Source organism: Noviherbaspirillum suwonense, from assembly GCF_900182955.1.
In the GTDB taxonomy this organism is placed as follows: domain Bacteria; phylum Pseudomonadota; class Gammaproteobacteria; order Burkholderiales; family Burkholderiaceae_D; genus Noviherbaspirillum_A; species Noviherbaspirillum_A suwonense.
The window spans coordinates 169704-227374 of the sequence record NZ_FXUL01000005.1; the positions used below are offsets into that span (position 1 = coordinate 169704).

General features: G+C 60.7%; 48 protein-coding genes and 1 pseudogene (2 of these 49 cut by a window edge). 16 read left to right on the plus strand and 33 right to left on the minus strand.

Annotated elements, in window-relative coordinates; translation table 11 throughout:
- Positions 1-412 carry the end of a porin gene (locus QOL82_RS09520; protein ID WP_283442014.1) on the plus strand. The gene continues 680 nt to the left of window position 1, outside the view, so the window shows 412 of its 1092 coding nt (coding positions 681-1092); its start codon lies off the left edge, out of view; it ends in the stop codon at positions 410-412.
- Positions 413-829: 417 nt separating this feature from the next.
- Here the strand turns inward: QOL82_RS09520 and QOL82_RS09525 are convergent, their stop codons facing one another.
- Complete coding sequence (locus tag QOL82_RS09525) at positions 830-1102, minus strand: hypothetical protein (RefSeq protein WP_283442015.1); 273 nt, start codon at positions 1100-1102, stop codon at positions 830-832.
- Here QOL82_RS09525 and QOL82_RS09530 point away from each other — a divergent pair.
- The 5 genes from QOL82_RS09530 to QOL82_RS09550 all read left to right on the plus strand — a co-directional run bounded on the left by QOL82_RS09530 (position 1092) and on the right by QOL82_RS09550 (position 7294).
- On the plus strand, positions 1092-3788 hold the full coding sequence (locus QOL82_RS09530) for an ankyrin repeat domain-containing protein (RefSeq protein WP_283442016.1): 2697 nt from the start codon (positions 1092-1094) through the stop codon (positions 3786-3788). The two genes, QOL82_RS09525 and QOL82_RS09530, sit on opposite strands and share 11 nt — an antisense overlap.
- A 111-nt stretch (positions 3789-3899) precedes the next feature.
- Positions 3900-4838: a LysR family transcriptional regulator gene (locus tag QOL82_RS09535; RefSeq protein ID WP_283442017.1), complete on the plus strand. Its 939-nt coding sequence runs from the start codon at positions 3900-3902 to the stop codon at positions 4836-4838.
- Between the two features lie 45 nt (positions 4839-4883).
- The gene (locus QOL82_RS09540) at positions 4884-6275 is read left to right on the plus strand and encodes an 8-oxoguanine deaminase (RefSeq protein ID WP_283442018.1); all 1392 of its coding nucleotides are present in this window, start codon (positions 4884-4886) and stop codon (positions 6273-6275) included.
- Between the two features lie 296 nt (positions 6276-6571).
- Positions 6572-6853 carry a hypothetical protein gene (locus QOL82_RS09545; protein WP_283442019.1) on the plus strand — a complete coding sequence of 94 codons (282 nt, stop codon included), beginning with the start codon at positions 6572-6574 and terminating at the stop codon, positions 6851-6853.
- Between the two features lie 18 nt (positions 6854-6871).
- Positions 6872-7294 (plus strand): hypothetical protein, encoded by a 423-nt coding sequence (locus QOL82_RS09550; protein WP_283442020.1) that lies wholly within the window; start codon positions 6872-6874, stop codon positions 7292-7294.
- Between the two features lie 6 nt (positions 7295-7300).
- Here QOL82_RS09550 and QOL82_RS09555 read toward each other — a convergent pair whose 3' ends face one another.
- The 15 genes from QOL82_RS09555 to QOL82_RS09625 all read right to left on the minus strand — a co-directional run bounded on the left by QOL82_RS09555 (position 7301) and on the right by QOL82_RS09625 (position 24661).
- Positions 7301-10420 (minus strand): hypothetical protein, encoded by a 3120-nt coding sequence (locus QOL82_RS09555; protein WP_283442021.1) that lies wholly within the window; start codon positions 10418-10420, stop codon positions 7301-7303.
- Positions 10421-10528: 108 nt separating this feature from the next.
- Positions 10529-10906 (minus strand): oxalurate catabolism protein HpxZ, encoded by a 378-nt coding sequence (hpxZ, locus tag QOL82_RS09560; protein WP_283442111.1) that lies wholly within the window; start codon positions 10904-10906, stop codon positions 10529-10531.
- 21 nt (positions 10907-10927) lie between these two features.
- On the minus strand, positions 10928-11695 hold the full coding sequence (locus QOL82_RS09565; protein ID WP_283442022.1) for an ABC transporter permease: 768 nt from the start codon (positions 11693-11695) through the stop codon (positions 10928-10930).
- The gene (locus QOL82_RS09570) at positions 11692-12474 is read right to left on the minus strand and encodes an ABC transporter ATP-binding protein (protein ID WP_283442112.1); all 783 of its coding nucleotides are present in this window, start codon (positions 12472-12474) and stop codon (positions 11692-11694) included. Before QOL82_RS09570 ends, QOL82_RS09565 begins: the two co-directional genes overlap by 4 nt.
- An 83-nt stretch (positions 12475-12557) precedes the next feature.
- Positions 12558-13529: an ABC transporter substrate-binding protein gene (locus QOL82_RS09575; RefSeq protein WP_283442023.1), complete on the minus strand. Its 972-nt coding sequence runs from the start codon at positions 13527-13529 to the stop codon at positions 12558-12560.
- A 10-nt stretch (positions 13530-13539) separates the two neighbouring features.
- Positions 13540-14046: a VOC family protein gene (locus QOL82_RS09580; protein ID WP_283442024.1), complete on the minus strand. Its 507-nt coding sequence runs from the start codon at positions 14044-14046 to the stop codon at positions 13540-13542.
- Entirely contained in the window at positions 14043-15278 is a 1236-nt protein-coding gene (locus QOL82_RS09585) for an NAD(P)/FAD-dependent oxidoreductase (RefSeq protein WP_283442025.1), read from the minus strand. Before QOL82_RS09585 ends, QOL82_RS09580 begins: the two co-directional genes overlap by 4 nt.
- 2 nt (positions 15279-15280) lie before the next feature.
- Positions 15281-16771 (minus strand): amidase, encoded by a 1491-nt coding sequence (locus tag QOL82_RS09590; protein ID WP_283442026.1) that lies wholly within the window; start codon positions 16769-16771, stop codon positions 15281-15283.
- Positions 16768-17880 carry a cyanuric acid amidohydrolase gene (gene atzD / locus QOL82_RS09595; protein WP_283442027.1) on the minus strand — a complete coding sequence of 371 codons (1113 nt, stop codon included), beginning with the start codon at positions 17878-17880 and terminating at the stop codon, positions 16768-16770. The genes QOL82_RS09590 and atzD overlap by 4 nt, the downstream gene beginning before the upstream one ends.
- Positions 17881-18056: 176 nt before the next feature.
- The gene (locus tag QOL82_RS09600; RefSeq protein ID WP_283442028.1) at positions 18057-18956 is read right to left on the minus strand and encodes a LysR family transcriptional regulator; all 900 of its coding nucleotides are present in this window, start codon (positions 18954-18956) and stop codon (positions 18057-18059) included.
- 2 nt (positions 18957-18958) lie between these two features.
- Positions 18959-19765, minus strand: a complete 807-nt coding sequence (locus tag QOL82_RS09605) for an ABC transporter permease (RefSeq protein WP_283442029.1) — start codon at positions 19763-19765, stop codon at positions 18959-18961.
- Positions 19766-19778: 13 nt separating this feature from the next.
- Positions 19779-20600 (minus strand): ABC transporter ATP-binding protein, encoded by an 822-nt coding sequence (locus tag QOL82_RS09610; protein ID WP_283442030.1) that lies wholly within the window; start codon positions 20598-20600, stop codon positions 19779-19781.
- A 25-nt stretch (positions 20601-20625) separates the two neighbouring features.
- Entirely contained in the window at positions 20626-21675 is a 1050-nt protein-coding gene (locus QOL82_RS09615; protein WP_283442031.1) for an aromatic ring-hydroxylating dioxygenase subunit alpha, read from the minus strand.
- A gap of 96 nt (positions 21676-21771) precedes the next feature.
- Positions 21772-22710 carry an ABC transporter substrate-binding protein gene (locus tag QOL82_RS09620; RefSeq protein WP_283442113.1) on the minus strand — a complete coding sequence of 313 codons (939 nt, stop codon included), beginning with the start codon at positions 22708-22710 and terminating at the stop codon, positions 21772-21774.
- Positions 22711-23134: 424 nt separating this feature from the next.
- Complete coding sequence (locus tag QOL82_RS09625) at positions 23135-24661, minus strand: MDR family MFS transporter (protein ID WP_283442032.1); 1527 nt, start codon at positions 24659-24661, stop codon at positions 23135-23137.
- Positions 24662-24872: 211 nt separating this feature from the next.
- Between QOL82_RS09625 and QOL82_RS09630 the strand changes: the two genes are divergently transcribed.
- Entirely contained in the window at positions 24873-25127 is a 255-nt protein-coding gene (locus QOL82_RS09630) for a hypothetical protein (protein WP_283442033.1), read from the plus strand.
- Positions 25128-25303: 176 nt separating this feature from the next.
- Positions 25304-28468 carry an EAL domain-containing protein gene (locus QOL82_RS09635; protein WP_283442034.1) on the plus strand — a complete coding sequence of 1055 codons (3165 nt, stop codon included), beginning with the start codon at positions 25304-25306 and terminating at the stop codon, positions 28466-28468.
- Positions 28469-28618: 150 nt separating this feature from the next.
- On the opposite strand, the gene QOL82_RS09640 is transcribed toward QOL82_RS09635, so the two are convergent.
- The 9 genes from QOL82_RS09640 to QOL82_RS09680 form a co-directional block, all read right to left on the minus strand.
- The gene (locus QOL82_RS09640) at positions 28619-30205 is read right to left on the minus strand and encodes an ankyrin repeat domain-containing protein (protein ID WP_283442035.1); all 1587 of its coding nucleotides are present in this window, start codon (positions 30203-30205) and stop codon (positions 28619-28621) included.
- A gap of 104 nt (positions 30206-30309) precedes the next feature.
- On the minus strand, positions 30310-31155 hold the full coding sequence (locus QOL82_RS09645; RefSeq protein WP_283442036.1) for an ankyrin repeat domain-containing protein: 846 nt from the start codon (positions 31153-31155) through the stop codon (positions 30310-30312).
- A gap of 317 nt (positions 31156-31472) precedes the next feature.
- Positions 31473-33608 (minus strand): ankyrin repeat domain-containing protein, encoded by a 2136-nt coding sequence (locus QOL82_RS09650; protein ID WP_283442037.1) that lies wholly within the window; start codon positions 33606-33608, stop codon positions 31473-31475.
- Positions 33609-33833: 225 nt separating this feature from the next.
- Positions 33834-34841: a TRAP transporter substrate-binding protein gene (locus QOL82_RS09655; protein WP_283442038.1), complete on the minus strand. Its 1008-nt coding sequence runs from the start codon at positions 34839-34841 to the stop codon at positions 33834-33836.
- 115 nt (positions 34842-34956) lie between these two features.
- A complete protein-coding gene (locus QOL82_RS09660; RefSeq protein ID WP_283442039.1) occupies positions 34957-35760 on the minus strand; it encodes an HpcH/HpaI aldolase/citrate lyase family protein in 804 nt (267 codons plus the stop codon).
- The gene (locus tag QOL82_RS09665) at positions 35757-37148 is read right to left on the minus strand and encodes an MmgE/PrpD family protein (protein ID WP_430438460.1); all 1392 of its coding nucleotides are present in this window, start codon (positions 37146-37148) and stop codon (positions 35757-35759) included. The genes QOL82_RS09660 and QOL82_RS09665 overlap by 4 nt, the downstream gene beginning before the upstream one ends.
- A 10-nt stretch (positions 37149-37158) precedes the next feature.
- Entirely contained in the window at positions 37159-38346 is a 1188-nt protein-coding gene (locus QOL82_RS09670) for a CaiB/BaiF CoA transferase family protein (protein WP_283442040.1), read from the minus strand.
- A 9-nt stretch (positions 38347-38355) separates the two neighbouring features.
- The gene (locus QOL82_RS09675; protein ID WP_283442041.1) at positions 38356-39516 is read right to left on the minus strand and encodes an acyl-CoA dehydrogenase family protein; all 1161 of its coding nucleotides are present in this window, start codon (positions 39514-39516) and stop codon (positions 38356-38358) included.
- 168 nt (positions 39517-39684) lie between these two features.
- Positions 39685-40536, minus strand: a complete 852-nt coding sequence (locus QOL82_RS09680) for an HTD2 family dehydratase (RefSeq protein WP_283442042.1) — start codon at positions 40534-40536, stop codon at positions 39685-39687.
- 148 nt (positions 40537-40684) lie between these two features.
- Between QOL82_RS09680 and QOL82_RS09685 the strand changes: the two genes are divergently transcribed.
- Together QOL82_RS09685 and arfB are read left to right on the plus strand one after the other, a co-directional pair.
- A complete protein-coding gene (locus QOL82_RS09685; RefSeq protein ID WP_283442115.1) occupies positions 40685-41587 on the plus strand; it encodes a LysR family transcriptional regulator in 903 nt (300 codons plus the stop codon).
- A gap of 2 nt (positions 41588-41589) precedes the next feature.
- Positions 41590-41994 carry an alternative ribosome rescue aminoacyl-tRNA hydrolase ArfB gene (gene arfB, locus QOL82_RS09690; RefSeq protein WP_283442043.1) on the plus strand — a complete coding sequence of 135 codons (405 nt, stop codon included), beginning with the start codon at positions 41590-41592 and terminating at the stop codon, positions 41992-41994.
- A gap of 42 nt (positions 41995-42036) precedes the next feature.
- Here the strand turns inward: arfB and QOL82_RS09695 are convergent.
- A pseudogene (locus tag QOL82_RS09695) lies at positions 42037-42330 on the minus strand (MBL fold metallo-hydrolase); the annotation flags it as partial.
- Positions 42331-42482: 152 nt separating this feature from the next.
- Between QOL82_RS09695 and QOL82_RS09700 the strand changes: the two are divergent.
- The 6 genes from QOL82_RS09700 to QOL82_RS09725 are packed head-to-tail and all read left to right on the plus strand — an operon-like array spanning position 42483 to position 51058.
- Positions 42483-43742, plus strand: coding sequence for a site-specific integrase (locus QOL82_RS09700; RefSeq protein WP_283442044.1), 1260 nt, complete (start codon positions 42483-42485; stop codon positions 43740-43742).
- Positions 43743-43744: 2 nt separating this feature from the next.
- The gene (locus QOL82_RS09705; RefSeq protein WP_283442045.1) at positions 43745-45682 is read left to right on the plus strand and encodes a site-specific integrase; all 1938 of its coding nucleotides are present in this window, start codon (positions 43745-43747) and stop codon (positions 45680-45682) included.
- Positions 45679-47775: a hypothetical protein gene (locus QOL82_RS09710; RefSeq protein ID WP_283442046.1), complete on the plus strand. Its 2097-nt coding sequence runs from the start codon at positions 45679-45681 to the stop codon at positions 47773-47775. Before QOL82_RS09705 ends, QOL82_RS09710 begins: the two co-directional genes overlap by 4 nt.
- 26 nt (positions 47776-47801) lie before the next feature.
- On the plus strand, positions 47802-48242 hold the full coding sequence (locus tag QOL82_RS09715) for a hypothetical protein (protein ID WP_283442047.1): 441 nt from the start codon (positions 47802-47804) through the stop codon (positions 48240-48242).
- 54 nt (positions 48243-48296) lie between these two features.
- The gene (locus tag QOL82_RS09720; RefSeq protein WP_283442048.1) at positions 48297-48803 is read left to right on the plus strand and encodes a hypothetical protein; all 507 of its coding nucleotides are present in this window, start codon (positions 48297-48299) and stop codon (positions 48801-48803) included.
- Positions 48800-51058: an AAA family ATPase gene (locus tag QOL82_RS09725; protein WP_283442049.1), complete on the plus strand. Its 2259-nt coding sequence runs from the start codon at positions 48800-48802 to the stop codon at positions 51056-51058. The genes QOL82_RS09720 and QOL82_RS09725 overlap by 4 nt, the downstream gene beginning before the upstream one ends.
- Before the next feature lie 277 nt (positions 51059-51335).
- Here the strand turns inward: QOL82_RS09725 and QOL82_RS09730 are convergent, their stop codons facing one another.
- The 7 genes from QOL82_RS09730 to chrA form a co-directional block, all read right to left on the minus strand.
- Positions 51336-52073: a hypothetical protein gene (locus QOL82_RS09730; RefSeq protein WP_283442050.1), complete on the minus strand. Its 738-nt coding sequence runs from the start codon at positions 52071-52073 to the stop codon at positions 51336-51338.
- Positions 52070-52648, minus strand: coding sequence for a recombinase family protein (locus QOL82_RS09735; protein WP_283442051.1), 579 nt, complete (start codon positions 52646-52648; stop codon positions 52070-52072). Before QOL82_RS09735 ends, QOL82_RS09730 begins: the two co-directional genes overlap by 4 nt.
- Positions 52649-53035: 387 nt before the next feature.
- Positions 53036-54235, minus strand: a complete 1200-nt coding sequence (locus QOL82_RS09740; RefSeq protein ID WP_283442052.1) for an MFS transporter — start codon at positions 54233-54235, stop codon at positions 53036-53038.
- On the minus strand, positions 54232-54921 hold the full coding sequence (locus QOL82_RS09745) for a 3-keto-alpha-glucoside-1,2-lyase-like domain-containing protein (RefSeq protein ID WP_346772290.1): 690 nt from the start codon (positions 54919-54921) through the stop codon (positions 54232-54234). Before QOL82_RS09745 ends, QOL82_RS09740 begins: the two co-directional genes overlap by 4 nt.
- Positions 54922-54935: 14 nt before the next feature.
- A complete protein-coding gene (locus tag QOL82_RS09750) occupies positions 54936-55856 on the minus strand; it encodes a DUF1259 domain-containing protein (protein WP_283442053.1) in 921 nt (306 codons plus the stop codon).
- Positions 55857-56154: 298 nt separating this feature from the next.
- The gene (locus QOL82_RS09755) at positions 56155-57069 is read right to left on the minus strand and encodes a Fe-Mn family superoxide dismutase (RefSeq protein ID WP_283442054.1); all 915 of its coding nucleotides are present in this window, start codon (positions 57067-57069) and stop codon (positions 56155-56157) included.
- 115 nt (positions 57070-57184) lie between these two features.
- A protein-coding gene (chrA, locus tag QOL82_RS09760; protein ID WP_283442055.1) for a chromate efflux transporter crosses the window boundary here: on the minus strand, positions 57185-57671 show its 3' portion. It continues 881 nt past the right edge of the window; only the last 487 of its 1368 coding nucleotides appear in the window; the start codon falls outside the window, past its right edge; the stop codon is at positions 57185-57187.

The window sequence follows — 57671 nt, forward strand, 5'->3', positions numbered from 1 at the left end:
CGACACCACCGCAGCCGGCCCAAGCATCGTCAAGTCGATCCCGGTGACGGCAACCACCAACCTGACCGCGACCGAGCAGAAACTGTGGCTGGTCGGCGCCGCCTACGACTTCAACGTCGTCAAGGTGTTCGCGACCTACGACCAGGCCCGCCATGACACCGACCTGCGCGACAAGACCGGCACCCTGGGCCTGTCCATCCCGACCGGCGGCGCCGGCAAGATCCTGGGCGCGGTTGCCCAGACCCGCCGCACCAGCGGCTCCTTCGACGAGCGTCGCCGCACCACCTACTCGGTGGGCTACGACTACAGCCTGTCCAAGCGCACCGAGCTGTATGCGTTCCTGCTCAACGACAAGGTCACCAGCTTCGAAAACGAGCAGAGCCTGGCACTGGGCGTCCGCCACCGTTTCTGATGATTCGTTGATTCAAGCGTGATGGCCGCTGAACGCACATGTGCGTTCACGGAACAGCGTGATCGTAAAAGCCCCGCAAGTCGAAGGACTCGCGGGGCTTTTTTTATGCACTGGTTTGTCATTCGTACGCCTACCGACCGAATTCTTTCTGCTTGGAACCTGCACGCCGGGAAAAGCCACGAAGCGCCGGCTTTTTTAGCCCGCGCCGTACCAACGGCGCGCCGCAGACCACGAATGAAGGAAAATCAGAATGCACAATTCTTCGGGCGCTTCCGGCCAGCGCGCGTCCAGCCCCATGGGCGCAAAAAAATTACGCGATGCACATGCTGATGTCTTCACGGACGTCGACCTCGAGGAATTGGACAGCCACACCGGTCCGGGTCAGGAAGTAGCGGATCCGGACGAAAGCGGTTCGGCTTATTCGCCGTCCTCCAGGAAACATCCGGGCCTCGCCAGCCCCGTCGTCTTCAGCCGGGACAACAGTTCAGCCGGACGGGCCAGCCCGTCAAGCACCACGAGCATGGTCAGATATGATCCGGGACAGCGACCGGCCGCTTCCACTTCGCGGCCGCCTGCATACCAGATGTCGGCAGACCAGCGTCGCGCCAGGATCCAGAATTTCCATTCAGTGATGAATGCGGCACGGGAAGGCAATGCCGACGCGCTGCAGGCACTGCCCTTGGCGGACATCGACCTCGACGCGCCCGACGCCGATGGCCTCACCGCGCTCCACCACGCCGCGGCAAACGGCCACATCCGCGTGGTAGCGCTGCTGGTCGGGCATGGCGCGTCGATACAGGCGGCCACGCATTCCGGTTTCACGCCATTGTTGCTGGCCGCAAGCCGGGGCCGCCGCGCCGTTGTCGAATGCCTCATCCACTTTCAGCACAGCGGCGTCCGGCCGGATCAGGAACGGCAGTCAAGCGACCGGCCTTCGGCAAGAAGGGCAATTGCGGCGCCGGGCGAATACGCATTCGCAGCGGGCCAGGGCCTCGACATTTTTGACGCCATGGCCGCTGTCTACAGGTTTCAGGAACTTGAAGTAGACATCCGGGATCTCGTCAGGGCGGCTGAAAATGGCAACCTGGAAGGCGTGGTGCGCCTGCTTGCCGCACTGGCGAATGCACGCGCAGTCGACAGCTTCATTTTTAGCGCCGGCGCCAGGGAACAAGCCGGCACGATGAATGGTTTGCTGGCGAATGCCTGCGGCAAGGGCCAGGTTCAGATCGCCCTTGCGCTGATATGTGCGGGCGCTTCGGTCGACAGCGTCGACTCGCTGGGTCGCACGCCCCTGATGCATGCCGCAAGGAGCAAGCAGCCGGCGATGGTGACCGCGTTATTGAAGACGGGCGCCGCAATGGACATGAAAGACAAGTTCGGGCATTCGGTCCTGAGCCTTGCAATCGACGCCAATGCGCCTGCCGTGCTGAAGGCCCTCATGAATGGCAAGGCGGACATCTGGAATGCCGCTGCCTGGAATGAACCGCTCATCCACTATGCGGCGTCGAACAGGAAAACGGAGATCGTGCGGATGCTCCTGGAAGCCGGCGCTGACCTTCCCGTGGCCAATGGCAGCAGGGAGCTTGCCAGATCCGCCCGCGAAAACTGCAAATCCGCCGTGTCGACATTGCTGGCTGCGGGCGCCGATCCGCATCACCGGGCGGCCGATGGCCATACGGCGTTCACCCTGGCGGCTGCCAATGGCCATGACGAGGTGCTGGCCATGTTTATGGGAATGCAACCATCGGTCGAATGGAAAAGCATCCTCCAGCGCCAGTGCGACACGCAGGGACGCACGGCACTGATGCTGGCGGCGTTGAACGGGAAGGAACTGACCGTCAAGTACCTGCTCAGGAACCATGCGGATCCGCACCAACGGGACATTGGCGGACGTACCGCGCTGCTCTGGGCGGCTGCCCATGCCTCACCCATCATGATGGACCTGCTGAGAAACGGCGGCGCGAAGGATACCTGCACCGATGACCGCGGCGATACGATCTTTATCATTGCAGCCGAGCACAATAACCAAAGCGTGATGGCCGCAATCTGCGACCATCCGTATCCGGACAAGAAGTTCGGCATCGACACCCCGAACAAGGATGGGGACACCCCGCTGATCAAGGCTGCGCGCGGCGGTTTTCTGGAGATCGTCAGAACGCTCAATTATGAAGGGGCCAACCTGCTGCACGTCAACAACGACGGCCGCACCGCGCTACACGAGGCGGCTGCGTCCGGTCATACCCCGGTAGTCGATTACCTGCGGAAGGAAGTCGCCGCATTGCCGGAAGTATTTCCATTTGCGAATGGCACGTTCAGCCTGTTGAGGAGCATTCCATTCGTGTCCAACCTGTTGCCCGCCCGGGTGAAGGTGCAAGCGCGGGAGTTCGACGTGGATGGCAATTCGCTGATGATGGTGGCAGCCGCGAATGGACAGGAGATTCTGCTTCGCAAGCTGTTCGAGGTCCAGCCCGATGCCGACGCGCGCAATGCGGACAGGCTGGGGCTGGCTGCCGCTGTTGGCGGCGATGCGCTTGCGCTCGCTTCCAGCAGCCGTGCCGACGTGCCCGCCAGTCCGTCCAAGATCAATATCGAGCAAAAAAACCTCAATGGCCTGACCGCGCTATGCCAGGCGGCGCTTAATGGCCAGTATGCGGCGCTCAGGTTCCTGATCGACCAGGGCGCGAGGGTCGACGGCACATTTCCGACCAGCGTCGGCAGCGAAGAGACCCACGTGACGCCGCTGTGGCTGGCTGCCAGGCTGGTGCGTTGCCCGGCAGGCAATGGCACGGGCGGCCCCATGCTGCAGGTGATCCATACGCCGGAAACGGTCGTTCGCCTCCTGCTGGACAGCGGCGCAGGATCCGACATTAACACGCCTTGCGGACAGCAGCGCCAGACGCCCCTGATCGCCGCGGCAAGCGCCGGGCGGCACGACGTGGTCACGCTGCTCATCGAGCGCGGCGCGCTGGCGGACATGCCCGACCTGCATGGCGCGACGCCGTTGATGCATGCGGCCTGGCACGGTCACCGGGCCGTCGTGGAGGAATTGCTCAACAACGGCGCGGCGCCGAACGTGCCGCCCGGCGCACTCAGCGCGCTGATCCTGGCGGCGGAAAGCGGCCACGCCGACGTTATCCAGCTTCTGGCGGATCGCGGCGCGCATCTCGACCATGCCGACTCGCAAGGCACGACCGCGCTGATCGGCGCCGCAAAACGCGGCAAGGTCGATGCGATCAAACGCCTGATCGCGCTGGGGGCAAACCTTTGCCAGGTCGACGCCCGGGGCCATGCCGCGTTCCACTATGCAGGCCGGAACAACCATGACGAAATCGTCGGCCTGCTCGCGAAGGGCGCGCCGCTGCCCCGCGACAATTAGGAAAGGCATGCCGGCGGCGGGCGGGAATGGCGGATGCACCGGCATCCCGCCCTTTGCGCCCCGCATGCCCTTTCCGGTATATTCCAGATCACCTCCTGAATATACCGTCCCATGTCCCGCCTGCCCGCCCACGTCGACATCCACCTGATCCGCATCCTCTACCTCCTGCTGTCGGAAAAGAACGTGTCGCGGGTGGCGCTGAAGCTTAACCAGCCGCAGCCGTCGATCTCGGCCTCGCTGCGCAAGCTGCGGGAGCTGACCGGCGACCCGCTGCTGGTGCGCGGCTCGCGCGGCATGGTGCCGACCCAGCACGGCGAAAGCCTGCTGAAGCCGGCCAAGCGCATCCTCGACGAGACCGAGCGGCTGTTCGTGCACAAGGTGCCGTTCGAGGCGCGCGAGGAAGCCCGCACCTTCCGCATCGCCGCGCCCGATTATCTCGACACCCAGTTCCTGCCCAACGTGGTGGCGCGGGTGCGGCGCGAGTCGCCGAAGAGCCGGGTCGTCATCATGAACATCAGCCGCGACATCGACCATATCCGGCTGCTGTCCGATGGCGACCTCGACCTGGTCATCGCCAACTGGGACGAGCCGCCGCCGCACCTGCACCTGGCCAAGCTGTTCCAGGACCCGATCGCCTGCAGCATGCGGGCCGACTGCGCCTATGCGCGGCGCACCGCGGAGGATGCGATGACGGTCGAGGATTACCTGTCGCTGCCGCACGTGGCGCCGTCGCAGATGATGCCGGGCTATCACGGCGTGATCGAGTCCTTCCTCGAGCGCCACCAGATGCGCCGCAATGTCGTGGTCGAATCGGCCTACTTCGGCCAGATGCCCTACATGCTGCTGCAAAGCGACCTGGTGCTGACCACCGGGCGCCAGTTCCTGCGCTTCTACGAACAGAACCTGCCGCTGAAAACCTTCACCGTGCCGATCAAGTTTCCGCCGATGCGCTTCTACCAGCTCTGGCACGAACGCGTCCACCAGGCCAGCGAGCACAAGTGGCTGCGCGACCTGACCGGCGCGGTCGCCCGCGAGCTGGGGCCGCGCTGAGAAGCCGTAGCCCCCTTGCACACCATTTTCCTTACGAGCCAGAACATGTCCGCATCCCTTCAGCCTCCCGCCGGCAAGACCCTGCTGGTGCGCAATGCCCGCCTGCTGGTCACCATGGACGCCGGTCGCCGCGAAATCGCCGACGGCGCGGTCTTCATCCGCGGCCATGCGATCGAACAGGTCGGCGCCAGCAGCGACCTGCCGCAGAAGGCCGATGAAATCATCGACGCCAGCGGCTGCCTGGTCATGCCGGGCCTCGTCAACACCCATCATCACATGTACCAGAGCCTGACGCGGGCGGTGCCGGCCGCGCAGGATGGCGAACTGTTCAACTGGCTGCAGACGCTGTACCCGATCTGGGCCGGCCTCACCGCCGAGATGATCCACGTGTCGACGCTGACCGCGATGGCCGAGCTGATGCTGTCGGGCTGCACGACCAGCAGCGACCACCTGTACATCTATCCGAACGACTGCCGGCTGGACGACAGCATCGAGGCGGCGCAGCGGATCGGCATGCGCTTCCATGCGGCGCGCGGCTCGATGAGCGTGGGCCAGAGCGCCGGCGGCCTGCCGCCGGACTCGGTGGTGGAAAAGGAAGACGCCATCCTGAAGGATACCGAGCGCCTGATCGGGACCTGGCATGACGCCAGCCGGCATTCGATGCTGCGCATCGTGGTCGCGCCCTGCTCGCCATTTTCGGTGTCGCGCGACCTGATGAAGGCGTCGGCGCAGCTTGCGCGCCGCCATGGCGTCTCGATGCATACGCACCTGGCCGAGAACGTCAAGGATGTCGCCTATAGCCTGGAAAAATTCGGCATGACGCCGGCCGAGTACGCGGAGGACTGCGGCTGGGTCGGGCATGACGTCTGGCATGCGCACTGCGTGCAGCTCGACGAGCCCGGCATCGCGCTGTTCGCCCGCACCGGCACCGGCGTGGCGCATTGCCCATGCTCCAACATGCGGCTGGCGTCCGGCATCGCGCCGGTGCGGCGCATGCTTGATGCCGGCGTGCCGGTGGGCCTGGGCGTGGACGGCAGCGCGTCCAACGACGGCGCGCACATGCTGGGCGAGGCGCGCCAGGCCATGCTGCTGCAGCGGGTCGGCTTCGGCCCGGACGCGATGAGCGCGCGGCAGGCGCTGGAACTGGCCACGCTGGGCGGCGCGAAAGTGCTGGGCCGCGACGACATCGGCGCGCTGGCGCCGGGCATGTCGGCCGACCTGGTCATGTTCCGGCTCGACCAGCTCGCCTACGCAGGCGCGCTGCACGACCCGCTGGCGGCGCTGGTGTTCTGCACGCCGTCGACCGTGGACTGCAGCATCATCCACGGCCGGGTGGTGGTGCGCGACGGCCAGTTGACGACGGTTGAGCTCGCGCCGCTGGTCGAACAGCACAACCGCCTGGCAGCGGAATTGATGGCAAAGGCAGGCAACCGTTGAAAGACGGTGTAATTCCCTTCGGTCATTACACCTACGAAATCGGGATGGCCGCACATGTGCACGGTGGCCCGTCGAAAGCAGGCAACCGTTGAAATCGTAGGGTGCAATAAGCGCAAGCGCATTGCACCACCCGTCGCCATCGCACACGCCCGCCGGTGCCCAAGCGCCCGATGGTGCACTGCCCTTCGGTTATTGCACCCTACGAAATCAGGGTGGCCGGACGCGTGGACTATGCGGAAACGCCTGGCGCGGCGCCCTCTCCAAAACCGCCGCCGCTGCTGGTATCATGCTGGCCCATGATTGATCCCGCAGACGACCTCACCCGCCCCCTGCCCGTCGCCAGCCCATGCCCGATACGCATGCAGTTCGCCGCGCCGGACCGGCTGCACACGGTGGTGCTGATGCAGGACCTGTTCGAACAATGGGTGCTGATACAGGGGTGGGCCGGGCGGGCGGCGTCCAGCGGCCGCAGCGGCGGCAAGTCACGCCCATTGGACAGCCTGGAAGACGGCCTCGCGGCGCTCAAGGCCATCGCGCAGCGGCACCAGAAGCAGGGCTGCACCGTGGTAGCCGCATAACCAGCGAAGGACTACCCCGTGCAATTCAAGGAACAGGGCAGCAAGGTGCAGGTGCTGCTGTATGCCGGCTTCGATGAGGCGAAGAATGCGCCCGTCGTGCGCATCGTCGGCTCGTTCGACAAGTACACCTACAAGTTTTCGCCTGGCCTGCTCGACAAGCTCAACGTCGAGCAGCGCGACGAACTCGACGCCGAATGCCAGCGCCGCCGGCAGGCGGCCCTGGCGCTGAACCGGCAGCATTACATCAATGCGCTGGCCGCCAACATGCGCGGCGCCTGCGACAGCCTGGACAACAATGCCGCGCTGACACCGCAGCAGAGCGACGAGATATGGGACGCGATGGCCGACCTGGTCCGCGCGATGCGGGAAGCCGGCTATCCGCGCCCGACCCGCGACCGGAAGCCGGGAGCGGACGCGGGCCAGGCCAGCCTGTTCGACTGAAGCGCGTCAGGAGTCGGCCTGATCTGCCCGGCGCCTGTCCAGGATGTCACCAAGGAGCTTGTCAAGCACCGCAGTGGTCAGAAACGCCTGGTCGTTTCTGGCGCACCATTCCATAGCGGCATCCTTGAGGTCCACGAGGTCGGATGAATCTGTTCCTATCTTCACGGCCACACGGACGTAATAGTCGACCACGACTTCATGGTAAATCCGCTGGACATGGTTTTCATCGGGCTGGCCATATGCGCCCTTCAGTAGCCATTCCCTGATCATGTGCAGGAATTCCTTTTTCAACGCGGCTTTGCCATTGAACTTGGTGATGACTTCGGGCGCCTGCAACAGTGTTTCCGTTTGCAGTTCGCCCAGCCGTACTGCCCAATTTCTTGTGCCCTTGACATGGTCGACGAGCACGGCGCCCGGCAAGATCGTCCCGACGTTTTCCAATGTCAGGCTGGCGCCGCGATTGTCGCTTTTCCACTTCGCCGCTGCCTCCTTGAAGCTTTCCAGGGTCGTGGCCGGAGCAGGTTCAAATCGCAAGTAACTTCGGTACAGGTTTTCAATCAGGGTTGCTTCAAAGATTTCCCGTGTCGCGAACACAAAGTTTTTGTCCGCATTATCTTTGAGCCCCGCTATCACTTTTGCCTCGACTTCCTTACGCAAATGCGGATAGCGTTCCAGCATCGCCCTGCGCTCCTCTCGGGCAAAAAACTTCTGCAGCAACCCTTCCTGATCCGTGCTCAACCCGGCTGGAGAATTTTTTACGGGTGAAACTGTCGTGCTGCCTGAAGAGCTTGCGCGGCTGGACGAAGCGGAATGGCCCTGCTCCTGCGAACGCGCTTGCTCGGCGCGACGTTCCTGTTTCAACGCGACTTCCCGGCTTGCCTTCTCCTCCAGACCATTTTTCACTTCCTGAAAAATTTTTTCCAATGCGTGAGGAACATCGCTCAATTGCACCAGCGGGTTATTTTTCAGCCATTGCCGGTATTTTTTATTGAATGCAATAGAAAAGTCTTCGTCGCCGAAGGCATTTGGATAAGCGGATTTGAATCGGTCGACGGCGGCCTGAATCCGCAATTTCCTGATTGGTGGCGATGCGGTATTTTGCTGAGTCGATGTTTCCGCTTCATGGGATGTTTTTTCCAGCAGCATCTGATTCTGGAAATCCTTGCCTTGCGCCATCTGCGGCGCGCTGCTCCGTTTCAGATCCCTGGTGCGGTAGAGGAATTTCTCGGATTTCCCGGCACTGCCCGGAGCGCGCCTCTTACTGTTTTTGGCTTGCTCCAGACGCTCTTCGCCGACCGAAATCTGTGCCAGCGTACCCGCCGATTCCTCCGGCAACGCATCGTGCGACACACGTATGAAGTCGTTGACAAACTCACAGTAATCCGCCTTGAACATATTGTTCGCGCATGTAGCCAGATGCTTGAAAACGTCGTGCGGCGCCACAGTACGCCTTGATGCTTCCAGCAGTACTTGTTCGCTGTCATAAAGAAGGAATGGACTGACGCAGCGGGTATACAACAAGACCGAGAACATATTGGAACGGGCGTTGCGGATGACTTTCGCGCTGAAGGGCGTCTCTTTCACCAACGTGTCGAAGTACGCGCCGGGCCACCCCAGTTTTTTCAGTTCCGTGTCGAGCAACTGCCTGGCTTCCGACGCCTGGGTGGCGTCCAGCACATGGTCCGCATTGTCCGCCCGCTTTTGCAGGGGCAGCAATTTTTCCGCAGCAAGCTGGTCCCGACGCCTTGCCAGAAGGACTGTCACCAGTTCCTGATCGATCGCCTTGAGCAGCTCCAGCAGCGGACCCGGCAGCCTGCTGTCGCCGAATTGCTGCATGGTCCCGCAGGTGAATTTGAAGACCGGGGCGAGAAAGCGTGCCAGAACCTTGGTGTTGACAGTCATCTGCTGGCCAGTCGCATCGGCCTCGCTACCGATAACGCTGATGAGTTTTTCAGGGCTATCGCCATATTTTTGCAAGACCCGCTGCCGGCACTTCGAGACGATGGCTGCCAGATCGCTTTTCGCCAGCTCGTCGTTGGCGAAGCTGCCGAATTCGTTATACACACTGACGCCGTCGAGTTTCGGATTAAGGCGGCCCAGCGTCTTCGACTTCAGTCCGTCCTTCAACTCGGCAGCGACAATCCGTTTCGCGATCGTCCTGATGGCGGCATGCGATATGCTGCTGCCCGGACCTGATGGCGTTTCGACCGGCAGCGGGCCGGTCGCCAGCATCTGCTCGAACGTCAGGCCATCGTCAGCGGTCGTGGAAGACGCCGATTTGCTCGAACCGGGCGACGACGTGCCCAACAGCACCGGCCGCGTGGATGAGCGCGGGGCGGCAGGCGGCGCAGGCATTTTTGCAGGCACATCCTGCGGCGGCGGCGGTCCATCCTTCGCAACATCCCCGATCGCGCGATCCGGCGAACGCGGCGTCGTCGGCGGTGCGTCCTGCGGCGGCGGCGGCCCCCGCTTCACAATGTCTCCGATCGCGCGGTCCGGCGAACGCGGCGTCGCCGGCGGCGCGTCCTGCGGTGGCGGCGGCCGCTGCCTCGCAATGTCCCCGAGCGCGCGGTCCGGCGAACGCGGCGTCGTCGGCGGCGCGTCCTGCGGCGGCGGCGGCCCCTGCCTCACGATGTCCCCGAGCGCGCGGTCCGGCGAACGCGGCGTCGTCGGCGGCGCGTCCTGCGGTGGCGGCGGCCCCTGCTTCACAATATCCCCGAGCGCGCGAACCGACGAACGCGTCGTCGTGACCGGCCCACGCCGCGGAGTGCCCGCATCATCCGTCTGCGGCTTTGCCGGCAAGTCCGGCAGTTTTCTGAAATGCGCCGGCACCACGTCGCTAAATTCGGGGAATGCAATATGTAAAGCCGGCAGCGCATATACCTGCGGATCCGGCGACGAGCGAAGCAGAGGTTTCGTCCGGCCGCTATCGCCTGTTGGCGTCTTTTGCTGCGCGGCCTTGTCCGTGCCTGTCGCGTTCAGGGGACTGGTCGAAGAGCCGCTCGTCGGTGTCGCTGCACGACTGGCGTCATTGCCCTCCAATGAGGTAACACCGCCCGACTCTTCCGAGGAATTCCCTTGATGCGATGGATTGCCACCGGATTTTTCTCTGACCTTGTTTGCCATGTAATACCCGCTAAAAAAACGACGGCTTACACGCGCGCGTAAGCCGTCTGGTTGTAAAAGTGTGCGGGGTTCTAGGTAACAGGGACTCGCTAGCTGTTCATCGTTTTTTTAGCCTGCCATCAGGCTCACATGCGCGGCCACCACGCGCCAGCCTTCATCGAAGCGCACCCATGTTTGCGATTGCCGTCCAATCCGCTCGCTTCCAGCACGCACGAACTCGATATTGGCGACGCCATGATCCGAGCCGAACGTGGTCAGCGCGGTGCGGGTAACCGTGCGCGCCAGCCCCTGCGACGGCCGGCCATTGCGGAATTCCTGGATTGCCTCGAAGCCGTACAGGTTCTCGCCGACGCCGTAGCGCAGCGTATGCGGCGAATTCCAGAACAGGCGGTCGAGCGTGGCAATGTCGTTGGTCACCAGCGCCTGCTCGTATTCGGCGAAGGCCTGGGTCAGTTCGGCCAGCGTTGCCGGGTCGTTGATCTGCATTGTCTCGTTCTCCATTAAGATTTACTTGCCGCCCCAGTGCACGAAACGCCGTTCCGCCACGATGAAGAGCAGGTTCAGCATATAGCCCAGCGCGCCGGCGGCAAAGATCGATGCATACATGTCCGGCATGTCGAACACCATCTGCGACTTCAGGATGCGCTGGCCGAGGCCGTCGGTGGAGCCGATGAACATCTCTGCGACGATGACGATCACCAGCGCCAGCGACACGCCGGAGCGCATGCCGACGAAGGTCTGCGGCAGGCTTTCCCACAAGGTGACGTCGGTCAGCACCTGCAGCCGCGACGCGCCCATCACGCGGGCCGCAAGCTGGCGCTGCTTGCGGGCGTTCATCACGCCGTAGGCGGTGGAAAACAGGATGGACAGCGCCGCGCCGAATGCGGCCACCGCGATCTTGGTGCCCTCGCCGCTGCCGAACAGGATCAGGAACAGCGGAAACATGGCGGACGCCGGCGTCGAGCGGAAGAAGTCGATCGGAAATTCCAGCGTGCGGTAGACCTTGTCGCTGGAGCCGAGCAGGATGCCCAGCGGCACCGCGATCACCAGCGCAATGGCGAAGGAGATCGCGGTGCGCACCACGGTGCGCTGCAGGTCGCCCCACAGCGAGCCTTCCTGCAGTCCCTGCCAGAACGCATGGAAGGACTGCGCCGGCGACGGCAGCAGCACCGGGTCGATCAGGCGCATCTCGAAGGCCAGTTCCCAGAACACGATCAGCAGGAAGACGCCAACCAGCGGCTGCAGGCGGCCTATCATCTGTTCGCTGTTTTTCATTTCCGCACCTCGCGCTGGAAGATTTCAAGGCTGTGGCCCTTGACCCGCAGGAAGTCCGGCGTCAGGGTCGTTTCCGCGGTGCGCGGCCGCGGCGCGTCGAAGGGAACGAAGTCCGCGACCCGGGTCGGATTGCGCGACAGCAGCAGCACATAGTCGGCCAAATAAACTGCCTCGTCCAGGTCGTGCGACACCAGGATGGTCGTCACCGGCTTTTCCATGAAGACCTTCTGCAGCCGGTCGCGCAGGAACTGGGTCATTTCATAGTCGAGCGCGGAGAACGGTTCGTCCAGGAACAGCACTTCCGGGTCCACCACCAGCGAACGCATGATGGACACCATCTGCTGCTGGCCGCCGGACATCTCGTACGGGTACTTGTTGAGGTCGATCTTCACGTCGAAGCTTTCCACCAGCTTGTCGATGCGCGCGTCCTTCTCGCCCTTCGACAGCTTCAGGTATTTCAGCGGATAGCGGATGTTGTCGATCGCCCGCATCCACGGGAACACCGCCTCGCGGTAGTTCTGGAACACGTAGCCGATGCGGGTGTCATGCACGTCCTTGCCGTCGAACAGGATCTGCCCGCGGTCATACGGCAGAATGCCCGCGATCATGTTGATCAGCGTGCTCTTGCCGCAGCCATTGGGGCCAAAGATGGAGATGAGCTTGCCCTTCGGGATGTCGAGGTCGAAGTTGTCGTACAGCGTGTGCGCGCCGAAGCGCTTGTCGAGCCCGCGTATCGTGATGTGCGTGCCCGGCGCATACCAGCGGTGGCCAAGGTCCATGCCGGCGACCTGGCCGCGCGGCGGCCTGACCGCGTCGGTCGCGGCCTGCGGCTGCCTTTGCAGCAGTGTATTGAGCGCCTGCATCACATCCCCTTGATGATGGTGCCGGTGTCGACCGCACCCTTGACCACGCCGAGCGCAACGCCGATATCGACGAATTTCTGGAAGTCGGTCTTCTGCACCGGCGTCAGGTCCTTCACCATGACGAAGTTCGTCAGCGGCACGGTGGCGGTCATGTCGGCCGGCACGTTCATGTCCTTGGCCAGCAGCGAGCGCGCGCTGGCGTCGGTGTTGGCCGCGGCCACGGACTTGGCCCACGCCTTCGCGAAGCGGGCCGCGACGTCGGGCCGCTCGGCGATGAGCTTGTTGGACAGCGCGCCGCCGGCGGCAAATGCCTGCGACGACGCATTGCCCAGCAGGTGCGTGGAGATCACGCCTGCTTCCAGCCTGCGCGCGACGCCCTGCTTGATCATGGTGCTGGCCACCGGTTCGAGCGTATAGCCGGCGTCGAAGGTGCCGGCCTGCAGCGCGCCGAGGTGGACCGACAGCTGCTGTTCCTGGATCGTGTAATCCTTGTTCTCTTCCAGCCCGATCGATTTCAGCACGGCCTTGGCGGTGCCCACGTTCGCCGGCCCCGGCGCGGAAAACAGCTTGGCGCCCTTCAGGTCCTTCAGCGACTTGGCCTGCGAGCCTGCCTTGACCACGAACTGTTCGGTGATGTACTGCGCGTTCTGGCCGTTGAGCGAGATATAGGTCAGCGTATTGGGCCGGCGCTGGCTGATGTTGGCGCCTTCCAGCGTCACCAGGTTGGACGCGGCGTCGATGTCGCCTGTGACCATGGACTGCACGATCAGCGGGGCCGACGCCAGCATCACGGTTTCGACGGTGATGCCGGCTTCCTTGAAGAAGCCGCGCTCGACGCCGACGAAATACGGCAGAGCGGAGCTGGAGCCGAACACGCCGACACGCACCTTGTCGTCCGCATGCGCAGGCGACACCGCGGCAAGCCCGGCGGCAACGGTGAAGGCAATCTGGGTCAGGGTAAACAATTTCATATGCATTCCTTCAGGGTTGGATCAGGGAAGTGGTCGCGGCGGCCGCGGGTTCGAAAAAGCTGGCGCCTGCAATGTAGCGGCGCGCATCCGACATGTCCGGCGGCGGTCCGGCCTCGTTGCTGCCCTCGAAGGTCAGTTCGAGCTGGATGCCGCTGGGGTCGTAGACGAACAGCTGCCACAGCGTGGTGCCGGGCACCAGGAACTCGCGCCAGGGCAGCCCGTGCGCGATGAAGCGCTCCCGATAGGCGGCGTAGCCGCTGCAGGACAGCGACAGGTGATCGATCGCCGCGCTGCCATGCGGTGCGCGGCCTTCCGGGCCGAGCGCCGGGCCGCCCGCATAGACATGGATGATGGCGCCGCCGTCCGGATGGCGGCAGGCCAGCCATGCGCCGGGATAGCCGAAGTCGGGCCGGTCCGCATCGACCAGGCCCAGCACGTCGATATAGAAACGGCGGGTGGCTTCCAGGTCGGCGGTCTTGATGGCGACATGGAACAGGCCGTGGATGACGGCGCTCATTGCCCGGCCTCCGCTGCGCTGGCGTGGCCGACATCGCGATACAGCCGGCTCAGCTTGGCGCGGAACGGCGGCTGCACTTTCTTCAGCGAGCCGGCGACCGGGTCGGCGCCGGCGAACAGCGTGTCGCTGGCCTCCAGCGAAACGTCCATCACGAAGCGGATGCGCTCGCTGCGCGCGGCGTCGAATGCCTGCAGCCATGCGCCAACATCGCGGCTGCCAGCCGCGAGCCGGCCGGCGATCAGCGCGGCGGCCACGCAGCCGTCCTCGATCGCCTGGGTCGCGCCCTGTCCCAGCGTCGGCACCATGCCGTGCGCGGCGTCGCCCAGGTACAGCAGCGGCGCGTCGCCGTCGCGGTAGCCGGCCTCGGTTTCCTGCAGCCGCGCCCAGTGGATCGCGCCGACGTTGGCGCAGAGCGTATCGACCAGCCATGCGCACTGGTCGCCGGCGGCGCCGTCGGCCGGAAGGTAATAGCGGCGCAGCGCGTCGGCAGACTTGTCGGCGTCGCCGATTTCATCGCCGGCCCTGAGCGGAAACGTGCCGGCCATGTAGATGTGGCCGGGCGGCACGCGAAAGGCCAGCAGCCGGTTCGGGCCGTTGAACCACTGCTCATAGTCGTCGATCAGGCCGCCCGAGGTATCCGGCACCAGCAGCCGGAAGATCGCGACGCCGACCTGGCGCATTGCCGGCGCGCCCGACAGCGCGCGGCGGGTGTCGGAGTAGCGGCCGTCGGCGCCGATCAGCAGGTCGATGCCGCGCAGCGTCACTGTCTCACCGCCGGCGGTGTAGCTGAGCATGCAGCGGCCGTCGGCCTCGCGGCCAATGTCCGAGACCGTCACGCCGTAGCGCACCGCGTCGCCGGCGCCCTCGCGCAGCACCCGGTACAGCTCGGACCAGCGGATGCGCACGCCGTCGTTGTCGGCCACGTCGGACAGCGGCAGCGTGAACAGTTCGGTGCCGTCGGTCAGCGAGGTGCGCCAGCTTTTCCATGGCAGGCTGGCCGAGGCCACCGCGCCGGCCAGCGCCGGGTCGTGCGCGCGCAGCAGCTTGATCGCGTTGGGGCCGATGTTAAGCCCGGTGCCGGCCTCGCTATGGTCGTCGCGGGAGACGCGCTCGAGGCAGGTCACCTCGACGCCCGCGCATTGCGCCAGCGTGCGCGCCACGATGCAGCCGGCCACGCCGGCGCCGACGATCACGATGCGCAGCGGCTTGTTGTCAGTTGAAGATGGATGCATGGTCATGTGTTCTCTCTAGCGGATTGCATGCCAGTGCCGGATGCACCGGATTCGTGCATGGCGGTGCGTTCCCACAACGGGGCAAAGGGACGGGCGCGTTCGAACTGCCGGCCGAGCGCGCACAGCCAGCCGTCGGCGCCGTGGCGCCCCACCAGCTGTATGCCCAGAGGCATGCCGGTGGCGCCGAGGCCGGCCGGCAGGGCCAGCGCCGGCAGGCCGGCGGCATTGACGAAGGACGTGAAGATCGCATGCCCGCGCGGCCCGGCAGCCTGGCCGTCGATCAGCGCCGGATGCGTCTGCCGCGCCGGCCACGGCTGGCTTGCCGCGGAAGGCAGCAGCAGGCAGTCGAAGTCCTGCATCAGCAGCGCCAGCATGTCGCGCAGCCGGCGCACCGCGTCGAGCGCATCCATCATGTCGGCGCCGGTGCGGCCGCGGCCTTGCGCCAGCAGCTCGGCAAGCGCGCCGGACAGCTCGCCTTCCCTGCCTTCGAAACGGGTCGCCATCAGCCATGCAAGGCCGCTCTGGCTCAGCACCGGCCAGGCCTTGTCGTTGATCGCGGCGATCGCCTGCACCAGCATGGCGCGCTGCGCCGGGGCCAGCGCCACGCGACGGTGGCCCAGCTCTTCCAGCGCGATCCATGCGTCCTGCGCAGCTTCGGCGCTGTCGGCGTCGACCGGCGCGCTGCCCAGCGCATCGAGCAGCGCAATGCGCGCCGGGGCGATATGCGGCGGGACCGTGAAAGGCATCTGCCCGAAGCCGGCCGCGCGGCTGTCCAGCGCCGACCAGGGTGCGATCTCGTGCATGGCCAGCACCAGGTCGTCGACATTGCGCGCTATCGGGCCGGCCACCTCGAAGTCATGCAGGAAGACAGGAAAGCCGTCGCTGCGCGGCACGCGGCCGGTCGAGGGTTTCAGGCCCACGCATCCTGCATGCGCGCAGGGCCTGCGGATGGAGCCGCCGCCATCGGTCGCCAGCGCGAGCGGCGCGATGCCGGCGGCGACCGCGGCCACCGCGCCGCCGCTGGAGCCGCCGGGCGTCAGCGCCGTGTTCCAAGGGTTGCGGGTGACGCCGAACAGCGCATTGTCCGTCGAGCCATGCAGCGCCAGTTCGGGCACGTTGGTCTTGCCGACCAGGACGGCGCCAGCCTGCCGCAGCCGCGCCACCGGCAGCTCGTCGCGCTCGGGGACATGGTCGGCATACAGCCGGCTGCCGCAGGTGGCGCGCAGGCCGGCGGTCGCGATGTTGTCCTTCACGGTAAACGGCACGCCGTCCAGCGCCGACAGCGCGCGGCCCTCCGCCCAGCGCCGCGTGCTCGCATCGGCTGCCGCCTCTGCGGCGTCGCGGTCATGCGTGACGACCGCATTGATGCGCGGATTCTGGCTGTCCATCCGGGCCAGCACCGACTGCAGCGCCTCCGACGGCGACAGCGTGCGCGAGCGGTAGGCCTGCACCAGCGCGCGCGCCGACAGCATCCAGGGCTCGGCCTGCTTCATGGCTGCGGCCTGCCGGCAATGACGGCGATCAGGCCGCCGCCGTCCGGGCCCTGGTGTTCGGCGCCGCCGGAGACGAAGATGCGGCCGTCGCCGATCACGCCGGCCACCAGCCCGCCTACCGCGCCGCGCACATGGCGCTGGGCGTTGATGTCGGTGTCGTCGAGCATGGTGTGGCGCGATGCGCGCACCCGGCCCTGGCGCTGCGGCTCGCACTTGACGAAGACGCCGGCTATGCGGGCCAGCGCCGTTTCATCGAGCTGCGGCGCGGCGTCCAGCCCAAGGTCGGCCAGCGCGCCGACCACCGCGCCGATGTCGAGCGCATCCTTCATCGCGCGGTGGGCGATGCGGTAGGGGCCGGTCCAGTGCGGGCTGTTGCCCAGCACGATGACTTCATTGCAGCTGATCTCCACGCCGGACGAGACGCTGGCGCGCTCGGAGTACAGCGCCATGTCGGCCAGCATGGCCGCGTCGGTCACCGCGCCCTCCTCCACTTCGCCCAGCGCAAGCGCAACGCCCAGCGCGCCGGCGGCACGGGCATAAGCCATCGCGCGGTTCGGGTCGCCGCTGACAGGCTCGACGCCCTGCGCACGGGCAGCCTCGGCCCGCGCCACCGTGATGCAGGGCGTCTTGATCTGCACGAAATGCACGTCGTCGACATGGGCGATGCCGGCGTCGCGCATCGCTGCCCGCACCGCATCGGCCACCTGGCGCGCATGGACCGCGCGGCCGATCTCGCCGGTCGCCGTCGGGCTGCTGAATGCAATGCCGATGGCGAGCGCGCCGCCGTCCTCCGCGTCGTTGTCATCGTCCTCGCAGCGGCAGAACACCACGTAATGCGGACTGAGCACGCCCTCGGTGCCGCCGGACAGGATGCACGGGATGCGCGCGGCCAGCTCGGCCGGGCTGGCGTCGAGGTGCGTGGACAGCAGGTGCATCAGCGACTGCGTGAAGTAGCCGCGGGTGAAGTCGTTGACGCCGCCGTTGCCCTCGGTCTTGCCGATGACGGCGACGATCCGGTCGGCGCGGATCGCGCCGTTTCTGATGCGCACGTCAAGTTCGGACAGGTCACCCGGATGCGCCATGGTGAGCAGGGTAGGAAGTGTTTTCATGACTGCATGGTGCGGCAGCCGGAGTGCGCTCGCATAGCACTTAAATCAGCCAGGGGTGAGCGCAAATTGTGTGCGGTCGGCGCTTGACGGATCGTCGTTCCAATGCGGCGGCCGGCACTGGCCGTCGGGCCAGGCGCGACAGCAGGCAACGCAGCCTGCCGGGCATTGCCAACGGCCTATGCCCCGAACAGCGCCCCCTTCAATGTCTCCGCAAACGTCAGCGCCGCAATCGGCAGGCTGCGCCCTGACCGCGCCACCAGCTGCAGCCGGCTGCCGGCCAGCCCGGCGTCGGTCAGCGGCAGGCTCACCAGCTCGCCCAGCGCGGTGTCGCGCCGGGTGCCGGCCTCGAACTGGAAGCACAGCGCGTCGCCGTGCCGGGCAAAGGCCTTGATGGTCTCGACCGAGCCGGACTCGGCCACCGTGCGCAGGCGGATACGCGAACGGGCGACGTGCGCGTCCAGCAGCCGCCGGCTGCCGAAGGACGCATCGCCCAGCGCCACCGGGTACGCTTCGCAGTCGGCCAGGCGCAGCGTCTTGCGCGAGGCCAGCGGATGGCCGGGCCGCATCATCACGTGCAAGGGCTGCGGCATGTCGGCCAGCACCTTGACCTGCTGGCCGGGCGGCGGGTCATGCGCGATGACGAGTTCGACCTCGTCTTCCAGCAGCGACGCCATCAGGCTCTGCGTGCCGCCCACCTGGATATGGAACTGCACGCCCGGATGCCGCGCCTGCCAGCCGGCGACGATGCGCGGCACGATGTCGGTGCCGACCGATTCGGCGCAGCCCAGCCTGACCACGCCGCGCATCAGGCCCTGCAGCTGTTCGATGGTGCTGGTCGCCGCCTCCAGCTCGGACAGGCTGCGGCGCACGAAGGACAGCATCACCTCGCCGGCGGCGGTGAGCCGCACGCCGCGCGGCAGGCGCTCGAACAGCGGCGTGCCCAGGTCTTCCTCGGCTTCCAGTATCTTGCGGTTCAGCGCGGTCGACGCGACATGGAGGACCTCGGCGGCCTTGCGGATGGAGCCGGCGCGCGCCACCGCGTCGAGATAGACATAGAGGCGCGGCGGATGCAGCATGGTCACTCCATCTCGCTCTCGTGCCAGCGCGACAGCGCCATCCGCGACAGCGTCACCATCAGCCCGAACAGCAGCACGCCGGTGACCGTGATCATCAGCAGCGCGGCGAAGAGGCGCGGTATGTTGAGCTCGAAGCCGGCCTGCAGGATCTGGTAGGCGAGACCTGTGCCGCTGCCGCCGGTGCCGGCGACGAACTCGGCCACCACCGCGCCGATCAGCGCCAGGCCGGACGAGATGCGCAGGCCGCCGAAGAAGCTGGGCAGCGCGCTCGGGATGCGCAGCCGCACCAGCGTCTGCCAGCGTGTCGCGCGGTTGAGCTTGAACAGGTTGAGCAGGCCGGGGTTCACGCTGCGCAGGCCCAGCACCGTGTTGGAGATGATGGGGAACAGCGCCATCATGGTCGCGCAGATGGTCAGCGCCGGCAGCGGCGACTTGACCCAGATGATGATCAGCGGCGCAATGGCGACGATGGGCGTGACCTGCAGCAGGATCGCATACGGAAAGAGGCTGGCTTCGAGCATGCGGTTCTGCACGAACAGGAAAGCCACCGCCACGCCCAGCACCACGGCCAGCGCGAAGGCCAGGAAGGTGATGCGCAGCGTCACCAGCAGCGCGCCGAACAGCAGCGACCAGTCGGCGACCAGGGTGCGGAAGATCGCGGACGGCGTCGGCACCAGGTAGACCGGCACGTCGAGGCCGGTGCACAGGCCCTGCCACAGGAGCAGCAGCAGCGCGCCGACGATCAGCGGGGCGACGATGCGCTGCGCATGCGGGTTGGCCAGCAGCGGCCGGCGGGTGGCGGTAGTCATGTCGTCTCCATGTTCAGCACTGGTTGGCGGCGACCAGCAGCTCGGAGAGCTGCTGGCAATAGCCGATGAATTGCGGCGACACGCGGAACGCCTCGTCGCGCTCCGTCGGTCCGTCTATGGGCACCTCGGCGATCACGCGTCCCGGGCGCGCTGCCATCACCACCACCTTGGTAGACAGGTAGACCGCCTCGTAGATGCTGTGCGTGACGAAGACCACGGTGATGTCGCGCTCGGCCCACAGCCGCCGCAGGTCGGCGTCGAGCTTGTTGCGGGTGAATTCGTCGAGCGCGCCGAAGGGCTCGTCCATCAGCAGCAGGTTGGGCCGGGTCGCCAGCGCCCGCGCAATCGATGCGCGCATCTGCATGCCGCCCGACAGCTCGCGCGGATACGACTTGCCGAACTTGTCCAGCCCCACCAGCGCCAGCGCCTCGCCGACGCGCACGTCGCTGTCGGCGCGCGGCACGCCGGACAGGTCCAGCGGCAGCCGCACGTTGTCTTCCACCCGCGCCCAGGGCATCAGCGTCGCGTCCTGGAACACCATGGCCAGCGTGCGTCCCGGCGTGTTGACGGTGGCGATGCTGCCGCCCCACCAGCGGATCTGCCCTGCCGACGGCGACTCCAGTCCCGCATACATTTTCAGCAGCGTGCTCTTGCCGCAGCCCGACGGTCCCAGCAGCGAAATGAATTCGCCGCGCCGTATCTTCAGACGCACCCGGTCCAGCGCATGCGTGCCGTTCGGATAAGTCTTCTCGACCTGGTTGGCCAGCAGCAGCACGTCCTCGTCGATGCCGGCGGCCGCAGGTGGCGTCACGGTGGATAGGTCTTCGCGTTTCATCATGTTCCCCTGAAAGACGCCTTGGTCAGGCCTGCCGCATCGGTATGACCTGGGTGGACGCGCGGAACACTTCCTGCTCGCCCTCGCGCTGCAGCAGCTCCAGCAGCATCCTGCGCATCAGCAGGCCAGGCTTGTCCGACTCCATGTGGAATTCCTGGCGGCGCCGCGTGTCCATGCAGGCGTCGGCGTCCGTGGCTTCCAGGATGTCGCGGTCCTCGTCCGTGATCGGCCGGTCCCAGGCGATCAGTTCCTCGGTCGAGCAGTCTTCCTCGCTGTCGTTGCGATACAGCCATTGCGCCAGCATCATCGTGTCGTCGTCGATCGGCGTGGCGCAGTTGTAGATGATGTGATGCGTGCCGGACGCCGGGTACACGCAGCCGAAGCGGCGCGAGAACGGCATGTACCAGCGGTTCACCAGGTGCCGCTCGGTGACAGGCTCGGTGGTGCCGGTGATGCGGTGGCTCTGTTCGGGATTGCGGATCGGCACATGGGTCTCGGCCTCGAAGCCCCATTCATTCGGACGGAACTCGTACTTGGCCGGCAGCGGATTGTCTATCATCCCGAAATTGGCCTTGTGCACGAAGCTGAAATGGGAATTGTCGAACGAGTTCTCCATCATGCGGAAGGAACTGGTGTTCCACTTCTGGTAGAACTGGTGGATGCGGCGATAGGCCGGGTCGCCTTCTTCCGGAAAGTCCGGTATCGGCTGCAGCGGCTCTTCCAGCGCGACCCATGCGTAGCCGTATTTCTCTTCGCAGCGGTAGGACGGCACGCAGGCGCCGGCCGGTATGTTGCCGCCCGGGTTCTGCGGGATGCGCACGCAGGCGCCGGCGGTGTTGTAGGTCCAGCCGTGATAGCCGCAAACGATGTTGCCGTTCTCGACGAAGCCCTTGGACAGCTTCGCGGTGCGGTGGCAGCAGCGGTCCTTCAGCGCGGCCGGCTTTCCCTCGCCGTCGAGGAACAGCACGATGTCCTCGCCCATCAGCCGGAACGGCCTGGGTCCGTCCGCCAGGTGCGACACCGGCATGGTCGCGTACCAGAACTTGCGCAGGGTTTTTTGCTTGGTGGTCAACATCTTTTTACTCCATGGTGCTGGCTTCGATCGATGAAGCCCCCGGCCGGCGCGCCGTCGGTGGTCGCCTTCGCCGGGTGATCTGCATTGCAGGCGCCGTTACGGCATCACTTTCATGTCCTTGACGAACTGCGTGGTATAGGCCTTCTTCCAGTCGACATCGGCCTTCAGCAGCCCGGCCTCGACCATGAAGTCATAGGTCTTCTTCCAGCGTGCGTCGCTCATGGTGCCGATGCCCATCTTCGCGGCGTCGCCGCCGCCGACGAAGTTGTATTCCTTCATTTTCTCCAGCGCATAGGCCAGCTGGTCGTCCTTCATGTTCGGGTTTTCCTGCTTGATGATCGCGTTGCCGGCGGACGGGTCCGCCATATAGCTCTTCCAGCCTTCCATGCTGGCTTTCACGAACCGTGCCACCACGTCCGGCTTGTCCTGCACCATCTTGTTGACGGTGACGATGGTGGTGCCGTACGGCGGATAGCCGTCATTGGCGAACAGGAAGAACTTCGACTTGACGCCGGCCTTCATTGCCTGGAACGGCTCGGACGACGGGTAGGCCTGCTGCGCCAGGTTGGCGTCGGCCATGAAGGGCTGCAGGTTGAAGGTGTAGGGGCGCGACTGCGCATCGGTCAGGCTGTAGCGGCTCTTGAGCCAGGGCCACCAGGTGGTGCGGCCGGAGGTGGACACCAGCACGGTCTTGCCATTCTTCAGGTCGGCCAGGCCGTTGATGTCCTCGTGGGTCAGCATGCCCTGCAGGTCGGTCTGGAAGGAAGCCGCCACGGTCGTGACAGGCAGGCTCTGCTCCAGGCTTTTGAGCACCTGCAGGTCGTAGCCCATCAGGAAGTCGGCCTGGCCGCTGGTGAGCAGCTGCATGCCGTTGACCTGCGGGCCGCCCATCTTGATGGTCACGTCCAGGCCGGCCTTCTGGTAGATGCCCTTGGCGAGCGCCTGGTAGAAGCCGCCATGCTCTGCCTGGGCGTACCAGGATGTCAGGAAGGTCACCTTGTCCGCGGCCATGCCGGCGGCGGAGAAGGACATCATCAAACCGCAGGCGGCCAGGCGCAGCCGGCGCAATAAGGGCGTGGTAGTCATGGGGATGCTTTCTTTTTGAGGGACGGAAAGGGACGGGATGAAACGGGAAGTTGCGGGACGCGGCCGGAAGGCCGGCCTGGAGAATGCTGCGTGCAGGATGCGAATGGCGTTCATTGCTCGTCTCTCTTGAATTCAGGATGGCCCGATATCAAGCGTCCGCTACCCGTAACGGACGCGCGGATCTCTCCGCAAGAGCAATGCCCCGCATTCCAGGGCTGGAACGCTGGCCGCTTCTACCCTGCCCCAGCAGTTGCAAGGCTTGTGCCAGGCGCCTTCAACGGGGAAGGACGCGGGGCGGCCGGGGCGCCGCACAGCGGCGGCACAGTAATGGCGCATCGCCGGCGCGGCATGCACCGCCAGCGATCATGCTGCCTTATTTTTGCGCAGCCGGGCCGGCCAGCGTGGTGTCCGGCAGGCGCCAGGCCATGAACAGCGACAGCAGCGAGATCGCCGCGGCGATCTTGAACAGGTGGCTGAAGGACTGCGCCGCCGCGGCCACCAGGCGCACCCGGTCCTCGCCGCCGATCTGCGCCAGCGCGCCGCCGACCAGGTCCTTCATCAGTTCGCCGCCGGACAGCGCGCCCGCCACCTGCGGCGCGGCCGACTGCAGCGACGACAGCAGCATCGCGGTCAGCACCGCCACGCTGATGGCCGCGCCCAGCGAGCGGGAGAACGCGGCGGTGGCGGTCGCCACGCCGACGTCGCGCCGCGGCACCGCGCTCTGCACCGCCACCAGCGCGGTCGGGAACTGCAGGCCGATGCCGGTGCCGATGATGACCATCATCGCGGCGCTGAACCATGCATGCTGCGGGTCTATCAGGGCCAGCCCGGCGATGCCGACCGGCACCACCGACGCGCCCATCAGCTGCAGCGGCCTGAAGCGCCCGACGCGCGCCATGGTGCGGCCGCCGATGAAGGCGCCCAGCGGGATCGACAGGGTCAGCGGCACTAGCTGCAGCGCCGCGCCGCTGGCGCCGCTGCCGGTCAGCATCTGCAGCCGCAGCGGGATCAGCACCGACAGCGACACCACCTGCGCAAACGCGATGAACAGGATGCCGCAGCAGAGGACGACCGTCGGTATCCGGAACAGGTAGAGCGGCAGGATGGGCTCGGGCGCGCGCGACTGCTGCCACAGGAACATGGCCAGCACCAGCAGCGAGGCGCCGAACAGCGACAGGTTGGTGGCGTCGGCCACCGCGTGGCCCTGGCCGATGCGCGTGATGCCGACCAGCAGCGCGGTAAGGCCGATCGACAGCAGCACGGCGCCGGTGTAGTCGATGCGACGCTCGACCTTCGGCGGGGCCAGCCTGGCCAGCGCGCGGCGCGACACCAGGAAGGCCAGCACGCCCAGCGGGATATTGATCCAGAACACCCAGCGCCAGGACAGGTAATTGGTCAGCACGCCGCCCAGCAGCGGGCCGGCCACGCTGGCGACCGCATAGGTGCCGCTGACGTAGCCCTGGTAGCGGCCGCGTTCGCGCGGCGACACCACGTCGGCGATGATGCCCTGCGATATAGAGATCAGTCCGCCGCCGCCTATGCCCTGCAGCACCCGCGCCACGACCAGCATCGTCATCGATGTCGACAGCGCGCACAGCACCGATGCCGCGAGGAAGATGCCGATCGACGCCGACAGCACGCGCGGCCGGCCATAGACGTCGCCCAGCTTGCCGTAGATCGGCGTCGCCACCGCCACCGCGACCAGGTAGCCCGACACCACCCAGGCCAGCCAGTCGAAGCCGCCCAGTTCCGCCGACAGCACCGGCAGCGCGACGGAAATGATGGTCTGGTCCAGCGCTCCCATCAGGATGGCGAGCAGCACGCCGAAGATGATGGAACGGACCTGGACATGGGTGAAGACGGGGCGTTCTGCGACGGCGGGCTGGGACAAGTCGGTCATGGTGAGGCGGATTCACTGGCAGGGTGGGAAGTATCGCAGATTGACGAATGGCTTGCCGGAGGCGGCCGGGCCTGGCAGGTGCAGCGCCGAAACCTGCTGCGAAGGCGGAACCTCCTGCGCTATTTGACAACAAGGCGGTTTCATGCATTGCCTGGCCTTTTTCTTGCATAGACGGAGGCGAGACAACGCACCGACCCGCATAGGAACAACAATGGAAAAAATCTTCAAGGAACCCGGACTGACCACCGAAGGCATCGTGTTTTCGGTGGAAGTCGATTCAGTGGAACGCGAATTCCTGATACTCAAGAGCGCGCTGACTTACCTGTGCAAGCTGCAGGGTTTCACGATGGACTTCATGAACACCTACCGGGCATGCGAAGCCCGCATCCACAGCGTTGCGCGGCGCCTTGCCGCAGGCGCCCCCAGGGGCGCACCGCTGGTCCTCAATACCGCCTGCTTCACCTGAGATGCACCGCGGCGAAGCGGCCGCGCACCGGCTTGAACCCGGCGCGCCATGGCTGTGCGGCGGCCGCCGCGGCTGCGAAGAACGACCGGCGGGCAGGCATAACATTATTGCATTCAGGAAACGCCTGGCATGGGCATTGCTTGTGAAACGGTTCACTTTCACTGCAAGGCCACTGGATGCAACACTATTTCGCGCGCCTGATCGGCGGCCTGAGCGTGGGGCGCAAGCTCTCCCTGATCTACCTGCTGGACCTCACCGCCGTCATCTTCGTGTCGGGCATCCTGATCAACGAGAAGTACATCGCGATCGATTTCACCCAGAAGGAAATCAATGGCGGCCATTACATCGCCGCCATCAGCCGGAACCTGGTGCCGCTCGCCCAGGACCTGTCGCACCTGCAGCGGCAGCCGCCGGCCCGCACGACGCTTGACGTCGATGGCCTGCGCGTTGCTGAAGCCAGCTTCGGCGGCGCGCTCGACACCGCCGCGCTGAACCGGGCCTTCACCGCCGCGCTTGCCGGGCCTGCCGGCGGCGACGCGGCCTTCGACGCCGGACGCGCGCTGCTGACGCGGGTCGGCAACCAGTCCAACCTGATCCTCGACCCCGACCTCGACAGCTATTACACGATGTCGCTGGTGCTGCTGCGCTTTCCCGAGCTGCTGGGCCTGCTGCGGGAAACCGCGCAGCTTGCCGAACACCTGCAGCGGCACCCGGAGCCGGACGCCAGCAGCCGCGCGCTGCTGCTCGAAGGCAGGCTGGACGCCAGCGTGCAGGGCATAGACAGCGACTACGAGGAAGCCTTCTCCGCCAGCAAGCCGGAACTGCGGCAGCGCCTTTCTCCCAGCCGCGCCGCGCTGCGGGACGCACTGACCCGCTTCCGCGAAGCCAGCCGCAGCCTCGGCGCCGGCACGGACGGCGAGGTCGCCGCGCTGGAGCGCCAGCGCGTCGCCGCGGTCGATGCGCTGGCCCGCGCCTGGACCGCGGCGCAGGACGACCTGCAGCGGCTGCTGGCGCTGCGCAAGGCCGAAGCCTATGCCCGCATGTGGATGCACCTCGGCACCGCCGCGCTGCTGCTGATGGTGATCCTGAGCGTGGTCTTCTTCGTCGCCCGCCAGATCTCGAAGCCGATTAGCCGGCTGGCCCGGGTCGCGGCCAAGGTCAGCGACTCGGGCGACTATTCGCTGCGCGCCGAGTGGAACAGCACCGACGAGATCGGCCGCCTGGTGCGCGGCTTCAACGGCATGCTCGAACAGCTGGATCGGCAGCGCATCAGCCAGCAGGAACTGGTGGCGCGCCACCGGGCCGCCGATGCGCAGCGCGAACTGGTGGAAGCGATTCCCATCCCGATGATGGTGACCTCGATCCCGCTGCATGACGTGCTGCATGCGAACCAGGCGGCAGAGTCCTGGCTCAACGGCCGCAAGACCGACCCGTGGAGCGTCGGCATGCAGGCCGAGACCCGCGCCCGCTTCTTCCAGGGCCTGACCGACACCGAGGCGGTGGACCAGTTCGAGGTCTGCTGGCGCGGCGGCAGGACGCCTTCGTGGGCGCTGGTGTCAGCGCGCTGCATCGTCTACCAGGGCCAGCGCGCGGTGCTGACCACGTTTACGCCGATCAACCAGATGAAGCTGATGGAGCAGCGGCTCGAACTGTGGGCCCGGGTGTTCGAAGCGTCGTCCGAAGGCATCATGATCATCGACCCGCAGGGCCGCATCGTCGACGTCAACCGCGCGGTCTGCCGCGGCGCCAACCTCGACCTCGACGACCTGCTGGGCATGAACCCGCGCTTCCTGCTCGGCAGCGGCAACCCGGACGGCTTCTTCGCCGACATCACCGATGCCGCGCTGAACCTGGGCAGCTGGCAGGGCGAAGCCTGGCTCAAGCGCAAGGGCCGCGAGCCCTACCCTGCCTGGCTGGTGCTCAATGCGGTGCGCGACGCGCAGGGCCAGGTCAGCCACTACATCGCCATCACGCTCGACATCAGCGAACGCAAGAAGAACGAGCAACGCATCGCCTACATGGCCCAGCACGATGCGCTGACCGGCCTGCCCAACCGCAGCCTGTGCCAGGAACGACTACAGCTCTCCATCGACCAGGCCAAGCGCAGCGGCCAGCGGGTGGCGGTGCTGTTCGTCGACCTCGACCGCTTCAAGAACATCAACGACTCGCTCGGCCACCACGTGGGCGACGGCCTGCTGCGCTCGATCTCGAGCCGGCTGCTCAACGTGGTGCGCAACGGCGACACGGTGGCGCGGCTGGGCGGCGATGAATTCGTGGTGATCCTCAACGGCATCACGGCCGTGGAAGAGATCGGCAAGATCGTCGACCAGCGGCTGATCTCGCAGATCCGCCGGCCGCATCATGTCGACGGCGCCGAACTGCATATTTCCTGCAGCGTCGGGGTCGCGGTCTACCCGGACGACGGCAGCGACATCGACCGCCTGATGCGGCATGCCGACGTCGCGATGTACCAGGCCAAGAACAGCGGCCGCGACAACCTGCAGTTCTTCACGCCGGAGCTGAATGAACGGGTTCTGCGCCGGCTGCAGCTGGAAAACGACCTGCGGCATGCGGTCGAGCGGGACGAGCTGGTGCTGTACTACCAGCCGCGCATCGACGCCAGGACCGGCGCCCTGGCGGGCGTGGAAAGCCTGGTGCGCTGGATGCATCCGCAGCGCGGGCTGATCCCGCCGGCGGACTTCATCCCGATTGCCGAGGAGTCCGGCCTGATCGTCGGCATCGGCGCATGGATCATCGCCGAGGCCTGCAGCCAGCACCGCCACTGGCGGCGCGCCGGCATCGGCGCGGTGCCGGTGTCGATCAACCTGTCGGCGGTGCAGCTGCGCGAGCCGGGATTGTGCGCGACGCTTGACGCCGCGCTGCGCCAGCACGCGGTGGAGCCGGCGCAGATCGAGCTGGAGCTGACCGAGTCCATATTGATGGACAAGGTCGACGACACGATCGCGGTGCTGCGCGACATCAAGGCGCTTGGCTGCACCATCTCCATCGACGACTTCGGTTCCGGCTATTCCAGCCTCAGCTACCTGTACCGCTTCCCGATCGACAAGCTGAAGATAGATCGCGCCTTCATCCAGAACATGCACAGCGCGCCACAGAACCTGGCGGTGACCAACGCCATCATCGGACTCGGGCATACGCTGGGGCTGCAGGTGGTGGCCGAAGGCGTGGAGCGGCTGGAAGACGTCGACCTGCTGCGCGCCGCGGGCTGCGACGAGCTGCAGGGGTTTTACTACAGCCGGGCATTGCCGGCAGCGGAAGCGCAGGCGTGGATGGCGGCGCATGCGGCGGCGGGGAGTGGCGGGAGGCTGCGGCGGGCCTAGGGGACGACATGGAGCCGGAGCGATGCACAATGCGGCGACAGCGCGTGCATGGTCAAGCGGTCGTCTGCCGTTCGCGCAAATGGGCGCAATTTTGCGTCGCCCGGTTGGCCTGCCTTCCCAATCAAGTCGCCGCTTGCGTTGCCGATTTTCTCAAAGATCGTCATGGCGCGCGTACGACGGCGGCGCAGCAGCCCTCGGCGCAGGCAAGGCATCCCGGTTGGCGTTGTGCAGTGCCGCCCGCATGGATGGATCCGCATGCTGCATCGCAGCCGAGATCATTGCCGCCATGTCAGGCCCGCTGCCAGTGCCTTCCAATGCTGCCTGTAGAATCCGAACGGCCGCATCGGTGCGACCGTGCTTCACGGCATGGATCAGCGCCGATTCTCCCTCGCTGTCCAGCGCCATCAGATTCGCGCCCTGGCCCAACATAAACGCAACAGTCTCGGCATTGCCCGACTGGGCGGCGAGATGCAGCAGCGTGCGACCCGCTTCGTCCACCAGGTCGAGCATCTGGCTGGAAAAAAGGACGCTGTTTTCCGCATTTGGGCGCACCTTTGTCGTTCCGCTTTCTTCCGTGGAGGCCGCGCGCACGAACGGCTGGTAGTTCAACAGCATTTTCAGCGCCTCCACGTTTCCAACCGAGACTGCCTTGGCAGCCGCCTGCATCATCCCCTTGCTTGGGTTGTGCTGATCGGCTTCCACGACATCAGGCCTGACCTTCAACAGCAGCGCCAGGCGTCTGGTCCCTTTGTCTAATATGACGTCTTTCAGATTTTTATCGAACATTTCGATAGTGCCTGTGCCAGTACCTGTCCACGCGCACAAAATATCTGTCAGCACTTTTTCATTTTCATTGGCTGACCGAAGGTAAAAATTGACCGCGGGTTTCAGGAAATTAGTCTGACCGGACAAATCCATTTCAAGTTTTTTCTGATGGTAGAAAAACAGGTCCCAATCAGCGCCGTACCCTAGCAGCTTGCTTGCGGCGCCGGATGCGCCCACGTCCATTGCTTGTACAAGCATCCGGTCGAGAAAGCGCCGGGGACAATCCGGCCCGGGCTTCGCACTCCTTTCCACGAGCATCATCCCCAGTTCCAGGTTGTCGGTGGAAGCCGCAATGTCGAGCAGATAGGCGCGTCCGCTTTTGTCTGGATCGTTGAACATGCGGTCTGAAAAATTTTCCACATAGTTGTGGTCCGCCGTCAGGAACAGGAAGCAGTCGATATTTTCAGAGTTCACCGCGTCAGCCACGACAGCATGATTGGTGTACTCAAGCAAGTGTTCCAGCACGTTTGCATGGCCGAGATTTACGCGGCTGCAATGAGCCAGATCTTTTGCAAGCCGGGCATCTCCGTTTTTGATCGCAGCTTCAAGGTTTTCCAGGCAGACGACCTCTTCGCTTGACAGACCCAATTTTGCTTTCATCTGATTTCGCCGCTGCTGCTCGGCGGAAATCGGCCTATCGGTCGACGAGGATGGCGATGTGCCGGCTACGACCGCCGCAGCACTGCTATCGACTGAATCACCCCGCCAATGCGGCGTACCTGCATTCTGCGCAGCATCCAGTTCCCGGCCCGGGCCTGACGGCAACCGGGTAGGACGGTGGTCAACCGAATAGAGCCTTGGTTGCGCCAGTTGCGCGGCTGCGCGGCCGTCCAGCGACGATGGCGGATCGGCAGAGTCGCTCCTCAGGTGAACGCCATCAACGCGCTGGCGGACGGGATTATTTATATCCATGACCAAGCCCGGAAATTGTGAACGAGAACGTGCTGAGTGACAATCTGATTAACAATTGTTCATTACCCAAACAATGTTTTCAGCGCGCATGATTTCCAACCCCTTCAGGAACGTGCGTCCCTTTCGATCAGCATGGTTGCCAGTTCTTCGTGTCCGGCTTCCACGGCAAGCGTCCAGGCGGTCTTGCCATCGTTATTTTTAGCGTCGATCGCGTCGCCCCGCAGCAGCCTGGCGAAGAAGGAATCACTGGCGCCCTCGCGCCTTATGTCCGGGTGCATGTCCAGAATACATTTAAGCTTCGCCAGGTCGCCGCTGGCTGCAGCCAGGTGCAGCAAGGTATTGCCCTTGCGGCCGATCTTTTCCCAAAGACCAGCGGCGTTCGCGGCGCTGCGCTTTCTCGACAACAGGAGGCTCAGCACCTCCGCTGTTCCCTTTCTGATTGCGTGGGCCAGGAACAGGCACTCTGCCTTGGGGTCGTTCATGGCTGCCGCAAATGCCGGGTGGCTGATCATTATCTCGACACGTCTGGCGTTCGATTCGCCAATAGCGTCGCTGAGCAGTGCGAAGGGCATGTCCGACCTGTTCTTGACGGAAAATTTGACAAGCCAGGCAATGGCGCCGTGGTCGCGATGGTCGACCGCGGCTTCCAGGCAGGGTTTCAGATCCGGAAGCACGCGCTCGCTGACGCGGCAGGTGTCCAGCATCTGCCCTGCAAGGCGCTCGTTACCGAGCGTCAGCGCCAGGTAAAAAGCGCCCGACTGCATGTCTGGAACAAAGGGACTGACATTTTTGCCTTGGAGACGGAACACGACCTTTTCCGCGCCGAGTCGCGCTGCATGCTGCATCAGGACATGCTCCTCGATGGCGGCGCCGGGCAAGGCAGTCAGCGCTGCAGTGCATGCGTCCCAGTGATCATTCCTCAGCGCCTCTTGCAGGGCCTGGGGAAGCATAGGCTGGCATGCACGTCCTTCCTGAAACGCCGGCCTGCTTGCATTGGATGGGGAAAGGGAATGTCCGCCTGGATGGGGCGGAATCAGGCTGGCTGCCGGCGCCCTGGACGCCAGCGCCGATGTCGAACCGGCGCGGGACGTGGTGGATGAGGAAGCATGGTGGATTGCCCTGCCATGGGCAGCGATTGACTGGTCGGACTGGATTTGCATGCTCACGCCTGGAAAGGATAAACGATGGCGATGGGTACGGTCCCATCCTGCCATCGTTCCTTCCTCGCCTCTGTTCAGACCTGCCCCTGGACGGGGCCTGCTTGCATTCACACCTGACTTGGCGAGGTCAAGCCAGTTTGTCCGTGAGGCGCGGCATGAGGCGGCGCTCGAAATGCATCGCAATACTGCTCGATGACATACAACTGACGGCGCATCAGCACGTCGAATAGCACAGGCTCGACGCAGGCTTCGGCCGCCTGGTATCGCTTCTCCTTCCGATGCGGGCTAAACCATATCTCCTGCCGCAGCGCAAGCGCAAACGCTTCTTCATCTGCGTTTTGACGAGAATGCAAAGCATGGTCGCTCGATACGGCAGTCCATGCCGCAACAACGCAGTCTGCCAGCAAGCCATACATGCCATGCTCCATCAGGTCGGCCTTGAGCACCCTGCCCATTCTGGCGTCGTCCACGTCGTGGCTATTGATAAAGGCCCATAGGTCGCCTACGAGTTCGCGAAAAGGCTCCTCGAGCGCCTCACCCTCTTCGACAGGCTTTTCACGCCATTTCTGCAGGCGAACATTCAATGCACCGATGGTAGCGGTATCCAGGCCGGACTCTGCATACGGGTTTTCGTCCGCCAGAAAGTCAGGCACAGTTGACTGGGCAAGCATGCCAGCCCTGATCATGATCGACTGTGCAGCAGTCGGTCCGCCAGCACGGCCACTCAACGCAGTCCCCACTACCGCAGCGTCGTTGACGATGCGAGGCAGCGAATGCCTGATGACCCGGGGTTGGTCATTGCTGCTGATGCTACCCGTCGAAGACTTCATCGCCAGATAATCGATCGTCCACGCAGGCAAAGCTTCATCGGCCTTGCGATTGGGCAGCGTGGGCGCAATCAGTCCTTGCGCTTCTTTCTCGAGAAGCTTGCGCCCACTGGCCCCGCGTTCCAGCAACAACGCCATGGTTGCCACGTTATGCGAGCGAGCAGCCTGGTAAAGCAGCGTGTTGCCCGCACCGTCTTCCTTATCAATCGCCCTGCCGGAGAAAAAGATATTGTCGTCGAGGAAATTGAGAAAACGGGAGATCACACCGCCGTCATTACGCGCCGGACGAATCAATGGATGGAAATCCAGCAGGACCTCCAGGACGGCCGTATTTCCTTGCCTCGCCGCTCTGATCATGTAAGCGTCGTAGCCCTTGAACGGTTTAGCGGATTTCATCGATTCGGGCCTGGCCGAAAACACCAGTCTCAACGCGTCGATATCGTTGCAATAAATTGCTCTATTCAAAACGGTGAAGAATAGTTTATCGCTACCGCGTGCCCCCGCATGATTGAACATGGCGGAATAAATACTGGTAAGTGCCGCTGCATTCTTATTCGCCAAATGAAAGAGCATAGGGCCACTCAGGTCCAGCATGTCCTGCTGATTACCTGGCTCATCGCGGGAAGGCCGCTTGGGCAAATTGCGCAGCAGGCCAGGGTCGGCATGACAGGTGAGAAAACTGACCAGGTCCCATCTGTATTCAGCGATTGCCTTCCTGAGCATATTGTCCAGAAATTTTTTCGGGCAACTTTTTTCCGGACGGGCACCTTCTTCTATCAACATCAGGCCGATGGACACCTGGTTCCTTGATGCTGCCGCGCCGAGTGCGTCGAACTGACCGCCCCGTTCCGGGCCATTGATGAATCTCAGCGCGCCATCGCCGAAAAAACGGAGAAATTTCCGGATTATTTCAATGCGTCCGTCACGGATCAAATCCTTCAGTATCGATCCATCCAGATATTTCAGCGCAGGTTCCAGACTTTCAAGATCGACGCGTTCAACAAGATAGTCGAATGTATCTGAATCCCCGCTGTTCAATACCATTTTCAGGAGAACCACGGTTTCATGGATGACCTGTGACGCCTGCGTTCCGTCGGCTGCGATGACTGTTTCAGGACCTTGCGTCCTTGACGGCAGGGTGCAGGACGGAGAGGCCGCCACCGTTTTGCCTTGGCTCGGCCCGGGCAGTGAAGGCGGCTGCCACCTGGGCGCCTCTTGCCTGCGTGGCGCATGCGTTTCCTGGCTGGCGTCGGAAGGGATCAGGGAGATCCCGCGGGAGGTGCTCCGTACCAGCGGCGCTTCCGGCTGCTTGCCTATCAGCCTTGCGGTAGCTTTCGATTCGCTGGGTAATTCGGAGACGGGCGAAACCTGATATTCGATGCGATTGGCATCATGACCAATTGCTGGGGTAGCCATCGTGACCTGTGATGTAGTTTCATTACACCAGTGGTAACCGGATGATTGGAAATAGTTCGTGGATCAAGTTGTTTCGACGGGATACGATGACCTTTCGATACGGTCAGCACCCATGGCGCCTGCGTTCGTGGTTTGACCAAACGACGGTTGGCCAAACCAGGTGCGGACCGCTGTGCGCAGGGTCCGGGCCGTCTTCGCAGCCGTGACCCTGCTGGGTGACAACGATTACTTGATGCCCAGCGCCGCCGACTCCTTGTCGACCGCGTTCAGCACTTCCTTGCCGACCCGGCCTTCGACGTCCTTGCGCACCGGCAGCAGCGCCTTGCGCCATTCAGCTTTCTCGGCCGCGGTCAGCGTATAGACCTCGGTCTTGCCGTGTTTCTTGATTGCGTCCAGCGCCTGCTTGTTTTCCTGCTCGGCGATCGCATTGGTGTACTTGGTCGCGTCCTTCATCGCGGTTTCCAGCTGGGTGCGGACGTCGGCCGGCAAGCCGTCCCAGAACTTCTTGTTGACGATGACCGCATAGCCGATATAACCGTGGTCGGACACGGTCAGGTGAGTCTGCACCTCGTGCATCTTCTGCGTGTAGATGTTGGACGGCGTGTTCTCGGTGCCGTCGACCACGCCGGTCTGCAGCGCCTGGTAGACCTCGGAGAAGGCCATCACCTGCGGGTTCGCGCCGAGCGCGCGGAACTGCGCGTCGAGCACCTTGGACGACTGGATGCGCATCTTCATGCCCTTGAAGTCGGACGGCTTCCTGAGCGGCTTGTTGGCGGTCATCTGCTTGAAGCCGTTATCCCAGTAGGCCAGGCCGGTGATGCCCTTCGGCTCCAGCTTCTTGAACAGATCGCGGCCCACCTGGCCCTCGGTGACGCGGTACAGCACGTCCTTGGTCGGGAAGATGTAGGGAATGTCGAATGCCTCGAATTCCTTCACGCCCAGCGGGCCGAACTTGGCCAGCGAAGGCGCCAGCATCTGCACCGCGCCCAGCTGCAGCGCTTCCATTTCTTCCTTGTCCTTGTACAGCGTGCTGTTTGGGTAGACCTCGACCTTGACGCGGCCGTTGGTGGCTTTCTCGGCCAGTTCCTTGAAGCGCTCGGCGCCCTTGCCTTTCGGCGTGTCGTTCGCCACCACGTGGCTGAACTTGATGACGATCGGGGCCTGCGCATAAGCGCCGGCGGAAAACAGCAGGGCAGCTGCGGCCAGCGCGAGGGTGGTTGGTTTGAATGTCATTGCAGGTCTCCGTTTATTTGATTTGAAGGATGGGATTGCTTGGATCGGATTGCTACGATCGGATTGCCTGGGCCGGGCCGGTTCACGCGGATCTTGCATGCGCCGGCACGGTGGGTCAGCTTGCAGTACGGCGTCGGACTTCCTCGATGATCGCCTGCGCCTGGAGCACGACCGGACGGTCCACCATCTTGCCGTCTACAGCGACTGCGGCGCCATCCGTATTTTCCACAGCCTGCAGCACGCGCAGCGCCCATGCCGCTTCCGCCTCGCTGGGCGCAAAGGCGGCGTTGACCGGCGCGACCTGGCGCGGATGGATGCACAGCTTGCCGCCGAAGCCGTAGCGCCGCGCGCGCCGCGTGTCGTCGGCGAGGCGGCCGGCGTCGTCCAGCGTGGTCGTGACGCCATCGACCGGCGGCTGTATGCCGGCCAGCCGCGACACCAGCACCAGCTGCGAGCGGAAGTACTGCAGTTCCTCGACGCCTTCGGTCAGGCCCAGGTCCACGCTGAAGTCGATGCTGCCGAACAGCAGCCGTTCGACGCCCGGCTGGCGCGCCAGGTCCAGCGCATTGTGGAAGCCCAGCGCGCTTTCGATCAGCGGCAGCACCGCGGGCGCGCCCTGCGCGACGAGCCGCGCAACGTCGCCCGCCTGCTCTGCCTTGGGCAGGACGACGCCGGCCACGCCGGGCAGCCCGGCCAGCGCAAGGTCGTCCTCGAACCAGGCGGTGTCGGCGCTGTTGATGCGCACCAGCACCGGATGCGCCGGCGACAGCCAGGCTCGCAACGCATCGCGCGCCGCCGTCTTTTCAGCGGGCGCCACCGCATCCTCGAGGTCGATGATGACCGCATCCGCGCCGGCGGCCAGCGCCTTCGCATAGCGTTCCGGCCGGTTGCCCGGCACGAACAGGTAGGTGCGGTTCATCGCAGCAGCGCGCCTACCTGCGCGACTTCAGCGATGTTCCACAGCCGCTCGAAGGCGGAGCGCATCTCTTCCGCGGTGGCGGCCTTGCTGAAGTCCGCCAGGCGCAGCGCCTTCTGCTCCAGTTCCTCGCGCGACAGCGTGTTGCCGGGGTCGCCCTTGGGTTCGTCGACCCGGCCTTCGTAGCGCTGGCCGTCCACGGTCTCGACCGTGACGCGGCCTATCCAGCGCGCCGGGTAGGCGGTGTCGATCTCCTGGTCGAGCTCCATGCCGACCTTGTCGCGGAATGCGCGGATGCCGACGTCATTGAACGCTTCGTCGAACTCCTTCATGCCGGCATTCTGGAACTGCGCGATCAGGCCCAGCACGGTGCCCATCGAGAATTTCGCCTGGTGCACGGTCTGCGGGTCCGTCACCGGGCCCAGCACGTCGATCGCGCCCTGGTGCACATGGGCAGTGACGCGGGCGATCTGCTCGGGCCGCAACTGGTGCTCGGTCACCACCTGCAGCAGCGCGTCGGCGGCCGGATGCGTGTGCCGGCATGACGCATGGAACTTGAACGAGGTCTCGGCCAGCGCCCAGCGCTCGCCCAGCCTGTCGGTCAGGCGCGCCGGGTCGGCGTCGGTCGACATGCCCGCGCCCATGCCCTGCGCGCCTTCCAGGATGCGCTGCGCGCCGGTATAGCCTTCCTGCGCCAGGTAGGCCGCCATCAGGCCGTCCGCGGCCGCCTTGGCGGTATGCAGCTGCTTGGAGTCGGCGGCGTCGCGCAGGAATTCCCAGAGGCCTGCAGCCTGCGTGCCGGCCGAGCCGAACGCATGCAGCATCTGCGCGGGCGTGAGCTTGAGCAGGCGGCCCACGGCCGCCGCGGCGGCAACGGTGCCGGCGGTGCCGGTGGTATGGAAGATGCGGTAATGCGAGCGGCCCAGGAATTCGCCGACGCGGATGCCGACTTCATAGCCGACCACCGACGCTTCCAGCAGCTCGCGTCCCGAACTGCCGAGCGACTGTGCGACCGCCAGCGCGGCCGGGAACACCACTGCCGCCGGGTGGAACACCGAGCCGTTGTGCACGTCGTCCTGCTCGGCGAAATGCGAGGATGCGGCATTCACCATCGCGGCGAACAGCGGCGTACTGCTGCCGCGCGAGATCAGTATCTCGGACTGGCCATCGGCCGGTCCCATCTGCCGCGCGAAGCTGGCAATGGTCTGCACCGGGCGGCCGCTCTTGCCGGCCAGCGCCGAGCCGAACCAGTCCAGCAGCAGGTCTTCGGCGCGGCGCACCACGGCGTCGGGAATGCTGTCGAATTGCAGCGTGGCCGCGAACGTGGCCAGGGTCTTGCTCGGGTGATTGTCCATCGTCGTCTCTTCCATCGAATAGTCCTTCGTGTCCATGCGGCTTTATCTAAACGGCTTTTTCGGCATGCAGGCGCGCGATGCGCTCGGCGTCGAATCCCAGCCCGGCCAGGATGGCGTCGGTATGCTGGCCCAGCGCCGGCACCGGGTCCATCCGCGGCGCATAGCCGTTGGCCCCGTTCGGCATGCCGGGCGGCAGCAGCGCCGGCACCGGGCCGGCCGGCGTCGCCACCTCGGTCCAGCGGTGGCGCGCCTTCAGCTGCGCATGCTCCCACAGGTCATGCATGTCGTTCATGTGCGCATTGGCGATCTGCGCGTCTTCCAGACGCTCGACGACCTGCTCGGCCGTCATGCCGGCGAAGACGCCGACGATCAGTTCGTACAGTTCCTTGCGCGAGGCGCTGCGCAGCGCATTGGTGTTGAAGCGTGCATCGGTCGCCAGTTCGGGCTGCCGGAGCACCTTGCTGCAGAAGACCGCCCATTCGCGCTCGTTCTGAAGGCCCAGCATGATGACCTTGCCGTCGCCGGCCGGGAACGGGCCATACGGGTAGATGGTCGCATGCGAGGCGGCCGCGCGCGGTGGCGGCGCAGCGCCGTCCATCGCGTAGTACAGCGGGTAGCTCATCCATTCGGCCATGCTCTCCAGCATGGACACGTCGATATTGCAGCCCTGTCCGGTCTTGCCGCGCTGGATCAGCGCGGCAAGGATGTTGGTGTACGCGTACATGCCGGCGGCGATGTCGGCCACCGAGCATCCGGCCTTGGCCGGCTCGTCCGGCGAGCCGGTGATGGACAGGAAGCCGGACTCGCTCTGGATCAGCAGGTCGTAGGCTTTCTTGTCGCGGTAGGGGCCGTCGGCGCCGTAGCCCGAGATGTCGCAGACGATCAGCCGCGGGTACTGCTCCTTCAATGCGTCGTAGGACAGGCCCAGCCGGGCCGACGCGCCGGGCGCGAGGTTCTGCACCAGCACGTCGGCATCCTTCAGCAGCTCATGCAGGATGGGCACGGCTTCCGCATGCTTGACGTCCAGCGTCAGGCTTTCCTTGGAGCGGTTGGTCCAGACGAAATGCGAGGCCAGGCCGCGCACCCGCCCGTCGTAGGCGCGGGCGAAGTCGCCGACGCCGGGGCGCTCGACCTTGATCACGCGGGCGCCGAGGTCCGCCAGCTGGCGGGTGCAAAACGGCGCGGCGATCGCGTGTTCCAGGGTAATGACGGTGATGCCATCGAGGGGACGCATGGCTGCTCCTTAAAACGAACGCGGCAGGCCGAGCATGTGCTCGGCGACATAGGACAGGATCAGGTTGGTCGAGATCGGCGCGACCTGGTACAGGCGGGTCTCGCGGAACTTGCGCTCGACATCGTATTCGGCGGCGAAGCCGAAGCCGCCGTGGAACTGCAGGCAGGCATTGGCCGCTTCCCAGGACGCGTCCGCGGCCAGCATCTTCGCCATGTTGGCCTCGGCGCCGCAGGGCTGGTGCGCGTCGAACAGTTCGCAGGCCTTGTAGCGCATCAGGTTGGCCGCCTCGATGTTGACGAATGCCTTGGCGATCGGGAACTGCACGCCCTGGTTCTGGCCGATGGGCCGCCCGAACACCACGCGCTCGTTGACATACTTGGTGACCTTGTCGATGAACCAGTAGCCGTCGCCGATGCACTCGGCCGCGATCAGCGTGCGCTCCGCATTGAGGCCGTCGAGGATGTACTTGAAGCCCTTGCCTTCCTCGCCAATCAGGTTCTCGACCGGGATTTCCAGGTTCTCGAAGAACAGCTCGTTGGTCTCGTGGTTGACCATGTTCAGTATCGGCCGCACGGTCAGGCCCTTGCCGATTGCATCGCGCAGGTCGACCACGAAGATGGACATGCCTTCGGACTTCTTCTTGACCTCGGCCAGCGGCGTGGTGCGCGCCAGCAGGATCATCAGGTCGGAATGCTGGACCCGCGAGATCCAGACCTTCTGGCCGTTGACCACGTACTTGTCGCCCTTCTTCACCGCGGTGGTCTTCAGCTTGGTGGTGTCGGTGCCGGTCGACGGCTCGGTCACGGCCATCGACTGCAGCCGCAGTTCGCCGCTGGCGATCTTGGGCAGGTAATACTGCTTCTGCTGGTCGGAGCCGTGGCGCAGCAGCGTGCCCATGTTGTACATCTGGCCGTGGCAGGCGCCGGAGTTGCCGCCCGAGCGGTTGATCTCTTCCATGATGACCGACGCTTCGGTCAGGCCCAGGCCCGAGCCGCCGTACTCCTGCGGGATCAGCGCGGCCAGCCAGCCGGCGCGGGTCAGCGCATTGACGAACTCTTCCGGGTAGCCGCGCTGCTCGTCGATCTTGCGGAAGTACTCGGCCGGGAATTCGGCGCACAGCGCGCGCACCGCGTCGCGGATGTCCTGGTACGGGTCGTTATGTTTGTGCATGGTGTGTCCCTCGTGATTTTGGCGGGTGCGGCGGGATTCGCAGGGTGTAATTACCGGAGGGCATTACACCATGGTCGATAGGCCATCGGCTTTCCGTGATCGACGCGCGGTGTAATGCGCTGGCGCTTATTACACCCTACGATTTTTTGAGTTTTTTGGAGGCTGCTTTTAGCCGACTGCCGCTTCTGCCTGCATCGCAAGCTCGCCGCGGCTGTTCCTTGCCCACAGCTTCACGCTGCGGCCGTCTTCGGCGGGCTGGCCGCAAACGGTAAACGGTTCGATGTCGAAAATCGGGCCGACCGCGCGGAAGTTGAACTGTTGCACCGTCGCCTCCGGCATATTGCGGTGCAGCAGGTCCAGCAGCAGCGTCGCGATCAGCGGTCCGTGCACGATCAGTCCCGGATAGCCTTCGACCCCGGTCACGTAACTGCGGTCGTAATGGATGCGGTGGCCATTGAAGGTCAGCGCCGAGTAGCGGAACAGCAGCACCGGGTCCGGCGTGATCTCGCGCGACCAGGCGGCGTCGGCCGGCGCCGGCTTGCCGGCCGGGGCGGCGGCGCCAGGCTGCGGCAGCGCGCGGTAGACGATGTCATGTTCCTCGGTCACTGCGATGCGGCCGTCCTGCGCGATCTCGTGGCGCACGGTGACGAAGGCCAGCTGGCCGCTGGCGCCGTTCTTGGCGCTGACGTCGAGGATGCGAGAGGTGCGCGTGGCCGGCTTGCCGAGCGCCAGCGGCGCGGTGAAGGTCAGGCGGCCGCCGGCCCACATGCGGCGCGGCAGCGGCACCGGCGGCAGGAAACCGCCGCGCTGCGGGTGGCCGTCGGCGCCGATCTCGGAGGCCGGCACGGCCGTCCAGAAATAGATCCAGTGCCAGAGCGGCGGCAGGCCGTCCGCCGGCGCGGCGCGGTCCAGCGTGGCGGCCAGCGCGTCGGCCATGCCGGGCTGGATCACATCCTTCTTCACCTCGGTCCTGCCCACCCATTGCTGCAGCAGTGCGAGGTCGAATGCTTCCTCTGTCATCAACGCGTCCTTGTCATTTCGGAATGGGGCACAGTGTGATGCGCCGGGCCGGTCCGCACAATCTCCCATTTTCGAAGGGGGGCTATGGTTTTGATGAAGGAAGCCCGCGGCGCGTAAAATGGTCGCCCGTTCCGCCACGACTGTTGCCATGCTGTTCGACTTCACCGACCTGCGTTTGTTCATCCATATCGCCGAGCTCAAGAGCCTGACGCGGGCGGCCGAGCGCATGCACATGTCGCTGGCCGCCGCCAGCAACCGCATCAAGGAACTGGAGTCGCGTTTCGGCATGCGGCTGCTCTACCGTGAAAACAAGGGCGTCCAGCTCTCCCCGGCGGGCGAGACGCTGCTGGCGCATGCGCAGCAGTTCATGCAGCAGCTCGAACGGCTCCGCAGCGACATGCAGCAGTACAACAACGGCATCAAGGGCCACATCCGCATCTTCGCCAACACCACGGCGGTGACCGAATTCATGCCGGAGGTGCTGGGCGACTTCCTGGCCCGCCACCCGCAGGTCAATGTCGCGCTGGAGGAAAGGCTGAACCAGGAGATCGTGCGCGGCATCCAGGAAGGCACCGCCGATATCGGCATCGCCGCCGGGCCGGTGCAGGGACAGGGGCTGGAGATCATCAATTTCTCGACCGACCGGCTGGTGCTGGCCACCGCGCCCGACCATCCGCTGGCGACGGCCGGCAGCATCTCCTTCGACGAGACGCTGGCTTACCCGCATATCGGCCTGCATGAAGGCAGCACGCTGTGGCACTTCCTGAACGGCATCGTGTCGGGCAGCGGACAGCGGCTGCAGCTGCGGATACAGGTGCGCGGCTTCGAGGCGATGTGCCGGATGGTGGAGGCAAAGGTCGGCATCGGCATCCTGCCGCAGTCTGCCGCATTGCGTCACAGTCGCACGATGAAGCTGGCGCTGGTGGAACTGACCGAGCCGTGGGCGGTGCGCGAGCGCAGCGTGGTCGTGCAGAGCCTGGAGGGGCTGCCGCATTATGCGCGGGCGCTGGTCGACGTGATCTGCAGCGCCCGGCCGGAAGAAAAGGCCTGACCATGCTGCATGCGCCCATCATTCCCGAGAGCGAAGTGGACATCACCGCGGTGCGCGCGCAGGGCGCCGGCGGCCAGAACGTCAACAAGGTGTCGAGCGCGATCCACCTGCGCTTCGACATCCGCGCGTCGTCGCTGCCCGACGGGATCAAGGAAAGGCTGCTGGCGCAGAACGACAGCCGGATCACGCGCGACGGCGTGCTGATCATCAAGGCGCAGGCCCACCGCAGCCAGGAACAGAACCGCGAGGATGCGATGCGGCGGCTGCAGGAGATGGTGGAAGCGGTGGCCACGCCGCAGCGGGTGCGGCGGCCGACCCGGCCGACGCGCAGCTCGCAGAGGAAGCGGCTGGAAGTGAAGACCAGCCGCGGCCAGGTCAAGCAGCTGCGCGGGAAGGTGACGGAGTAGCGTGCGACACGCCCGGGACCGGCCCGGGCCTGCGGATGTCGGTCAGAACGACAGCTTTTCGCCCGGATTGATCGGGAACACTTTCGTCGCGCCCTGCCCCAGCGCGCCGATGTACTCGGCGGTGGTTCCCTTCAGCTGCGGCGTGGTGCCGTAATGCACGGGGATCGCGAACTTCGGCTTGATCATCTCGCGGGTCGCATAGGCCGCATCGCCAGGCGACATCACGAAATGGCCGCCGATTGGGATCAGCACCAGGTCCGGCTTGTAGTAGGAGCCGATCAGGTTCATGTCGCCGAACAGCCCGGTGTCGCCCATGTGGTAGATCTTGAAGCCGTTACGTCGAATCCTTTTAAGCGTCCATAAGCACCCCGGATGCTACGCCCTGCCGGGATATTGTTGTCAAATAGAAATTCTTCTTCCGCTGGCGACGCGAAAAATCTGTAGCATCTTCAGTTGTAAGCAATGTGGGCGATGCAAGGGGGGTATTTATGGGATTTATTATTCAATGGACGAGAAAGCCATCAGGCGGGAATTTACCCCTACTTTTTCATGCCCGCCCTTGGACGCCAGTTCGTTTGCCTTTTCAGTACATCGTTCTCCATGCCGAGCCAAGCTATGCGGAAAGCAGCCTTGGAATCATGATTCGCTCTGTTAAGGATTTGTACACATATTGTTACGATATTACCGACATCGATCTAGAAGACACCCTTATTAAAGGGGAAATGCTTACTGTGGATCAGATTACGGGTTATGCAAGATGGCTTCGAAATGGACGGCTGCTACCAGATAATGTGGTAGCGATATTCGGCGTTAACCAAGAAGATGAAGCCATGAATGCTATTACATGGAACGGATATCTCCACTGGACAAAAGCGTTTCTGCTCTGGGCAGCTGATACATTTATTCGGGATATCAATGCCGCAGAAGTAAGAGCAAGGTTTGCTGATGTGAAAGATCGTTTGACACGACTGTTTGAACACCTTTCCTCAAAGGTAAAAACCTCTGTAGCGACCAAAGGGCTTTCTAAAGTTCAGATGCGCCAACTTTTGAAAGTTGCTCGGCCAGGATCCTCATTAAATCCTTTTAAAGAGGAGTCAGTGCAATTTCGTAATTGGATTGTTCTTCAAATCTTGTATTCGACCGGAATGAGGCGCGGTGACCTGCTTAGCGCTCTATCAGAAGATAAACCAACAAGCCATAACAACAACAAATGGTTGATAAGGAAGCGGCAAGCTGATCCTAAAGATCTGAGAAACCCTCGGCCATCAGTCAAAACAAGCGAGCGCGACATACAGCTTCTTCCAAAGCACTCCCAAATGATGAAGCAGTACGTCGATAAATACCGTTGGGTGTATAGAATTGACGAACTCGGCCGCAATAAGAAGCGGCGTCCGCAACACGACTTCTTATTCGTTTCGTCTCTTGACGGCTCTCCATTATCTCTTGACTCCATAAACAAAATGCTGGACGAGATAGGCAAAGCCGCCTTTCCCGATGGCTCTGTTAAATTGCATCCCCATCTACTGAGAAACACCTTCTGCAATGAATATATGGAGGAGGCTGTGAATTACCGTGGGGAGGACATTATACAAGCGAAAGATAGCCTGCGACGCATCTGCGGATGGAGCATTAAATCAATTATGCCGGAACTGTACGCGGCGAAGTGGCGCCAAGAGGTTGCTGACGCGGCAAATACAAGTTTGCTTCTTAAGCGGGAAGAGCAAGACTTAAACAATAGGTTGGACTGACCATGCGCACAACAACTCAAGAAACTACAAATCAATTCGACCACCAGACTACCATCGGTGGGAATGGTGTAGTGCTAACGGATTTTGCATCAGACACTTTTAATAACATTATTAAACAGTATACACCACCAGTGCTCTTACGTTATACATTTAACAACCCAGGACGCGCCTTGATCTCTCAACGGCCAAATCCTGACACTGACCCTCTTCGGATTGATACTAGCACCGAAACTTGGAGGTGGAGAAAAATGAGCCGGGTGATGTATTGGAACGACATTATTTTAATAAGCCCACTCAAAGAGGCAATGAAAGAATACTGCTTCGGGTTGATCGGCAAACGTACTTGGACCACGGCTTGCGCAGCTTACGCTGGTTTCAAAAAGGCGCAGGATCTCATGAAAGACCCTTCCGAATGGCCATGGACAACTAAAACGATGCTTCGCATTCTTGCCGGTTTAGTTGATGACAAAAGATCCTTCCCAGTTGTGCGAGATTTTTATGTCTGGGCTGAAGGAATGGGAATTCCGGGCTTCCATGAAGATACCGCGAGACGCATCTATCAAATGCAGCCACGTAGAGGTCGGCATAACGAGCAGCAAGGCGTAAAAGTCAGGAAACATGTGCTCAGCCTTTGCGAAGAAATAAAATTAAGAAATGCACTAAGCAAAACAGAGCCATTTGATCGTGTTCCTATCCCAATGAATGCTGGACCTGATCAAACTTTTAATCTATTTGAAATAGGGAGTTGGCTAGGATGGGGTGTTGATGCCAAACGTCGCTTGGTGAGAAAAAATCTCAATCGCGTTATACAGGACGCACTAGGGGCTACACCTTGTGGAAGTTATGAGTCAGAAACTGGTGCAACCATCACCATTTATAAGGCTAATGATGTAATTCAGCCAGCCCGTCGCTATCTCCTTGGCGAGCAAATCAACTTCCTACGCCAAAATATCATGACACACTTGGCTTATGCTTTGGGACCGCGACCTGCCCAAATCAGCGGGATTGATGAGGAGGGATTCAGAAAGACAGAAATCAACGGAGAGGTATTTTATACAATTGAACTGCCTCGACGTAAGAAAAGGTTTGCTACGAAAACCACCAAACGCAGAAAATTTCCAGCAGAGATTGGCTTGGGACAAAAAATAGAGCGCTTCATTGAACTTAAACGCCAGGCCGAAGCACTTGGTGCATTTTTTTTCGAAGAAAGCACGGTCACCCCTTTATTTGTTGGCACCTCACAGCAGACAGACAGTCAGTTGGTCCGAAATGGCTTTTATACCGTGAAAGAATTCGTGGAGCCTGTTCGGGTAACTAGAGTACTAGACCAAGCAGTAGGAATGATGATAATCAATTTTATGAAGCTGAATGCTGATATTTCCAGATCCGCTAGGGATTTGCGCTCAAATGCAGGCCAGCGTCTAGCCGATGCAGGTTATTCAGCGACGGTAATCGCAGAAGTCTTAGACCATTCCAGACCTGAAACAGTGAATGCATATGTTCAGGCGGCAATGGGACTTTCTGAAATCTTGGAGCAGGCACTTGCAACACATGACAATTATTCAGAATTCATTGCGAAATTGAAAGGCCGAAAGATAATCAATCTCAAAGACATTTCTAAGGACGCAGACGTGATTAGCGGCACCGTTAATCGCAGCATGATTAGCAAAATCGGCGTATGCAATAAAAATAATACCGGCCTTACCCCATGTGAACTTGAGCCAGTATATTCTTGCTATGGTTGTGCTGACTTTCACCCATTTGATGACGTATTGACTCATAATATGGTCCTTGAAGCGCTGGAAGGAGAAGTACTTGTATATGCAGAGATTGCTGACGATTCACAAGAACCTACAAAACTGGCATTAACTCATCGCGAGACTATTCTCAACGTAAAGGCGGTCATCGAAATAGTTAATTCGAACTTGGGACAATCATGACTACCGCTAACGAGAACGTTTCTCATTTCATTGCTGAAGCTCGTGAACAATTCGAATCAAGAACAGATGAACTGAGAAGGAAAGGCATCCACATCGCATTTAAATGGGCCGACACGATTTGGAACATTAAAGCTTTGGTTACGGACCGCAATCCGAACAATATGGCTATGAATCTAAACTTCTTACGTATTGGGTTTGAAAAGCAGCAGGATCACGTTACCACTGACTGTCTTAAACCATTTTTAGAAGAATTCTCCAAGGGAGCGATTGCGCACTTTTTGGTCGAGAAAAGCAGTTCTTTTAAGACCTTGACTCGCTTGCTGCATGCCCTACGACGGCTAAATGAATCTGTGCTAGAAACACCGCTTACATCCGTAGCAGAATTGTTGCCCATTCATTTCACAATGGTCGGGGAGCTACTTAAAAAATCAGGTTTGTCACAACGGACGTCGTACGGGATTTGCAGGGATTTAATAACAGTTGTTAAATTACTTAACAGCTTTCATCTCACTTCAGGAAGAATCTCGTTTAAAAACCCTATTAGTTGGAAAATAGAAAAAGCTGCAGATCGACGCCCAACAGAACTTGAGATGGATGCTCTCCATCATTGCATCAACAATCCGGTTGATGATAATGAGAGGATTCTGATGGAGATATGTCGGCTCCACCTTGCGCATGGCGGACGCATAGGAGAGACGCTTACTACGCCTGCTGCGTGTTACTTTAAGGATGGAACAAGCGCAATTATTGCAACTCCTAGAGAAACCAACAAAAGCAAGTGCAACTATGGCCTGCGGTATTTTCGCGAAAAAACTGCTAAGGGGCTTTTCACTAAACCATTGGATGGTGGGGCAGCTGATATTGCGCAGTTTGCAATTGATGAATTAGAACGATTGAGTAGTGCCGCTAGAACACGCGCAAAGCTTTTGGCCTCTATGCCAGGTCGCTTTCCCCTGCCCAAAGAAAATGGCCATGGTTATTACGACCAAGAAGACCATATTAACCGGCTGCAAATTACCGCATTTCTGGCGTTCAACCCCGAGATGGCTCGCATATGGATTCATAAACAGGGAATTAAAGCAGTAACTAGAGTTGGTAATACCTATTACTACCGAGTAGGCGACGTGGAAAAAGCTTGCCTAAAAGAGGTTAATCTGATGATTTTAAAATATGACAATGGAAGCCCCGCCCTATGGTTGCATGAAGCCTTGTGCATCATTTTTGAAAATCAGTTTTTAGTTGGAGAAAAGAAGGCTAGGCAGATTCGTACGCTGTTTCCTCAGATCGTCTCTTATGGCAGAATTTACACCAATCTCGTATCGAATGGTCAGGAATCTGCGCCATCAATGTTCGAACGTCGTGGTTTAAGCGGCCTAGATGGCAGTCCAATTCGGATAAACACCCACGCTCCACGTCATGTACGTAACACTTTCCTAGACGAAGCGCGCGTCCCTCAAGTACAACAGGCACTTGCAATGGGGCGCACTATCACACAGAACGAAGCCTATCAAGGTGGTAGCGATATAAGCATCATTCAGGCGTCTAATCTCACGCGGCTTCAAAAACTCGATGCTGAAAAGCGGACTGAAACAGTCAAAGCGGCCGTACGCGAAAATCTCATAACGGGATCCATCAGCAATGCTTATCATAGTTTGCGGGAGATGAGTGTAGTTAAGGCAGAAGAATTCCTAGATGACCAAGTAGGTCAAGTGCTCGTTACTCGATATGGTGCATGTACCAATGAATGGTCTGGTCAATCATGTCCAAAACACAATAAATGCTTTAAGCGATGTAGCCACCTGCATCTTACGGGTTCGGAGTCAGAGCGGGTCGAGTTAGAGAAAGAGCTTTCGATCCAGCGTCTTCACCGCGCTAAGGTCAAAGAGCTAGCTGACGAGGGCGAATTCCGTGCGGATACAGCCCTAAGGAATCTAGATGAAGAAATTGCCAGTATCGAAGAAGTCTTGTCGAAATGGCTTCAAGTCGCACACCGCCGTGCGGAAATGGAAAGCGGTATAGGAAGTTTGAAAACTGTACCAATTCGGGTTCAAGCCTTCGATAACGGAAAATCGCACTACAAACAGTTAATATGAGCGAGCGCGAACGATAGGAGAGCACTTTGATTACCAAATTGAAGAACCAGGGATTAATGACGGCAATCCGAAAGCGGACTCCCACCGAAATGATACGGCCAATGGTTCAAGCGGTCCTCGCTGACATGCTGAATTCTGACCGACAGTTCTCTCGTAGAGAAATTGCAGTACTTGCTGGCATCAGCCAGCAAACTCTTTATCACCATACGCTAGATTTGGTCGAAGCGGCGGAGAAGGAATGGGTGCAGTCTCATGAATCACTATCTCAGGCGGCAGCCCGTATAAGGCAAGAAAATGACGCACTAAAACGCAAAGATAAAGAAATTCAAGACCTTACAAGGCGTCTGGATGAGGTCACGTTGCGCATGCGATGGATGCTCACGGCTGTACAGCAATATGCTCCTAATGCCTTGCCAAAAGTGACCGAAGTATTGATTCCAGACTTCACGCCTTTGACCGAAAAATAAAAGGTTGAAATTGAAGCTCATTGAACGCATCGCTCCCAGAGAGAGGAATGATCAGTGAAATCCAAAGCCGACAATAACTATCAGAAACTGGTGTCATGGATAGCTTCTTTAAAGGACGAGCACGGCAATATAAAGAGTAACGCTGCCGGCAGGCCGGATTTAAGTGCCATCACACTGAACAACAATAATGGCACCATCAATCGGACTTGGCTTGCCAAAACGCTCGGCATATATGATCGCAGCGCATTCAATTCTTCTAGATCTCATTCCGCCGTCAAGGCGCTAGAAGAGGCGTTGGGCATATCAGGGCCTATTAAGAAGAAAGATCCACTGCAATCCGCGTCTAGAGCAGAGATAGAGGCCCTAAAGGCTGAGAAAGACAAATTGGCTAACAAATTGCTGCTGGCGAGGGCAGAACTCAAAGCCGCGCAAAGCGAGGTCGCATCCCAAAATCGGAAATTGGCGCAATTTAGCGAGATCCAGCAGATCGAAATCGAGACTGGACGCAACCTCATCGGAGTTCGATTGCTAACATCCAAGCCGAAAGAGGACAACGAATGAATTTGGCCACTGCTAAGCCAGTCCATGCCATTGGATCAAAGGTTGAATGTACCTTAAGCATTCATAATGTCATATGGTATCACCCCTTACGGGGAGCCATTTTCACCGGGCATGATGAGAACGGCGTGCATCATACTGTTCGAGCGAGTCCGCTCAGAACCGCTACGATGGCTAGACGTGTCGGAAAGGGCGAGATCTGGCGTATTGACGGCTTTTGGGAGTCCTACCGGGGTAATGAGCAAATCCTGGCCATTCGGTGTACCTTAACCAAGCCAACGAACGGAAAACTGCTCGTGCGCTATCTAAAAGATAACTTCACGGGAATCGGTGAGAGGCGTGCTCAAACGTTACTTAGCTTTTTTAATGAGCAGGGCAAGAATTTATCTTGCATTCTAGATAGCAAGGATGTGGGAAGTCTGCTTGATGTTCTCCCGACCCTAGAATCTGCCGAGGTGCTGGTAAGACAGTGGCATGAGAAGATGGCCGAAACACGAGTCGTCATCGGTCTAGAGGCTCTTGGTGTTCCGATGTCGCTCTCCAGTAGATTGCTGCGCATTTGGGGAGAAGATGCACTAGAAGTCATCCAAACCAACCCGTACTTTCTTCTGACCTTTGTAAGTTGGGACAAGGTAGAAAAGATTGCATCTAGCCTTGGCTTAGGCAGCCGCGATGTACGCCGGCTGGTCGGCGCCGTGGAAGCTGCTTTGTACGATCGCCTTGACAATAAAAGTACTATTACTGGTCATGTTGCACTTCGTACTCGCGTCATTAACCTACTCAACCGGTCGCTGCACATTTTTCCACAATGGAGTCGTGCCGGCGTGCAGATTGGCGAGCATTCAATTGCATCGGCTCTAGATGGAGGGGCAGCGGTAGGTGATCGAGCTAAGGGATATCAGACAAGGACAGTCTCAATGATGGAAAAATACCTTGTCGATCGAATTAACGAAATGATAAACGGGGAGAAACCGGCACAGTCACGTCTATTCGATGCGAATGGGCAAGCCCGTGCAAACACTTGGGACCAACTGCTAGATTCTTTATTTGATGGCGAATATCTAACTCAAGTATTTAAAAATTACGAGGTTTTTAAGCACCGCCTGACCGAGGAACAGAGAGAGGCGATCATTTCTGTCATTGAGCACGAGATTATGGTTTTAAAGGGTGGAGCTGGAACTGGAAAAACTTCAGTGATGTGCGTCATACATGACATGATTGAAGGCAAAGGCGGCACAGTCTACCAAATGGCGCTATCCGGCCGAGCCAAGGAAAGGATGCGAGAAGCTACCGGGCGGGAGGCAGTTACCATTGCTAAATTCTTGCGCGATGCTCATAACGGAAAAATCAGTATACAGAGCGACGATTTAATTATTGTAGATGAGGCAAGCATGACTGGCCTTTCCACTTTGTATCGACTATTCAAAGTGATTCCTAAAGGTGCTCGCCTGCTCTTAGTAGGAGATCCCGGTCAGCTTCCTCCTATTGAGTTTGGACTCACCTTCCATGTCCTCGCCGATAAAATTAGCAAAGTCCACAAAGTCGAGTTAACTCAGGTACATCGTCAGTCTTTCCAGACTGGCATTCCACAAATCGCGAACGATATCCGCGATGGCAAAATTCCCGTTCTTCCGAAATATGAAGGGATGAAAGAAGGCGTGAGCTTCGTTGACTGCGACCCAGAAATCATGGTGGATGCTATGTTCAATATCTACACGGAGCTTGGCGGCTCTGAGCAGGCGCAAATTATAGGTACTGTCAAAGGCGGAAAAGCGGGCACACTCGTCACAAATTCCTGGTTCCAAAAAAAGTTAACTTCGGTGGAGGGCCGCGAGTCAATTGGTTTGGTGATGGAACAGTTTGCTGTGGGAGACCCTATCATTTATCTGGAAAACGACGTACATCTCGATTTGTACAACGGCACCTTCGGCAAAGTTGTCGCAATCCGCCGCTGTGGAAGCACACCTTCTTTGATTTGCCAGTTTCAAGGAAAGTGCGAGCCCGACATTATCGAGGCTAGTGACCTGTACAAACTGTCTCTCGCGTATGCAGTTACCACTCATAAAGCACAGGGATCTCAGTTTGCCTGCGTAATTATACCGATACTCCGCAGTCGAATACTAGACCGCACAATGATTTACACTGCCTTAACGCGCGCGAAGCGACAAGTGGTCTTTATCGGCAACCGCGCATTACTGGACGCTGCAATCATTGCGCTACCAAGTGTTGCGACCCGTGATGTGGGATTCCGTATCTAGGTTTCGTTACGCCGTAACTTTTAGCCAATCGTTCAAGAGCTAATGCCGCTCAAATGCTGACATAGGCACTTATCCGCCGCTCGCCGTTGTCACCTGCAAACTGCCGACTTACCCAATAATTCTTTTGCCTCTCTGCGGCTGTCTTAGCCATTAGGCCTCCAAATAGTTACTGCGTAACTTGGGTACGGATGCTTTTAAGCTATAAAATGAAATTAATGCCACTAAGAACTAATAGTGACTTTCCAATGTTTTACTTAGATCAAGAAAATGTTGCGACTTATGGAATAGTTTTTATCAACTTGATTTCGTAGATCCATTTTTGTTTATTTGCAAATTCATTAAAAAACACTAGTCCATAAACTGTATCTGCTTCATCTAGTGGTTGAGTAGTGCTATTTTCCCTTTCAATATTTTTCACACCATGAAAATTGGCTTTCTCACAAAATCTAGCAAGCTGTCCATCGCGTTCGTAGTGACGCAGCTCGCCATTGTGAAGATAAAGGTCATCGTAATTTTTAAGAACATAATCGAACCATTGTTTCCAAGTTTGATTTTTTAAATACACTCTTAACAATTGCAAGATATAATCAAAATACCAATATCTGTATCGAAGTTTATTACTTGTTTGGTTTGCAGTATTTTTATTTTTTTTGTGATAACTTCTTAGCGCATGGTAAACCCTTTTTTTTTGTTTTTTAGGTAATTTTTTAGATGTTAAATCAATGATTTCTGCTGTTGAAAGAAGTCTGACTTCATAAAGATAACGCTGCACAATATAGCCAACATTTTTATAAATAAAATCGGTGTCGGTAAGGATGCCATCAGCTTTTCTCTTTAGGCATTTATTTTTTGCATTCAACGCAGCAAACTCAGCTGTTTGCTTATTTGCTGCAATAAAAATGTAAGCGGACGGCTTAAAATTTTCGCCATAAGCTTTCGTTGATAATTCAAAGCCTGAGTGTTCAAGCCAGCCTAAAGCTGAGCCGTGATAGAGAGGGCCACTAGTCTGGTTCATACTCGCTCCGGCTTCACCGGCCCAACCGCATTAAAAATCGTCGCCCGGCAAACACCGTACTGCTTTGCGATATCTATAACCTTGATGTCCGGGTCTTTCAACATCGCCTTGATCTGTTTGATCTGATCGTCGCTAAGCGATGGCTTCCGGCCACCCTTGCGGCCCCGTGCGCGCGCCGCGGCAAGCCCGGCCTGTGTTCTCTCGCGGATCAGATTGCGCTCGAACTCGGCCATCGAGGCGAACACATGAAAGATCAGCTTGCCGCTGGCTGAACGTGTGTCGATCCGCTCCGACAGCGACTCGAAAGCAATATCGCGCTTTTCCAGGTCATTGACGATCGCCACCAGGTCGGACAGCGAGCGACCCAGCCGGTCCAGTCGCCAAACAGTCAAAGTGTCGCCGGCCCGCAGCACCCGCAGGCAGTTCGCCAGCTCCGGCCTGGCCAGCCTCGACTTTCCAGATGCGTACTCTTTATATATCTCGCCGCACCCTGCTTTCGTCAGCGCATCATTCTGAAGATCAAGATTCTGATCTTCGGTGCTGACACGGGCATATCCGATCTTCGCAGCGTTCATTATTCAAATTCCTGATGGGTTTTATTTACTTAGATTTATAGATAAGTTCTTAGATATATTACCGCAAATAAAAGCCCCTTTCGAGCGAAAATTTCCAGGTTTCAAAAATGTCTAACAATTGACCGTTTTCTGGACATTAGATCAATACGTCTATTATCAATTTATTAAGTGCCGTTGGATCACATGTGCTAAGCGCAACAGTCGCACTAATGGATCATGAAGCCAATATTGCCAAGATTCAGGAATGGCTGGGACCCATCAATATCGCGACCACGCGGATGACAGTCCAACCTTCAAGGTCAATTCCGAAAAAAGTTCAGTCAGGGTACAACAGGGGTCTAAGGGCGTACTGACAGTCGCGTCTGTATTGCACATCTACTGGCTTATCTATACTTGCTCTTCTGGGGGGCGAATTGTGCCAAACATTTTCAATAGCAGTAAGTCATAAATGATTTTCAGAATGCCACCCACCACCAGTGGCCAACCGAACGAGGAAATGCTGAACAAGTAGCCCGCCAATAACGGTCCGATTGCTGAAGCAAAGGTCTTTGAGACGGCTGTTATGCTGGCTGCCGCTGCCCGCTCCTCCGGCGGAACAATCGCCATCACGTAAGAGCTACGGGTCGGTACATCCATCTGGGATAGCGCAGCGCGGGTGAGCAATAACGCGATTGCCCACGTCAGGCTCGGCGCGAAGGGAACCATAATCAGCAGGATGCTAGACGGCAAATGGGTGAATACCATTGTCTTGACCAGCCCAATCCGATCGGCGATGCGAACGGCCACAAGGTACGAGAAGGCAGTCAGCACGCCGGTCCAGAAGAAAATCGTGCCAGCCAATGCCATCGACAGTTGATACTTCTCGAACAGCCATAAGACAAGCATCGACTGTACGATAAAGCCGCTTCCAAAGGAATCGAGGCTAAATAGTGCCGCAAGGGTGTAAACAATTCTCTTCGAGCGCTTGAGCGGTGCATGGGCCACTGGCATCGTCTCTGCACGGTCTACCGGTATCTTCCGATAGAGCGACGCCGATGCCGCACCAAGCAAGGCATAAAGCAGAAACATCCCTTGCAGAGCGCTGTGCTGGTCGAGCGCAAATGAACCAACAAGAACATTCGGGATCCCCGCCGCCAATGATCCCAAAGCCGCTACCAGTGCGCCAATCAGGCTATAGCGCGCAAAGGCGGCGGTACGCCTTTTGTCCTCCACCGATTTGGAGAGAATGGCGTGCTCCAGCGGATGGAAGATACTGGCATCTCCACTGGATGGATTAATAGTGCCGACCACGGCAATGAGCAGGAGCGGCCAGAATTGAGTGATCGATGCAAAGCCAACCCCGGTTCCCGCCATCAGTGCTGCAGCGAGCAGCAAGAGGGTGCGATATCGAAAACGCCATGCATGCAGGCCTACCAGCAAGGTCAGCACCCCGGATCCCAACAGTGTGCCGGTTGCAATCACACCGATCTGGAACGGGTCCATGCCGAGCGTGGTGAGGTAGACAGGTAGAAGCAGGCTTACATACCCGTCCCCGAACGCACGCAGTGCTCGCGCCCACAGGATTCGGTGGAGAACTTCCTGATTCACCTGCTGACTTTGCCTTCGACAACAAAATCATCGAACAGCGTCACGCTGTCGGCTTTTGTCCAGACACCAGCTTTGCCAGCGCCGGCGATCTTGTCGCTCTTCAAGTCGATATACGTTTTGCCATTCAGTGATACACGGATCGTCTCGTCCTGGAAATCCACCCGGAAGGTATGCCACTCACCAAGCGCGACTGGCGCATCCACATACTTGATCGTGTTGCGCTTGCCGTCCACCGTGTAATACAGCGATACGTTGTTCTCCAGCGCGTTGGCGCGGGCAACGTAGTAGTTGCCGCCATCCTTCCACCGCCAGACCAAACCAGCGGCCTGGTCCTCCTTGCCGGAGAGAGCCTTGAATTTCACCTCTAGGGTGCCGTCTCCAATCAAGTTTTTCTCGACGACACACCATGAAAATGCTGCTTGGCCGGACTGCTTGAGAACATTTGGGGTGCTGGGTGCTGACTTGTCCTGCTCGACCGTCCAGTGTGGCACTCCCTTCCCAGTGCTGCCGCAATGCCAGCCTCGGGGCGGCTCCCCGACGATATCCGAATCAAAATTGATGGTTTCCCCGTATGCGGTACAGGCGAGCGGCAACAGGAGTGCTCCGATGAGATATGGCTTCATGACTTGTTCCTTTGAGTTGGCAGGCAGCTGCTTGTTGCCGCTGTCTGCCTTGAATCCCATCATGTTCCGGTACGTATTCAGCGAACGGCAGCCTGGTCATCCAAAGCTTTCTTCACCACCTTGGCAAGCTCCTGCGCGCGGCCTTTTCCCCAGTAGTGCAGAAAAATGTAACGCGGCTGCTCCTGCGTCATGTGCTGGTGAATGGCCACAATATTGATGCCCCCTGAGCGCAAGGCTTTCAACACAGGCTGCAATTCTTTCTCCTGGGCGGCAAAATCCCCGGCAACGACTGCCTGTTCGTCTGTCCCGGCAAAAGCGACCCAGGTATTCACGCCCATGTCCTTACCGACCTTGACGTCATGCATTTTCGCTTCCCGCCCTATCGTGACCTTAAACATGCCGCTCTCAGTCTCGCCTTTGGTGCCCAGAATGCCTTCTAGCGGCGCGGAGGTGATTTTGCTTTCCTGGGCAATCGCTCCGGGGAATTGCGATACCGGCGTCGGTTGCGCCTTGCGCACTTCCGCTATTTTGTCCTGTACTTGTTTGACACCCTTTGCCAAGTTGTCTAGGCTTCCCATCCCGCCGATATGCATGAAATATACCTTTGGCTGGTCAAAGAAAAAATGATTGTGCAGGGCGGTGACTTCCAGGCCGGCATCGAATGCCGCGCTCATGGCGGGATTGACTTCATCCTCGAACACCACCATGTCACCCATTACCATGGCCATCTTCGGTTCGTATTCTGCAGTGAAGCTGGCCCATGAGGTCAGGCCCATGAAGGGAGCCATGGGCAACTTATCAACTGTTACCTTGATGTCCGTGCGTGGCCTGGACACCTTAAATACGCTTTCCTCTTTGTTGAGCTTGCCTTTCATGCCCGTTGCCTGCTCAATCCGAGTTGTCGCGTCTTCGCTTAGCGTATTGGCATAAGTCGTCGCGCAACCTGCCAATAATGCGCTTGCCAGGACAAACCGATGAAGAATTGTAGAGTCATGCATGATGCACCTCCATTTAAGGAAAAAAATGAATGGAACAGCAGAACCGGTCGATGTCCTTACGGTTCTGCCTATGACCTCATCAGTGGATAAATGATGAGACCACGTATGGCAGTTGCGACGATGATGACTGGCTAGTGCAGCTTCTTGAAGCGAAAGAGCAATACAATCGTCATGACCGCACCAGGGCAGTTGGCAGGTCCACGATCAAGCGCTTCACAATGACGATCACCGCGCCAGTCAGGGCACCAATTGCCGGCTTGCTGTCCAGGCGTGAATGTCGAAGTTCGCAGCACTCCCTTTAAGCCGCGGGTTCCTTGGCATCAGTAGGCCGACCGGCCTGCTGCCAGGCGTCCATGCCGCCTTCGAGGAAGCGTGCATCCACGCCGCGCGCGCGCAGCGCCAGCGCAGTGGAACGGCCCACTTCGTGACCATAGATGCAATACACGACCACCGGCCGGTCGCGAGGCACGGCGTCGCACCAGTCGGCCACGCGGTCCGGATCGCGCCACTGGGCGCCGGGTAAAACGGCAGTAGCCTTTTCATATACGCGATTGCGGCGTACGTCCAACACCAGCGGCTCGCCATTCACGGTCTCCGGCTGAGCTGCAAGGTGACCACTGGCCGCCTCGGCCGCGCGCTGGAAACGGTCGTACACCTTGTTCCAGTCGATTACTTTCATGAAGGCTTGCACATAAGCGCCGGCATTGGCACCAAAGTCCATGTGGTAGGCATGCTCGTACATGTCCAGCGCCAGAATCGGAATGCCGCCCGCCACGGCATGGGTGTGGTCGGCTGCCCACTGGTTGACCAGCGTGCCTTCGCGCGGCTGGAAAGTTAGCAGCACCCAGCCCGAGCCGCCGCCCAGCGCCTTACCCATAGCCACGAATTCATCCTGCCAGCGTTCAAAGGAGCCAAAGTTGGCGGCCAAGCCCAGCTTCATGGCAATGGGCACTTCACCATTGCCATGAAGGCAGTCGAAGTACAACTCGTGCAGCAGCATCGAGTTGGTTGCAATCAGTTCTTCGCGCTTCAATCCATTAAGGTGGAAGTTGCGCACACTGGCCATCGGCAGTTCGGCCAGTGCAGCGCGGATGGCGTTGAGCCGCTTGACGGCACCGCCATAGTTGTTGGCATGGTGGCTCGTCAGCAGTTTTTCCGAGAACCCGGCGACCGTCGTAGCATCAAAAGGCAAATCTTGTAGCAAAAGGTCCATCTTAAAGGTCTCCCTAAATTCAGTTCAATTCAGTTCGGGTTCCGGAGAAGCCATGTAAGGCTTTGACGTCGATTAGCAAAGGCAATAATTCATACGGCATCTCAGTTTTCCTAACTCAAACGTTGACAACAGTTTTTAAAAGCAGCCCAATCACAGCACTGACGGCAATGACTTGCATGACATTGCGCTTGTATCGCACCAGGGCCACGGCAGCGGCCAATACAAGCAGAGCAGCTACCCAATCAAACGGGCCGGAGAATCCACTAGGCCACAGTACGTGATAAGCGAAGAACACGGCCAAATTCAGGATCACCCCGACCACTGCTGCCGTAATGGCCGTCAGCGGCGCAGTGAATTTAATATTGCCATGGGTGGTCTCGACAAAGGGGCCGCCGGCTAAAATGAAGATAAACGAAGGCAGGAAGGTAAACCAAGTCACCAGCACGGCGGCAAAAGCACCAGCTGCAAACAGCATATCAGGGCCAAATACCGCTTTAACGTACGCGCCCACGAAGCCAACAAAGGCCACCACCATAATCAGCGGACCAGGATTAGATTCGCCCAGTGCTAGGCCGTCGATCATCTGTGTCGGTGTGAGCCAG

Bases quoted from the DNA above. Each gene is read 5' to 3' on its own strand.
- QOL82_RS09615 (WP_283442031.1), bottom strand. From the start codon at position 21,675: ATGTTGACCACCAAGCAAAAAACCCTGCGCAAGTTCTGGTACGCGACC.
- hpxZ (WP_283442111.1), bottom strand. From the start codon at position 10,906: ATGCAGATCAACGACCCGGCAACGCTGGCCGAACTGACCCAGGCCTTC.
- QOL82_RS09525 (WP_283442015.1), bottom strand. From the start codon at position 1,102: ATGTCCGCCAAGGGCAGTGCCTGCAGCGCGTCGGCATTGCCTTCCCGT.
- QOL82_RS09745 (WP_346772290.1), bottom strand. From the start codon at position 54,921: ATGATGGGATTCAAGGCAGACAGCGGCAACAAGCAGCTGCCTGCCAAC.
- QOL82_RS09580 (WP_283442024.1), bottom strand. From the start codon at position 14,046: ATGAGCGCCGTCATCCACGGCCTGTTCCATGTCGCCATCAAGACCGCC.
- QOL82_RS09635 (WP_283442034.1), top strand. From the start codon at position 25,304: ATGCAACACTATTTCGCGCGCCTGATCGGCGGCCTGAGCGTGGGGCGC.
- QOL82_RS09705 (WP_283442045.1), top strand. From the start codon at position 43,745: ATGCGCACAACAACTCAAGAAACTACAAATCAATTCGACCACCAGACT.
- QOL82_RS09630 (WP_283442033.1), top strand. From the start codon at position 24,873: ATGGAAAAAATCTTCAAGGAACCCGGACTGACCACCGAAGGCATCGTG.
- QOL82_RS09645 (WP_283442036.1), bottom strand. From the start codon at position 31,155: ATGCTTCCCCAGGCCCTGCAAGAGGCGCTGAGGAATGATCACTGGGAC.
- atzD (WP_283442027.1), bottom strand. From the start codon at position 17,880: ATGAAAACACTTCCTACCCTGCTCACCATGGCGCATCCGGGTGACCTG.
- QOL82_RS09535 (WP_283442017.1), top strand. From the start codon at position 3,900: ATGTCCCGCCTGCCCGCCCACGTCGACATCCACCTGATCCGCATCCTC.
- QOL82_RS09570 (WP_283442112.1), bottom strand. From the start codon at position 12,474: ATGGACCTTGGCCACCGCTGGTATGCGCCGGGCACGCACATCACGATA.
- QOL82_RS09610 (WP_283442030.1), bottom strand. From the start codon at position 20,600: ATGAAACGCGAAGACCTATCCACCGTGACGCCACCTGCGGCCGCCGGC.
- QOL82_RS09735 (WP_283442051.1), bottom strand. From the start codon at position 52,648: ATGAACGCTGCGAAGATCGGATATGCCCGTGTCAGCACCGAAGATCAG.
- QOL82_RS09755 (WP_283442054.1), bottom strand. From the start codon at position 57,069: ATGGACCTTTTGCTACAAGATTTGCCTTTTGATGCTACGACGGTCGCC.
- QOL82_RS09710 (WP_283442046.1), top strand. From the start codon at position 45,679: ATGACTACCGCTAACGAGAACGTTTCTCATTTCATTGCTGAAGCTCGT.
- QOL82_RS09590 (WP_283442026.1), bottom strand. From the start codon at position 16,771: ATGAAGCAGGCCGAGCCCTGGATGCTGTCGGCGCGCGCGCTGGTGCAG.
- QOL82_RS09660 (WP_283442039.1), bottom strand. From the start codon at position 35,760: ATGAACCGCACCTACCTGTTCGTGCCGGGCAACCGGCCGGAACGCTAT.
- QOL82_RS09700 (WP_283442044.1), top strand. From the start codon at position 42,483: ATGGGATTTATTATTCAATGGACGAGAAAGCCATCAGGCGGGAATTTA.
- QOL82_RS09730 (WP_283442050.1), bottom strand. From the start codon at position 52,073: ATGAACCAGACTAGTGGCCCTCTCTATCACGGCTCAGCTTTAGGCTGG.
- QOL82_RS09620 (WP_283442113.1), bottom strand. From the start codon at position 22,710: ATGATGTCCTTCTCCGCCGCCGGCATGGCCGCGGACAAGGTGACCTTC.
- QOL82_RS09575 (WP_283442023.1), bottom strand. From the start codon at position 13,529: ATGAAATTGTTTACCCTGACCCAGATTGCCTTCACCGTTGCCGCCGGG.
- QOL82_RS09685 (WP_283442115.1), top strand. From the start codon at position 40,685: ATGCTGTTCGACTTCACCGACCTGCGTTTGTTCATCCATATCGCCGAG.
- QOL82_RS09750 (WP_283442053.1), bottom strand. From the start codon at position 55,856: ATGCATGACTCTACAATTCTTCATCGGTTTGTCCTGGCAAGCGCATTA.
- QOL82_RS09625 (WP_283442032.1), bottom strand. From the start codon at position 24,661: ATGACCGACTTGTCCCAGCCCGCCGTCGCAGAACGCCCCGTCTTCACC.
- QOL82_RS09640 (WP_283442035.1), bottom strand. From the start codon at position 30,205: ATGGATATAAATAATCCCGTCCGCCAGCGCGTTGATGGCGTTCACCTG.
- arfB (WP_283442043.1), top strand. From the start codon at position 41,590: ATGCTGCATGCGCCCATCATTCCCGAGAGCGAAGTGGACATCACCGCG.
- QOL82_RS09545 (WP_283442019.1), top strand. From the start codon at position 6,572: ATGATTGATCCCGCAGACGACCTCACCCGCCCCCTGCCCGTCGCCAGC.
- QOL82_RS09680 (WP_283442042.1), bottom strand. From the start codon at position 40,536: ATGACAGAGGAAGCATTCGACCTCGCACTGCTGCAGCAATGGGTGGGC.
- QOL82_RS09555 (WP_283442021.1), bottom strand. From the start codon at position 10,420: ATGGCAAACAAGGTCAGAGAAAAATCCGGTGGCAATCCATCGCATCAA.
- QOL82_RS09585 (WP_283442025.1), bottom strand. From the start codon at position 15,278: ATGCATCCATCTTCAACTGACAACAAGCCGCTGCGCATCGTGATCGTC.
- QOL82_RS09600 (WP_283442028.1), bottom strand. From the start codon at position 18,956: ATGCTGCATCCGCCGCGCCTCTATGTCTATCTCGACGCGGTGGCGCGC.
- QOL82_RS09665 (WP_430438460.1), bottom strand. From the start codon at position 37,148: ATGGACACGAAGGACTATTCGATGGAAGAGACGACGATGGACAATCAC.
- QOL82_RS09725 (WP_283442049.1), top strand. From the start codon at position 48,800: ATGAATTTGGCCACTGCTAAGCCAGTCCATGCCATTGGATCAAAGGTT.
- QOL82_RS09565 (WP_283442022.1), bottom strand. From the start codon at position 11,695: ATGAAAAACAGCGAACAGATGATAGGCCGCCTGCAGCCGCTGGTTGGC.
- QOL82_RS09605 (WP_283442029.1), bottom strand. From the start codon at position 19,765: ATGACTACCGCCACCCGCCGGCCGCTGCTGGCCAACCCGCATGCGCAG.
- QOL82_RS09655 (WP_283442038.1), bottom strand. From the start codon at position 34,841: ATGACATTCAAACCAACCACCCTCGCGCTGGCCGCAGCTGCCCTGCTG.
- QOL82_RS09670 (WP_283442040.1), bottom strand. From the start codon at position 38,346: ATGCGTCCCCTCGATGGCATCACCGTCATTACCCTGGAACACGCGATC.
- QOL82_RS09540 (WP_283442018.1), top strand. From the start codon at position 4,884: ATGTCCGCATCCCTTCAGCCTCCCGCCGGCAAGACCCTGCTGGTGCGC.
- QOL82_RS09650 (WP_283442037.1), bottom strand. From the start codon at position 33,608: ATGGCTACCCCAGCAATTGGTCATGATGCCAATCGCATCGAATATCAG.
- QOL82_RS09675 (WP_283442041.1), bottom strand. From the start codon at position 39,516: ATGCACAAACATAACGACCCGTACCAGGACATCCGCGACGCGGTGCGC.